The organism is Promicromonospora sp. NPDC060271, from assembly GCF_042726755.1.
In the GTDB taxonomy this organism is placed as follows: Bacteria; Actinomycetota; Actinomycetes; order Actinomycetales; family Cellulomonadaceae; genus Promicromonospora.
Window position 1 is genome coordinate 1 of the sequence record NZ_JBHXBG010000003.1, and the last position, 57,671, is coordinate 57,671.

At 72.5% G+C, this 57,671-nt stretch carries 46 protein-coding genes (1 of these 46 running past the window's edge); 22 read left to right on the forward strand and 24 right to left on the reverse strand.

Annotated elements, in window-relative coordinates; all coding sequences use genetic code 11:
• Window positions 1–47: 47 nt before the first annotated feature.
• From ACFWE2_RS00775 to ACFWE2_RS00795, 5 genes are all read right to left on the reverse strand, one after another.
• A complete protein-coding gene (locus tag ACFWE2_RS00775) occupies window positions 48–1,940 on the reverse strand; it encodes an OmpL47-type beta-barrel domain-containing protein (protein WP_377222291.1) in 1,893 nt (630 codons plus the stop codon).
• Between the two features lie 29 nt (window positions 1,941–1,969).
• Window positions 1,970–5,974 (reverse strand): ThuA domain-containing protein, encoded by a 4,005-nt coding sequence (locus ACFWE2_RS00780; RefSeq protein ID WP_377222292.1) that lies wholly within the window; start codon window positions 5,972–5,974, stop codon window positions 1,970–1,972.
• Between the two features lie 33 nt (window positions 5,975–6,007).
• A complete protein-coding gene (locus ACFWE2_RS00785; protein ID WP_377222293.1) occupies window positions 6,008–7,102 on the reverse strand; it encodes a multicopper oxidase domain-containing protein in 1,095 nt (364 codons plus the stop codon).
• Between the two features lie 382 nt (window positions 7,103–7,484).
• Window positions 7,485–8,102: a hypothetical protein gene (locus ACFWE2_RS00790; RefSeq protein ID WP_377222294.1), complete on the reverse strand. Its 618-nt coding sequence runs from the start codon at window positions 8,100–8,102 to the stop codon at window positions 7,485–7,487.
• Between the two features lie 59 nt (window positions 8,103–8,161).
• On the reverse strand, window positions 8,162–9,103 hold the full coding sequence (locus ACFWE2_RS00795; RefSeq protein ID WP_377222295.1) for an alpha/beta fold hydrolase: 942 nt from the start codon (window positions 9,101–9,103) through the stop codon (window positions 8,162–8,164).
• Between the two features lie 104 nt (window positions 9,104–9,207).
• Here ACFWE2_RS00795 and ACFWE2_RS00800 point away from each other — a divergent pair, with 104 nt between their 5' ends.
• From ACFWE2_RS00800 to ACFWE2_RS00820, 5 genes are all read left to right on the forward strand, one after another.
• A complete protein-coding gene (locus ACFWE2_RS00800) occupies window positions 9,208–9,840 on the forward strand; it encodes a TetR/AcrR family transcriptional regulator (protein WP_377222296.1) in 633 nt (210 codons plus the stop codon).
• A gap of 105 nt (window positions 9,841–9,945) precedes the next feature.
• Window positions 9,946–10,740: an alpha/beta fold hydrolase gene (locus ACFWE2_RS00805; RefSeq protein ID WP_377222297.1), complete on the forward strand. Its 795-nt coding sequence runs from the start codon at window positions 9,946–9,948 to the stop codon at window positions 10,738–10,740.
• A 72-nt stretch (window positions 10,741–10,812) separates the two neighbouring features.
• Entirely contained in the window at window positions 10,813–11,499 is a 687-nt protein-coding gene (locus tag ACFWE2_RS00810) for an NUDIX hydrolase (protein ID WP_377222298.1), read from the forward strand.
• Entirely contained in the window at window positions 11,496–12,245 is a 750-nt protein-coding gene (locus tag ACFWE2_RS00815; RefSeq protein WP_377222299.1) for a nucleotidyltransferase domain-containing protein, read from the forward strand. The genes ACFWE2_RS00810 and ACFWE2_RS00815 overlap by 4 nt, the downstream gene beginning before the upstream one ends.
• Window positions 12,242–13,174: a threonine/serine dehydratase gene (locus ACFWE2_RS00820; RefSeq protein WP_377222300.1), complete on the forward strand. Its 933-nt coding sequence runs from the start codon at window positions 12,242–12,244 to the stop codon at window positions 13,172–13,174. Before ACFWE2_RS00815 ends, ACFWE2_RS00820 begins: the two co-directional genes overlap by 4 nt.
• A gap of 280 nt (window positions 13,175–13,454) precedes the next feature.
• Here the strand turns inward: ACFWE2_RS00820 and ACFWE2_RS00825 are convergent, their stop codons facing one another.
• Entirely contained in the window at window positions 13,455–14,345 is an 891-nt protein-coding gene (locus tag ACFWE2_RS00825; protein ID WP_377222301.1) for an aminoglycoside phosphotransferase family protein, read from the reverse strand.
• A 114-nt stretch (window positions 14,346–14,459) separates the two neighbouring features.
• Here ACFWE2_RS00825 and ACFWE2_RS00830 point away from each other — a divergent pair, with 114 nt between their 5' ends.
• Both ACFWE2_RS00830 and ACFWE2_RS00835 read left to right on the forward strand, forming a co-directional pair.
• Window positions 14,460–14,888, forward strand: coding sequence for a DUF1801 domain-containing protein (locus ACFWE2_RS00830; RefSeq protein ID WP_377222302.1), 429 nt, complete (start codon window positions 14,460–14,462; stop codon window positions 14,886–14,888).
• A gap of 89 nt (window positions 14,889–14,977) precedes the next feature.
• Window positions 14,978–17,038, forward strand: a complete 2,061-nt coding sequence (locus ACFWE2_RS00835) for a HelD family protein (RefSeq protein ID WP_377222303.1) — start codon at window positions 14,978–14,980, stop codon at window positions 17,036–17,038.
• Window positions 17,039–17,051: 13 nt separating this feature from the next.
• On the opposite strand, the gene ACFWE2_RS00840 is transcribed toward ACFWE2_RS00835, so the two are convergent.
• Window positions 17,052–18,503: a GuaB1 family IMP dehydrogenase-related protein gene (locus tag ACFWE2_RS00840; protein WP_377222304.1), complete on the reverse strand. Its 1,452-nt coding sequence runs from the start codon at window positions 18,501–18,503 to the stop codon at window positions 17,052–17,054.
• Window positions 18,504–18,687: 184 nt separating this feature from the next.
• On the opposite strand from ACFWE2_RS00840, the gene dxs reads away from it, so the two are divergent.
• Both dxs and ACFWE2_RS00850 read left to right on the forward strand, forming a co-directional pair.
• On the forward strand, window positions 18,688–20,592 hold the full coding sequence (gene dxs, locus ACFWE2_RS00845) for a 1-deoxy-D-xylulose-5-phosphate synthase (protein ID WP_377222305.1): 1,905 nt from the start codon (window positions 18,688–18,690) through the stop codon (window positions 20,590–20,592).
• Window positions 20,593–20,683: 91 nt separating this feature from the next.
• A complete protein-coding gene (locus tag ACFWE2_RS00850) occupies window positions 20,684–21,781 on the forward strand; it encodes a glutamate--cysteine ligase (RefSeq protein ID WP_377222353.1) in 1,098 nt (365 codons plus the stop codon).
• Between the two features lie 40 nt (window positions 21,782–21,821).
• Here ACFWE2_RS00850 and ACFWE2_RS00855 read toward each other — a convergent pair whose 3' ends face one another.
• A complete protein-coding gene (locus ACFWE2_RS00855; protein ID WP_377222306.1) occupies window positions 21,822–22,211 on the reverse strand; it encodes a helix-turn-helix domain-containing protein in 390 nt (129 codons plus the stop codon).
• Between the two features lie 357 nt (window positions 22,212–22,568).
• On the opposite strand from ACFWE2_RS00855, the gene ACFWE2_RS00860 reads away from it, so the two are divergent.
• Window positions 22,569–23,234 carry a GNAT family N-acetyltransferase gene (locus ACFWE2_RS00860; protein WP_377222307.1) on the forward strand — a complete coding sequence of 222 codons (666 nt, stop codon included), beginning with the start codon at window positions 22,569–22,571 and terminating at the stop codon, window positions 23,232–23,234.
• Window positions 23,235–23,303: 69 nt separating this feature from the next.
• Here the strand turns inward: ACFWE2_RS00860 and ACFWE2_RS00865 are convergent, their stop codons facing one another.
• A complete protein-coding gene (locus ACFWE2_RS00865; protein WP_377222308.1) occupies window positions 23,304–23,960 on the reverse strand; it encodes an MSMEG_1061 family FMN-dependent PPOX-type flavoprotein in 657 nt (218 codons plus the stop codon).
• A 63-nt stretch (window positions 23,961–24,023) separates the two neighbouring features.
• Here ACFWE2_RS00865 and ACFWE2_RS00870 point away from each other — a divergent pair, with 63 nt between their 5' ends.
• The 4 genes from ACFWE2_RS00870 to ACFWE2_RS00885 all read left to right on the forward strand — a co-directional run bounded on the left by ACFWE2_RS00870 (window position 24,024) and on the right by ACFWE2_RS00885 (window position 30,540).
• Window positions 24,024–26,225, forward strand: a complete 2,202-nt coding sequence (locus tag ACFWE2_RS00870) for a DEAD/DEAH box helicase (protein ID WP_377222309.1) — start codon at window positions 24,024–24,026, stop codon at window positions 26,223–26,225.
• Between the two features lie 71 nt (window positions 26,226–26,296).
• Entirely contained in the window at window positions 26,297–28,828 is a 2,532-nt protein-coding gene (locus ACFWE2_RS00875) for a tetratricopeptide repeat protein (RefSeq protein WP_377222354.1), read from the forward strand.
• 98 nt (window positions 28,829–28,926) lie between these two features.
• Window positions 28,927–29,754: a hypothetical protein gene (locus tag ACFWE2_RS00880; protein ID WP_377222310.1), complete on the forward strand. Its 828-nt coding sequence runs from the start codon at window positions 28,927–28,929 to the stop codon at window positions 29,752–29,754.
• Between the two features lie 30 nt (window positions 29,755–29,784).
• On the forward strand, window positions 29,785–30,540 hold the full coding sequence (locus ACFWE2_RS00885; protein WP_377222311.1) for a metallophosphoesterase family protein: 756 nt from the start codon (window positions 29,785–29,787) through the stop codon (window positions 30,538–30,540).
• A 40-nt stretch (window positions 30,541–30,580) separates the two neighbouring features.
• On the opposite strand, the gene ACFWE2_RS00890 is transcribed toward ACFWE2_RS00885, so the two are convergent.
• The gene (locus tag ACFWE2_RS00890; protein ID WP_377222312.1) at window positions 30,581–31,327 is read right to left on the reverse strand and encodes a class I SAM-dependent methyltransferase; all 747 of its coding nucleotides are present in this window, start codon (window positions 31,325–31,327) and stop codon (window positions 30,581–30,583) included.
• A 542-nt stretch (window positions 31,328–31,869) separates the two neighbouring features.
• On the opposite strand from ACFWE2_RS00890, the gene ACFWE2_RS00895 reads away from it, so the two are divergent.
• Window positions 31,870–32,100: an excisionase family DNA-binding protein gene (locus ACFWE2_RS00895; protein ID WP_377222313.1), complete on the forward strand. Its 231-nt coding sequence runs from the start codon at window positions 31,870–31,872 to the stop codon at window positions 32,098–32,100.
• Window positions 32,101–32,284: 184 nt separating this feature from the next.
• On the opposite strand, the gene ACFWE2_RS00900 is transcribed toward ACFWE2_RS00895, so the two are convergent.
• Both ACFWE2_RS00900 and ACFWE2_RS00905 read right to left on the reverse strand, forming a co-directional pair.
• Window positions 32,285–32,917, reverse strand: a complete 633-nt coding sequence (locus ACFWE2_RS00900) for a metallophosphoesterase (RefSeq protein ID WP_377222314.1) — start codon at window positions 32,915–32,917, stop codon at window positions 32,285–32,287.
• 70 nt (window positions 32,918–32,987) lie between these two features.
• Window positions 32,988–34,538: a hypothetical protein gene (locus tag ACFWE2_RS00905; protein ID WP_377222315.1), complete on the reverse strand. Its 1,551-nt coding sequence runs from the start codon at window positions 34,536–34,538 to the stop codon at window positions 32,988–32,990.
• A gap of 114 nt (window positions 34,539–34,652) precedes the next feature.
• Between ACFWE2_RS00905 and ACFWE2_RS00910 the strand changes: the two genes are divergently transcribed.
• On the forward strand, window positions 34,653–36,080 hold the full coding sequence (locus ACFWE2_RS00910; RefSeq protein ID WP_377222316.1) for a PLP-dependent aminotransferase family protein: 1,428 nt from the start codon (window positions 34,653–34,655) through the stop codon (window positions 36,078–36,080).
• Here the strand turns inward: ACFWE2_RS00910 and ACFWE2_RS00915 are convergent.
• The 7 genes from ACFWE2_RS00915 to ACFWE2_RS00945 all read right to left on the reverse strand — a co-directional run bounded on the left by ACFWE2_RS00915 (window position 36,037) and on the right by ACFWE2_RS00945 (window position 45,958).
• On the reverse strand, window positions 36,037–37,323 hold the full coding sequence (locus tag ACFWE2_RS00915; protein WP_377222317.1) for an APC family permease: 1,287 nt from the start codon (window positions 37,321–37,323) through the stop codon (window positions 36,037–36,039). The genes ACFWE2_RS00910 and ACFWE2_RS00915 overlap by 44 nt on opposite strands.
• A 99-nt stretch (window positions 37,324–37,422) precedes the next feature.
• Window positions 37,423–39,189, reverse strand: coding sequence for an NAD-binding protein (locus ACFWE2_RS00920; protein WP_377222318.1), 1,767 nt, complete (start codon window positions 39,187–39,189; stop codon window positions 37,423–37,425).
• 79 nt (window positions 39,190–39,268) lie between these two features.
• The gene (locus tag ACFWE2_RS00925) at window positions 39,269–41,410 is read right to left on the reverse strand and encodes a 3-hydroxyacyl-CoA dehydrogenase NAD-binding domain-containing protein (protein ID WP_377222319.1); all 2,142 of its coding nucleotides are present in this window, start codon (window positions 41,408–41,410) and stop codon (window positions 39,269–39,271) included.
• A 3-nt stretch (window positions 41,411–41,413) separates the two neighbouring features.
• Window positions 41,414–42,664 carry a thiolase family protein gene (locus tag ACFWE2_RS00930; RefSeq protein WP_377222320.1) on the reverse strand — a complete coding sequence of 417 codons (1,251 nt, stop codon included), beginning with the start codon at window positions 42,662–42,664 and terminating at the stop codon, window positions 41,414–41,416.
• A gap of 261 nt (window positions 42,665–42,925) precedes the next feature.
• On the reverse strand, window positions 42,926–43,981 hold the full coding sequence (locus tag ACFWE2_RS00935) for a lipid II:glycine glycyltransferase FemX (protein ID WP_377222321.1): 1,056 nt from the start codon (window positions 43,979–43,981) through the stop codon (window positions 42,926–42,928).
• Window positions 43,982–43,991: 10 nt separating this feature from the next.
• Window positions 43,992–45,281, reverse strand: a complete 1,290-nt coding sequence (locus tag ACFWE2_RS00940; protein ID WP_377222322.1) for an HRDC domain-containing protein — start codon at window positions 45,279–45,281, stop codon at window positions 43,992–43,994.
• Window positions 45,278–45,958, reverse strand: a complete 681-nt coding sequence (locus tag ACFWE2_RS00945) for a DUF3000 domain-containing protein (RefSeq protein WP_377222323.1) — start codon at window positions 45,956–45,958, stop codon at window positions 45,278–45,280. The genes ACFWE2_RS00940 and ACFWE2_RS00945 overlap by 4 nt, the downstream gene beginning before the upstream one ends.
• A gap of 182 nt (window positions 45,959–46,140) precedes the next feature.
• On the opposite strand from ACFWE2_RS00945, the gene gndA reads away from it, so the two are divergent.
• From gndA to zapE, 6 genes are all read left to right on the forward strand, one after another.
• On the forward strand, window positions 46,141–47,577 hold the full coding sequence (gndA, locus tag ACFWE2_RS00950; protein ID WP_377222324.1) for an NADP-dependent phosphogluconate dehydrogenase: 1,437 nt from the start codon (window positions 46,141–46,143) through the stop codon (window positions 47,575–47,577).
• Window positions 47,574–48,875: a carboxylate--amine ligase gene (locus tag ACFWE2_RS00955; RefSeq protein ID WP_377222325.1), complete on the forward strand. Its 1,302-nt coding sequence runs from the start codon at window positions 47,574–47,576 to the stop codon at window positions 48,873–48,875. Before gndA ends, ACFWE2_RS00955 begins: the two co-directional genes overlap by 4 nt.
• A gap of 196 nt (window positions 48,876–49,071) precedes the next feature.
• The gene (locus tag ACFWE2_RS00960) at window positions 49,072–49,527 is read left to right on the forward strand and encodes a DUF805 domain-containing protein (RefSeq protein WP_377222326.1); all 456 of its coding nucleotides are present in this window, start codon (window positions 49,072–49,074) and stop codon (window positions 49,525–49,527) included.
• A gap of 62 nt (window positions 49,528–49,589) precedes the next feature.
• Window positions 49,590–50,012 carry a DUF805 domain-containing protein gene (locus ACFWE2_RS00965; protein ID WP_377222327.1) on the forward strand — a complete coding sequence of 141 codons (423 nt, stop codon included), beginning with the start codon at window positions 49,590–49,592 and terminating at the stop codon, window positions 50,010–50,012.
• A gap of 27 nt (window positions 50,013–50,039) precedes the next feature.
• Window positions 50,040–50,705 carry an NAD-dependent epimerase/dehydratase family protein gene (locus tag ACFWE2_RS00970; RefSeq protein WP_377222328.1) on the forward strand — a complete coding sequence of 222 codons (666 nt, stop codon included), beginning with the start codon at window positions 50,040–50,042 and terminating at the stop codon, window positions 50,703–50,705.
• A gap of 53 nt (window positions 50,706–50,758) precedes the next feature.
• A complete protein-coding gene (gene zapE, locus ACFWE2_RS00975; RefSeq protein ID WP_377222329.1) occupies window positions 50,759–51,805 on the forward strand; it encodes a cell division protein ZapE in 1,047 nt (348 codons plus the stop codon).
• A 7-nt stretch (window positions 51,806–51,812) separates the two neighbouring features.
• Here the strand turns inward: zapE and ACFWE2_RS00980 are convergent, their stop codons facing one another.
• From ACFWE2_RS00980 to glgX, 5 genes are all read right to left on the reverse strand, one after another.
• On the reverse strand, window positions 51,813–52,676 hold the full coding sequence (locus tag ACFWE2_RS00980) for an aspartate/glutamate racemase family protein (protein ID WP_377222330.1): 864 nt from the start codon (window positions 52,674–52,676) through the stop codon (window positions 51,813–51,815).
• On the reverse strand, window positions 52,669–53,931 hold the full coding sequence (locus tag ACFWE2_RS00985) for a carboxylate--amine ligase (RefSeq protein WP_377222331.1): 1,263 nt from the start codon (window positions 53,929–53,931) through the stop codon (window positions 52,669–52,671). Before ACFWE2_RS00985 ends, ACFWE2_RS00980 begins: the two co-directional genes overlap by 8 nt.
• Before the next feature lie 62 nt (window positions 53,932–53,993).
• Complete coding sequence (locus ACFWE2_RS00990; protein WP_377222332.1) at window positions 53,994–54,854, reverse strand: PPK2 family polyphosphate kinase; 861 nt, start codon at window positions 54,852–54,854, stop codon at window positions 53,994–53,996.
• A gap of 58 nt (window positions 54,855–54,912) precedes the next feature.
• Complete coding sequence (locus ACFWE2_RS00995; RefSeq protein WP_377222333.1) at window positions 54,913–56,676, reverse strand: hypothetical protein; 1,764 nt, start codon at window positions 56,674–56,676, stop codon at window positions 54,913–54,915.
• Between the two features lie 70 nt (window positions 56,677–56,746).
• A protein-coding gene (glgX, locus tag ACFWE2_RS01000; protein ID WP_377222334.1) for a glycogen debranching protein GlgX crosses the window boundary here: on the reverse strand, window positions 56,747–57,671 show its 3' portion. Its footprint extends 1,214 nt past the window's final position; 925 of the gene's 2,139 nt are visible here — the last part of the coding sequence; its start codon lies off the right edge, out of view; its stop codon occupies window positions 56,747–56,749.

Consider the following 57,671-nt stretch of genomic DNA (forward strand, 5'->3'; position numbering starts at 1 on the left):
AGCTCGGGCTGCCGACCTCCTGACGTTCTGCCGATCACCCTGTGCGGCTACCGGCCGACGTCGCAGCGCTTGGCCACGTTGATCAGCTTGACGCGCTTCGTCTCGGTGATCACGCCGTCCGCCTTCAGGCGGTCGGCGACCTGGGTCACGTGGCGTACGAACGCCCAGTGGCTCACCCACTGCCCGTCGGCGTCGATGAGGTCCGCGATCGTGCACCCGTTACCGGTGTCGACGTTGGCCACCTTGCTGTCGACGTCCCCCATGATCACCGTGGGGCGCTCGTCGGAGACTGGGCAGGCGTCGATGCCCGCACGGGCGATCTGGAACCTGAGGGTCCCCGTCCGCGTGACGTTCCCCGCGTTGTCGGTCGCCCGGTACCCGAGCTCGTGCGCTCCGCCCTCCGTGACCACGATCGGCCCCGTGTACTCCCGGAAGATGAAGTCGTCGAGCGCGTACTCGATGAACGCGACCCCGGACTCGCCGTCCCGGGCGTTGATGGTCACGGTCGCCGAGCCGATGTAGGCACCTTCGTCGTCCTGCTCCCCGTCGACCTGCGCCGACGCGATGGGGTGCGTCGTGTCCGGCGGGTCCGCGCCGCCGACGACCACCAGGTCGACCTTGCCGGGCTGCGAGACGTTCCCGGCGTTGTCGGTGGCCCGGTAGGACAGCGTGTGCGGGCCGGTGACGTCGACCACCACGGGCGCCGTGTAGGCCTTGTAGCCGGTGCCGTCCAGGTTGTACTCCACGCTCTTGACGCCCGTGCCGGCGTCCTCGGCCAGGAGGCTCACCGTCGCGGAGCCGAGGTAGGCGCCGTCGGCGTCCTGCTCGCCCGTGACCTCCGCGGTGACGGACGGCGGGGTGGTGTCCTCCTGGGAGGGCTCCACGACGGTGAACGTCGCGGAACCGGGTGCGGAGACGTTGCCTGCGTTGTCCGTGGCCCGGTAGGTCACGGTGTGCTCACCGACCGTGTCGACGACGACGGGGTCGGTGTAGGGCGCGTACTCGGCGCCGTCGAGCGCGTACTCGACGCTCGCCACGCCCGAGCCGGCGTCCACCGCCGTGAGGTTCACGGTGGCGGTGCCTTCGTAGGTACCGTCGCCGTTGAGCTCGCCCGTCACCTCGGGGGTGACGGTGGGTGCCGTCGTGTCCTCCCCGTCGGAGGGCACCACCGTCACGTGCAGCATCTCGGGTTCCGAGACGTTGCCGGCGGCGTCCGTCGCGCGGTACTCGAGCATGTACATGCCCGGCTCGTCGAGCACGACCGGCTCGCCGTAGGGCACGTACGCGCCGCCGTCGAGCGAGTACTCGACGGACGCGACGCCGGAGCCGGCGTCCTCGGCCGTGAGGCTCACGGTGGCCGAGCCGATGTAGGCGCCGTCGGCGTCCTGCTGGCCTGCGACGTCGGCGGTCACCACCGGTGCGGTGGTGTCCTCGCCCGGGCCCTCGGTGACCACGAGCTCGCCGACCATCGTGCTGTGCCCCGGGATGGCGCAGAAGTACCGGTACTTGCCCGGGGTGAGGACCACCTCGGCCTCGTAGCGGCCGCCGTTGGCGTCGAACGGGTTGGCCAGGATGTCCAGCGTGACGTCGTGGTTGTACCCGGGGGTGCTCGTGTCGAACGTCAGCGTGTGCGACATGCCGATGTTGTTGCCGGTCGCCGCACTGTTCTCGAAGATCACCGTGGCGGCACCGGCGGTCGCCGTGGCGGGCGCCGAGGCGTACCTCGAGACGCTCGCGTCAGCGGTCCAGGTCAGTACCTGGTCCGCTGCCAGGTCGGTCGCCTCGGCGGCCGCCGGGGTGGCGGACCGCACGGGGGAGATGTCGCCGCGGTACTCCGCGGCGGTGGCCGCCGGGGCCAGCGGCAGCACCACGAGGGCGCTGACCGCGGCCCCGGCGAGGAGCCGGGACAGTCCGTGTGGGAACAGTCTGCGTCGGAACATGAGGACGCCTCTCTCTTCGGCTGGGGCGGTCACAGGTCACGCACCCGGATGTTGCGGAACTCCATGGCGTCGGCGTCGCTGTGGTTCTGCAGGCCGATGAAGCCGCTGAGGAACTGCCGCAGGTCGGTCGGCGGGTCGCCGGCACGCGAGGACTTCTTGCCCGGCGAGTTCTCGAACTCGTTGATGACCACGCCGTTGCGGATGATCGTGTACTGCTGGCCGACCACCTGGATCTCGTACTCGTTCCACTCGCCCTTCGGGGTGGCCCCCGCCTGGGGGAGGCCGTTCGGGTCGAAGTTGTACACCGACCCCGTCTTCTGGGGCTCGCCGGTCGGCCCGTCGTAGAGCTGGATCTCGTGGCCGCAGTAGATGGCCACCCAGGCCTCGGCGTCGGTCAGCTGACCGCACTCGGGACGCTCGTCCCGCGGCACGCGCGGGTCGGGGAACCGGGTGAAGACACCGCTGTTGGCGTAACCGGTGCCTGGCGCGACGTCCTTGAACTCCAGCTTCAGGGAGAAGTCCTCGAGCTCCTCGCCCGGGTGCCAGAGCATGCCGAGCCCGCCCTGCGCCCGGATGGACCCGTCGTCGCGCAGGTCGAAGTTCCCGCCGGGCGCCTGCCGCCAGTCGGCAAGCGTCTCCGCCGTACCGTCGAACAGCCACCGGTACCCGGAGTGGGCGTCCGTCCCGATCTCCGACGCCTTCGCGGCCTGGACCAGCTTCGTCTGCGCGGCCTTCGTGATGACCTTGTCCGCCACGAGCTGGTTGGTCACCGCGGTCACATGGTTCACGAACCGGCCGTTGGTGTCCCAGTCACGCTCGTCGTTGATCAGGTCGTTGATGGTGCAGCCGCCCAGGTCGACGCTCGGGACGCTGGTCTTGGTGTCACCGATCCAGACGTTCTTGCGGTCGTCCGGGATGGTGCACGTCGTCTCGACAGGGACGTCGAGAGTCGTCTTGTCGCCGTCGGCGTAGGTCACCGTGAGCGTCGCGTCGTAGGTGCCGACCCTCTTGTAGGTGTGCCGCGGGTTCGCCTCGGTCGAGGTGCTCCCGTCCCCGAAGTCCCACGCGTAGGAGACGCCGCCCGAGTCGCCGCCCCGGAACGCGACGGTGAGCGGGTCGCTCTGCACGCTGGCGCCGGAGCCGGCCGGTACCGGCGTCGGCGCGCCTCCGTGATAGGTGATCCGGGTCAGCTTCTGCCGGTCGGTCAGCGAGAAGAAGCCGCCGCCGTAGTCGAGCAGGTACAGCGCCCCGTCCGGACCGAACTTGGCGTCCATCCACTGGTCGACGTCGTCGTTGCCGTTGCCGCCCTGGATGATCTGGCGCAGGTCCTCGGCGAACACCGGGGGAGCTGCCTCGTCCACCGTGTCCGGGTTCACCGTGACGGCGATCCGGTTGTTCGAGTTGGACTGGTCACCGATGAACCACTTGTTGTCCCAGTACGCGGGCCAGGCGACACCGCTGGCGGTGTCCACCTCGGACCGGTGGTACGTCGGGCCGTTCATGATGGCCTGACCGCCGCCGCGCAGGTACGGCTGGGTGTAGGTCGCCTCGGCGTCCACGTACGACGGGATGCCGTTCTCGCCCTCGGGGAAGACCGGGCCGCCGCCGCTCGGCGAGTACCAGATCATGTTGTCGCGCACCGGCGGCAGGTCCACCAGGCCCGTGTTGCGCGGCGAGGTGTTCTTCGGGTTGTCGCAGTCGTACCAGCCGGTCAGGACGCTCGCGTCCTCGTTGCTGCGGTCCCGGTAGGGCTGCCCGTTACCCATGCAGTAGGGCCAGCCCTGGTTGCCCGCGGAGGTGATGATCGTGGCCGTCTCGTACTTCGCCGGGCCGAGCTCCGGGTTCGGCAGGCCCGCGTCCGGCCCCACCCACGCCGCCGTCAGCCAGTCGTTCTTCTTGTCGTAGGCCAGGCGCGAGATGTTGCGGACACCCATGACGTAGATCTCCGGGCGCGTCTTGTCGCCCGGGTCGTCCGCCTCGGGGAACAGGTTCCCCTCGGGGATCGTGAACGTGCCGTCCGGCTCCGGGTGGATCCGCAGGATCTTGCCGTTCAGGTCGTTCGTGTTGCCGGCGGTGCGGCGCGCGTCCTGGAACGAGATGCCCGCGTACTCCAGGGTCCAGTTGTTGCCCGAGTAGCCGCTCGAGCCACCCGAGGAGTTGGCGTCGCCGGAACCGATGTACAGGTTGCCGTCGTTGTCGAAGTCCATGCCGCCGCCCGCGTGGCAGCAGCTGTGGATCTGCGTCTCCCACTCCAGCAGGTCCTTGCGCGTGGACTGGTCGATGGTGTTCGCCTCGGCGTCGTACGTGAAGCGCGAGACCGTGCGCAGGCCGACGCGGCGCTCGCGGTCGATCGACTCGTGCGGCATCCAGTAGAGGTAGATCCACTGGTTCTCGGCGAAGTCCGGGTCGAGGGTCAGCCCCAGCAGACCCTCCTCGTTCTTGACCAGCTCGCTGCCGCTGCCGCGATTACCCATGACGTCGAGCGTGGTCAGGAGCTTCGTGGTCCCCGAGTCCGGGTCCCAGCGGTGGACCGTGCCGCAGCCGAGCCCCACCTTCGGGTCGTCCCACGACACCACCGGACCGGACGGGCAGGCGGCCTTGCCGATGTAGAAGACGCCGCCGTCGGGCGCGACCGTGAGCCCGTGCGGCTCGCCGATCTGGTCGAGCTTGCCCGCCGCGTTCTTCACCGTCAGGCGCTTGGCCTCGTAGTTCGCCGCGATGGTCGCCTGGCAGTCGCCGCGCGCCATGCCCGTCGACCACAGCAGGCCGCCCAGCAGGTGGTCACGGAACTCGTCCTCCGCGTACGTCTCGGCGGTGCCGCCCATGCCGGTGTAGAACGACCGGCCGCCGTCGTAGTCACGGCACCACGAGATCGGGTGGAACGGGCCGTTCGCGCTCTCGCCCGGCTCGTAGTCCCACTCCTGCACCTGCGCGATCGTGTGCACCTCGCCGACCGGGTTCGGTGACCAGTTCAGCCAGCGGTCCGAACGGGTCCAGTTCAGGGGCAGCCCGTCGTTGGCGGGGTGCGCCCGGTCGACGACGTTGACCGTCGCCTCCTGCACCGGGACCTCGGGGGCCGGCTCCTCCTCGCCCGTGCCGTCGAAGAGCTGGATCTCGGCGAGCTGGGTCAGGTCGTCACCCGCGTTCGCCGTGATGTCGAGCCGGTAGTGCCGGTAGGCCGTCTCGTTCTCGAACCGGTAGTCCATCGGGGTGAACCGGTCGGGGAACTCCTGGTCCGTCTGCGTGTCCAGGTCGGTCCACGTCTCACCGTCGGCGGAGCCCTGCAGGGTCCAGTTCTTCGGGTCGCGGCCGGCGAAGTCGTTCGCCGACGTCAGCGCGTACCGCGTGGCGACGACGGCCTCCTGCATCTCGAGGTCGATGGTCGCCGTCGGCTCGAAGGCGAGCCACTTGGTGTTCGAGTCGCCGTCGATCAGGTTCGGGGCGTCCTCGTTCGGCGGGTTCTCGGCGCTCGCGGTCACGCTCGCCACGGCCAGCGGGTCCGGCAGGTTGCCGGCCGGCCGGGTGCCGATCAGGCCCGTGAACCACTGCGAGCGGTCCTGCGCGCGTGCGGCGTCGCGGATGCCGAGGAAGCCGCCGCCGTCCCGCACGTAGGCCTTGAGCGCGTCCTCCTGCGCGGTGCTGAGCTCGACGCCCTCGGCGGACAGGAAGACGACGCCGCGGAACGCCGCGAGGTTCTGCGTCGTGAAGGCCCGCGGGTCGCTGGCGGTGCGCACGGTGAACCCGTGCTCGGCGCCCAGCTCCTTGATGGTCCTGGTCGCGGTCGCGACGGGGTCGGCCTGCTTGTCCGGCGCGCCGTGGAACACGAGCACGTTGATGTCCGCCGCGTCCTCTGCGAGCGCCACCGGTGCGGCCGACAGCGGGGCGGCGTCGGCCGTCGTGGTCCGCTGGGCCTGGGCGGGGACCGTCGCCAGCCCCAGGACGAGGGCGGCGCCGGCCGCCGCGGCGAGGGCGCCACGTACCGACCTGCGCGGGGCTGCCGCCCCGAGGATCCTGCGTCTTCCTGTCCGTTCCATCACTGCTCCTTTGCGCGTGATCTCTGCGTGCGGTCAGTGGCCGGAGTGGGCCGTGCCGGTCCCTGCGCCTGGCTGGGTGGTGCTGGTCTCTGTGCTGGACTGGGTGGCGCCGCTGGTCAGGTGGCCGCCGTGCTCGTGGAACCTGTCGATGGCGTCCTGCGCGCCGGGAGGCATGGAGCCGTCCGCGTTGCGGACCAGGAAGACCCCGGCCATGCCGCCGTCCGAGTGGAACTGGACGTGGCAGTGGTACATCCACGCGCCCGCGCCGACCTTCTGGCCGGCCTTGACCTGGAACCCGAACGAGTCGCCCGGATTCAGGTCGCGGGTGTCGATCACCTGGCTGGGGTCGTCGGGCCCGGTCAGGTAGCCGGTCCGGTTGTTCGCCCAGCGGTGGGCGTGCAGGTGGAAGGTGTGTAGCTGGTCGCCGTGCCCGATCGCGACGAACTCGACCGTCTCGCCGAGGTTCGCCTCGAACATCGGGGTGTCGGGGGCCACCTTGTTGTTGATGGTCATGTCGTTGAACACGACCGTGTAGGTGCGGTCGGGCAGGATGTCGCCCCTGCGGCGCACCACGAGCCCGCCGTACAGGCCGGCGCGCAGGCCGGCGGTGCCGTGCTCACCGCCCAGCGCATGGTCGTGGTAGTGCCAGTAGCCGGCGCTGCCGGGCAGCCAGTGGCCGTCGTCGAGCTGGGTCTGCACGTGGCTGCCCCACGTGTACGTGCGGGTCTCGCCGGGCTCGTTGAAGGAGTCGTTGAACGGGCTGCCGTCCGACTCGGTCTTGTAGTCGACGCCGTGCGGGTGGATGGACAGGCGCTTGTCGGTGTTGTTGACCAGCTCGATCTGGAGGGTGTCGCCCTCCCACATCTCGAGCAGGGGGCCGGGGATGGTGGCCTTGCCCGGTGCGAGCCCGTAGCCGTAGAGGCCGCCGGGCAGGGGTTCCGCGTAGACGGTGATGTGCCGGGTGGTGCCCAGCGGACGGACGATCCCGGTGCCCGCCGCGGCGGCGGTGTCCGCGCCGAGCGCCAGCGCCGCGGTCGGCGCCATCAGCCCGGCGAGCGTGCCGGTCAGGATCGAGCGGCGGGACACGGCGCTCTGCGTGGATGGGGTCTCAGCGTTGTTCTCAGGCATGCGTCTCCGTTCGACACCGCCGGGCATGCGGATGCGGGCCCGGCGAGACAGGGATCAGGAGGTATGGGGTTCCTACGCGCGAAGCCGACGGCGGCCTGCCGTGGGTGACAGCGTTGTCATAAAAGGTGGTGTCACGAAGGTGGACCGCATCGTCGTTCCCTCCAAGGACGTTGGCTCGTGACCGTCAGCGGCGACGGACACGCCCTCATGACCCATGCGGTCATCCCGCCGGGCTCCTTGTCGGGAAGGCCCTGGATGGCTCGCATGCGTGTTGTGCACCACAAGGTGGCTTTGCGAACCTATGGCGACTTATGCCGAGTGTCAAGCAAAAGTTGAAGGAACAGCGTCAGACTTCTGTGTGGAGGGCTACGGCGGCGGCCTGCTACGGGGGCGGTAGCAGCACCCACACGGCGGTCACCACCAGCACGGCGCCGGTGAGGAGCCCGGTCAGGGGATGGGCGAGCGCCGCCGTCGAGCGGTGGCCGCGCGGTCTGGTGACGGCGCGCAGCACCCAGCCCAGCGGCCAGGCCGCCAGCGCGGCGAGGATCCCGGCCGCGGCGCCCAGGTAGAGGATGGGCACGTCGAGCGTGTTGGCGACGATCGCCACCTGGATCGCCGTGGACAGTGCGACGACCGTGGGGATCAGGTGGAGCCGCGGCTTTCCCGCGGTGACGCCGGCCTTGTCCGCGTCCTTGGCGGCCGCCACCGCCCGCCGGTACCTGCTCGCGATGAGCCCGGTGCACAGCCGGGTCAGGCCGCCGTGGGCCAGGAGCGCCGCGACGTAGATGGCCACGACCCGTCCGGTCACCACCGTGCCGTCGGGCCAGGAGCGTACGGCGGCGACGACGGCGATCACCACGACGCCGCAGGCGACCACGACACCCGCGACGGGCAGGAGCCGCGTCCAGGGGCCGGAGTGCCGGACGGTCCAGGCGAACCACAGCGCCGCCAGGATGCCCGTGGCTGTCGCCGCGAGGGCGTGGTCGCTCGCGTACTGCATGGTGATCCCCTTCGCGGAACCGGCGCGGACCGGGCCTCAGCGTAGGGTGTTTTCGCAGGTCAGGGAAGTGTTTGTGCATTTGGATGGGGTTGCGCCCCCGAGCGGGCGGTCGCGCGGGACGCCGGGGCCGCCAGGTGGTCGAGGATCCTGGACCGGACCACCGGGTCGCCGAGGATCTTGTTGTGCCCCAGCCCCGTCGTCGTGAACAGCTCGCTCGACGAGGCGTGGGCGTCGTGGAGCCGCTCGGACAGGACGTGGGGATTCATGCGGTCCCCGGCGTCGTGTATCCAGAGCGCGGGGACCGACGCCGGAACGGTGTGCGCCAGCAGGTCGAAGCGTTCGTAGACGTCGGGGTGCCCGGGTAGCCCGTAGCGCTGGACGGCGGTCGCGAAGCGGTCCCGCAGGGCCCAGGGGAGTCCCGAGACCCGGACGAACCAGTCGGTGGCGGAGCGGACCGACGCGAGGGCGGAGATCCCGGTGAACCGCTCGGCCCGGACGCCCTCGTGCAGGGCGATCCCGGCCGCGAGCACGCCGAGGGAGTGCCCGACCACTGCCGCCCAGGGTGCGTCCTCGGCGTCGGACAGCCGGCGGATGATGTCGAGGTCGTCGAGCCCGGTGCGCCCGCGTCCGCCGGAGTCGCCGTGGGCGGGCGCGTCGTACGTGACGACCCGGAGCCCTGCGGCGGTGAGGTCCTCGACGATGCGGCCGAACACCGACGCCCGGGAGCGCCAGCCGTGGACGAGCAGGACGCCGGGCGCGCCCGGTTCGCCCCAGGAGTAGGTGGCGACCTGGGCGGGTCGGCGTGCGCCGCCGCGGAACGTGGGGCGGTGCACGAGCGAGCCGCGGCGTGCGGAGTCGTGGACCGGCCGGTCGGCGAGCCGGACCGGTACCGGCGGGCCTGGTCGCCAGTAGGTGACCGAGCCGAGCGCCAGCGCGAGCGGCGGTGCGGTGCGGCCGAGGGCGCGGAACGTGGCGCGGGTGACGCGCTGGGACTGGGGCACGGACGACCTCCGGGGGTCTGGGTCTGGCTGGCCGGGTTCGGCCGAACAAACTGTACGACCGTTCGCACACTATCCGATGTGCGGACGGTCGTACACTCTCTTTCATGGACCTCTCTACCGACCTGCGCCGTGCCCGGGGCGACCGCACGCGCCGTGCCGTGCTGGACCACGCGGTGCAGGAGGCGTCGGTGCGCGGGCTCGACGCACTGTCCTTCGGCACGCTCGCCACGTCCGCGCCCGTGAACAAGAGCGCCATCGCCGGGCTGTTCGGGTCCAAGGAGAAGCTCCAGCTCGCCGCCGTGGAACGGGCGACCGAGATCTACCGCGACCACGTGGTCGTCCCGGCGCGCTCCGCCCCGCGGGGCCTGCCGCGGCTGTGGGCGCTCGTGCTGGCCTGGACCGAGTACTCACGCACCCGGGTGTTCCGCGGGGGCTGCTTCTTCCGCACGGTCGAGGTGGAGTACGACATGCGCGAGGGTGCCGTGCGGGACGCCGTGGTGGCGGCGCAGCGGTCCTGGGAGTCGTACGTCGGGCACCAGGTGCGCACGGCGGCCGACGCCGGCGAGCTGTCCCCGGGGACCGATCCCGACCAGGTCGAGTTCGAGATCAACGCGCTGCTGAACGCCGCCAACGACCGCTCGCTCCTGTACGGCGACGACGCCGTCTACGGACGGGCCGAAGCGGCGGTCCGGGCGCTCCTCGTCGCGCACGGGGCGGATCCGGCCGTGCTGCGCTGACCTGCCGCGCTGACCTGCCGCGCCGACCTGCCGCGCTGACCTGCCGCTGTCGAGCGATGGCCAAATGTTTCAAGGCCGTATACATGTGCTCGTTACCCTCTGTTCATGGTGATGCGGCACGAGGGTCCTGACGACGCGGCCGTCCCACCTGCGGCCGTCCCGCTCGCGACCACCCGGTGGGGCGCCGGGCCCGGGAGGGCGCTCCTGCTGCACGGCACGGTGTCGGCCGGCGCCACCTGGTGGCAGCTCGCGGAGACCCTCGCGGCGGACGGCTACGAGGTGGTCGCCCCCGACCTGCGGGGCCACGGGACGAGCCCCCGCGCCGACTCGTACCTGCTCGCCGACCACGTCGCCGACGTGCGCGCCCTCGGCGCCGGCTGGGACCTCGTGGTGGGACACGGCCTCGGGGGCCTGCTCGGCGCGCTGGCCGTCGACGCCGACGCCCGCTCCGACCGCAGGTTCACGCGCCGCCTGGTGCTGCTCGACCCGGCGCTCGACATCCCGGACGACCGGTTCGAGACCGGCGCCGCGGCGGAGATCGCCGAGGCCGCCCACCCGCCCTCGCCCCGGGCGGTGCAGGCGGCGCACCCGGCCTGGGACCGGCGCGACGTCACGGCGGTGGCCGACGCCGCGAAGGCCGCCGACGCCACGGCGGTGGCGCGCACCCTGCGGGACAACACGCCGTGGCGGTACACCGGCGTCATCAGCCGCCTCGTGGTCCCAACGCTCGTGCTGAGCGCCGACCCGGCCTACGGCGCCCTGTTCCCGCCGCCCACCGGCGTCGAGCTCATGATCCGCAACCCGAGCGTGCGGGTGCGGATGGTGGTGGGCGCCGGGCACGCGGTGCACCGCGACCGGTCCGCCGCCGTGTCGGCCGCTGTCCGCTCGTTCCTCTGGTGAACGTTCCGTGACCTTCCACCGGGGCGCTCGCTGAGGTACGGGAGCCTCCGGAACCGGAGTTAAGGTCGGGCAGTGAGCTCCTCCGCATCCGCACGCAAGCAGCTCGTCGCGCTCGCCGAACGGGGCTTCGACGGGCCGTGGCGGCACGCGCGCGGTGACTTCACGAGCGACGCCCGCCCCGCCTCGGTCCTCGTGCTCTTCGGCGTCCTGGACGGCCTGGCGGCCGACCGCGGCGACCACGACCTCGCGGTGCCCGCCGACCTCGACGTGCTGCTGCTCGCGCGGGCCGCGACGCTGCGCAGCCACGCCGGCCAGGTCGCCTTCCCGGGCGGACGCGCCGACGACGGGGAGGACGCCGTGGCCGCCGCCCTGCGCGAGGCCGTCGAGGAGACCGGGCTGGACCCGGCAGGCGTCGAGGTGCTCGGCGCGTTCGACGAGCTGCCCATGCCGGTCAGCAACCACGTGGTCACCCCGGTGCTCGGCTGGTGGGCCCGCCCCACGCCCGTCGCCGTCGTCGACGCCGCCGAGTCGGCGCACGTCTTCCGCGCGCCCGTCGCCGACCTGCTGGACCCCGCCAACCGCTTCACCACCGTGCTGCGCCGCGGCAACCAGACCTGGCGCGGCCCGGGCTTCCACGTGCACGACGGCGACCTCACCCACCTCGTGTGGGGGTTCACCGCCGGGATCCTCGACGCCATGTTCGACCAGCTCGGCTGGACCGAGGACTGGGACCGCACCAAGGAGCTCGGGATCTCATGAGGTTCACGACCTACGCCCGCGAGGCCGTGCGTGACGCCCTCGTGGAGACCGCCCGGGCGGACGACGCCGTTGCGGCCGCCGCACTCGTCGGCTCCGGTGCCACGGGGCGCGAGGACGAGTGGTCGGACATCGACCTGGTGCTGCGTATCGCCGCCGACGGCGACCCGGCCGACGTCGCGGCCCGATGGACGGAGACCATGTACGCGGCCCACGGGGCCGTGCACCACCTCGACGTCGTGGCCGACGGCGTGCTCTACCGCGTGTTCCTGCTCGCCGGGTCGCTGCAGGTGGACGTGTCGTTCTGGCCGTACGAGCGGTTCCGGGAGACGGTCAAGGGATTCCGGCTCCTGTTCGGCGAGACCAACCCGCCCGCACACCTGCCGCCGCCCGACCCGGAACGCCTGATCGGCCTGGCGTGGCTGCACGCGCTGCACGCCCGGTCCGCCATCGCCAGGGGCCGCGGCTGGCAGGCGGTGACCATGCTCGACGGCGTCCGCGAACAGCTCGTCTCGCTCGCCTGCCTGCGGCACGGGCTCAGCCCGCACCAGGGCAGGGGCGTCGACGGGCTGCCCGCCGCCGAGCTGGACGTGCTCGCCGGTGTCCGAGCGGCCACGACCGCGACGGACGAGCTGCGCACGACCCACGACGCGGCGGTCCGCACGATCCACGCCGAGGCGGCGCGGCACGACCCCGCACTGGCCGACCGGCTGGCCGGAGCGTTCGAGGACCTGGGGAGCACCAGATGACCGACGTGACCCGCGACGCCATCCGCGCCGCAGAGGCCCTGATCCGCCCGCACGTACGGCACACGCCCGTGCTGGACGTCGACCTGGCGGACTTCGGCCGCCCCGCGCACCCCGTCTCGCTCAAGCTCGAGTGCCTGCAGCACTCCGGCTCGTTCAAGGCACGCGGCGCGTTCACCAGCCTGCTCACCCGCGAGGTGCCCGACGCCGGCGTGGTCGCCGCGTCGGGCGGCAACCACGGTGCGGCGGTCGCCTACGCGGCCGCCCGGCTCGGCATCCCCGCCACGATCTTCGTGCCGAGCGTGACCTCGCCGGCCAAGGCCGACCGCATCCGTGGCTACGGCGCGAAGCTCGTCGTGGGCGGCGACCGGTACGCCGACGCGCTCGCCGCGAGCGAGGAGTTCGTCGCTGGTACCGGCGCCATGACGGTGCACGCCTACGACCAGCCAGAGACGCTGATCGGACAAGGCACGCTCGGGCTGGAGATCACCGAGGACCTGCCCGACGTCGACACGCTGCTCGTCGCGGTGGGCGGCGGCGGGCTCATCGGCGGCATCTCCGCCTGGTTCCGCGGCGACGTGAAGGTCGTCGCGGTCGAGCCCGAGGGCTCGCCGACGCTGCACCGCGCACTCGCCGCCGGCGAGCCGGTCGACGCACCCACCGAGGGCATCGCCGCCGACTCGCTCGCACCCAGGCAGGTGGGCCGCCTCATGTTCCCGCTGGCCCAGCAGTTCGTCGCCGAGTCGGTGCTGGTCACCGACGACGCCATCACTTCAGCACAGGCAGCGCTGTGGGACACGGCCCGCGTCGTGGCCGAGCCGGGCGGCGCGACGGCGCTCGCCGCCGTGCTGTCCGGGAGCTACGTGCCGGGGCCGGGGGAGCGGGTAGCGGTGCTGGTGTGCGGGGCCAACACGACGGCCGTGCGGTTCTGACCCGCGGCCGCTCGGGCGGGTGCCGGGGACGCCGGCTCGCGGCCGAGCGGCCGAGCCGCAGGTTGCAGGTGTCGCGGTCTCGCCGAACCGCAAGTTCGTCCTTGTTCCCTCGCCGCTCCGTTCGCCGAACCGCAAGTTCGTCACCGTTCCGTTCGCCGAACCGCAACGACACGCCGGTACAGATCGACCTTTCGGCGTGTCGTTGCGGTTCGGCGCCTCGATGGCCGATCAGTTTGCGGTTCGGCGGCGTAAGCAGGGGCAGGGAGCGGGGTGGGAAGGGTCAGCCGAAGAGCTGCTCGATCGCGTGCTCCCCGACGCCGACCATGATCGGGTGCGTGTCCGGGTAGGAGAAGCAGATGGTCGTGTACAGCAGCGCCCAGCCCTGCGCGCGGCGCCACATCCCGGCGTCCCAGCCGCGGCCGTCCCGCGCCTGGGCGTCCACGACGCGGCGGAATCGGTCCCGGCCCTCGGCGTCGAAGGTGAGCCACATCGCGCCGAGGTCCGACGCCGGGTCGCCACTGGTCACGTCCCCGAAGTCGATCACGGCGGAGAGGCGGTCGCCGTCGGCCACCAGGTTGGCCGGGTGCGGGTCGCCGTGCAGCCACACCGGGACGCCGTCGTAGCCGGGGGCGTCCGCGGCGTCCGCCCACAGGTCGTTGGCCCGGTCCTGGAACCGCTCGGGGAGCAGCGTGACGCGGTCCTCGAAGGTCGCCGTCCGCTCGGCGACGGGGATCCCGCGGAACCTGTTCCCCGGCGCGTCCTCGGGCGCCGGCCGGTGCAGCGCGACGAACACGCGCGCCAGGTGCTCGGCCCACGGTGTGCGTTCCGCCGCCGGGACGATGGCCGCCGGGACGCCGTCGGCCCACCGCACTATGCCCCAGGGCCACGGGTAGCCGAGCACCGCGCTGGGCGCGCCGGTGCGGACCGGGACCGGGACCTGCACGGGCAGCCGCGGGGCGAGCAGCGGGAGCACCTGGTGCTCGTTGCGCATGAGCTGCGCCCCGAGCTCGCGCCGGGGCAGGCGCAGCGCGAGGTCGTCACCCAGGCGGACCACCACGTTGTCCCAGCCGTTCGCCACCAGCTCCAGCCGCAGGTCGGCGAGGTCCGGGTGCTGCTCCTGAAGGAGCGCGTGGGCGAGGTCGACGGTGACGTCCAGGTCGGCGGCGACCACGGCGGCCTCCTTGCTCAGGTTGTACGTGGGACCGCTCAGGCTACCCGGGCGGCAGACCCGCCGACTTCGGTCCCTTGCACCAGGTCGACCGGGCCGCGTGCCCATACTGGGACCATGGCGACCACCTGGACCGACGAAGACCCCGCCGCCTACGTCGACGCCGTGACGCCGGCCGTCCGGCGGCGCGACGCGCTGACCCTGCGGGACCTCATGGAGCGCGTCACGGGTGCGCCGCCACGTATGTTCGGCACCTCGATCGTCGGGTTCGGCGAGTACCGGTACGAGTACGCCAGCGGCCGCTCGGGGCACGCGCCCGCCGCGGGGTTCGCGCCCCGCAAGGCGGCCACGACGGTCTACCTGGCGGACGGCGTCGGCGCCCACGAGGAGCTGCTGGCCGGGCTCGGCCCGCACACGACCGGCGTCGGCTGCCTCTACCTGAAGGACCTCGAGCAGGTCGATCTCGCGGTGCTCGAGGAGATCGTGCGGCGTTCCTGGACGACCGTCACCGACGGGACGTTCGGGCAACGAGCAGCGCGGTCCTGACCTGCGCGGCACGCCCGAGCGCGGTGCGACCCTGGGAACGTTCCGCGAAGGGTCCGCGTTGACCCCCAGGCCAACGAGAAGGAGACCCGGTGCAGCAACGCCAGATCGAGCAGTCCGAGCAGTCCGCCGAGCAGGATCACGTCGACGCCATGTACGCGAGGCTGGACGGTGAGGTGGCCCGCGTCAGCGCGGACCTCGACGACGCGGTACGCGCGTCGTCGACGGACCCGGAGGAGGCGTTCACCCGCGAGGTGCGTGTTCGGATGCTGGGCCGCCGGGCGCGCACGCTGGGAGCCGCCGAGCACCACCTCTGCTTCGGCCGGATCGACCACGCCGACGGCCGTACCCTGCACATCGGGCGCACCGGCCTGAGCGACGGCGACGACCAGCTCCTCGTCGACTGGCGCGCCGACGCCGCCCGCCCGTTCTACGCCGCCACCGCCGCGCACACCATGGGGCTGCACCGGCGCAGGCACCTGCGCCTGGAGGGCCGCAAGGTCACCCGGGTGAGCGACGAGCTGCTGGACGGCGCGGAGCCCGGCCCCGAGGACCTCGTCGGGGACGGGCCGCTGCTCGAGGCCATCGGCGCCCGGCGCACCGGCCGGATGCGCGACGTCGTCTCAACGCTGCAGGCCGAGCAGGACGCGATCATCCGGTCGGCGCACCGCGGCGTCACCGTCGTGGAGGGCGGTCCGGGCACGGGCAAGACGGTGGTCGCCCTGCACCGCGCCGCCTACGTCCTCGCCGGTTTCGAGGAGGCGCGGGCCGACGGCGTGCTCGTGCTCGGCCCGAACGCACGCTTCCTCGACTACATCGCCGAGGTGCTGCCGTCGCTCGGGGAGAACGACGTGGCGATGAGCACCGCCGACCGCCTCGTCGCCGACGCCCTCGGCCTCGACGTCGAGTCGGCCCCGGCGGTGGGCCACGAGCTGCGCCGTGCCGCGGGCGACGTGCGGCTGGCCGACGAGCTGGCCGAGACGGTCCGCGGCTACCAGGCCCCCTCGGGCACGCTGACCGTGCTGGTCGACGGCGACGCGATCACCATGGACGCGCGCGCCCTGGCCGAGGCACGGGCGACAGCCGGCGGCGCGGGCCTGCCGCACAACCAGGCCCGGGCGCTGTTCAAGGACCTCGTCGTGGACTTCGTGTCGGACGAGGTGCAGGCGAACGCCCGGATCATGCTCGCCAAGCTGGACGAGGACATCGAGGTGCTCACGGGCGGCGTGAACGTCGACAAGGCGGCGGCGAAGGATCTCGAGCGGCTCGGGTTCGGCCCGGACGAGGGCGGCGCCTTCGGGCACGCCGCCGCGGTGGCCGAGCTCGACCCCGGCGCCCTGCGGGCCGAGCTCGCCGACGACCTCGCGCTCGAGCGGGCGGTCGAGGCCGCCTGGCCGCGGCTCGAGGCGGCGGACGTCGTCCTCGACGTGCTCGACCAGCGCCCGGAGCTCACGGTCGACGGCGCCCCCGAGGGCACCTGGACCGCGGCCCACCTTCCGCTGCTGGACGAGGCGGAGCACCTGCTCAACGGCCCGCCCGCCCGCACGTACGGGCACGTGGTGGTGGACGAGGCGCAGGAGCTGACGCCCATGCAGTGGCGTTCGGTGCTGCGCCGCTGCCCCGGCCGGTCCATGACCGTGGTCGGCGACCTCGCCCAGGCCGGTCCGGCCACGGGCGCGACGTCGTGGGCCGACGCGCTGGGCAGCGACCTGGCCAGGCGGGCCGACGTGCGCACCCTGACCGTCTGCTACCGCACCACCGCCGAGGTCCTGTCCGCGGCGGCGCCGCTGCTCGCGCGGATCGCCCCGCACCAGACGCCCGCCGTGGCGGTGCGGAACGGTGACGAGCCGCGCCGGGTGACGGCGGAGGGCGACCTCGTGTCCGCCGTCGCGGCGGAGGCGCGAGCCGAGGTGGAGGCCGACGCGGAGGCGCTCGTCGCCGTCGTCGCGGCGGACGAGGCGGTCGCCGGGGTGGCGACGGCGCTGGACGGCACGGGGGTCCGGGTGGTGCCCGTCTCCCAGGTGCGCGGTCTCGAGTTCGACACGGTGGTCGTGGCCGACCCGGAGGGCATCCGGCACGCCCGCCCGGGCGGCGACCGCGACCTCTACGTCGCGCTCACGCGCCCCACCCGCCGCCTCGTGATCGTGGAATAGCCCCGCAAGGGGCTCACCAGCTCGTCGGGACCGGAAGGCCCTCCTGGTAGCCGGCAGCCGACTGGATGCCCACCACCGCGCGCTCGGAGAACTCGGCGAGCGAGCGCGCGCCCGCGTACGTGCACGAGGACCGCAGGCCGGACGTGATCTCGTCCAGCAGGTCCTCGACGCCCGGCCGGGCCGGGTCGAGGTACATCTTGCCGGTCGAGATGCCCTCCTCGTAGAGCGCCTTGCGGGCGCGCGCGAACGCGGTCCCCGCACCGGAGTTGCGGGCCGCGACCGCGCGCGCCGAGGCCATGCCGAAGGAGTCCTTGTAGAGCCGGCCGGCACCGTCGGACTTCAGGTCGCCGGGCGACTCGTACGTACCGGCGAACCAGGAGCCCACCATCACCTGCGACGCGCCCGCGGCCAGCGCCAGGGCGACGTCGCGGGGGTGGCGGACGCCGCCGTCGGCCCAGACGTGCTTGCCGAGCTCGCGTGCCGCGGCCGCGCACTCCAGCACCGCGGAGAACTGCGGGCGCCCGACGCCGGTCTGCATGCGCGTGGTGCACATCGCGCCCGGGCCCACACCGACCTTCAGGATGTCGGCGCCCGCCGCCACCAGGTCACGCACGCCCTCGGCGGTGACGACGTTGCCCGCCACGACCGGCACCCTCGGGTCGACGGACCGGACCGCCTCCAGGGCGGCGAGCATCTTGGTCTGGTGGCCGTGCGCCGTGTCGACGACCAGCACGTCGACGCCCGCCGCGAGCAGGTCCTTGGCCTTCGCGGCGACGTCGCCGTTGATGCCGACGGCGGCCCCGATCCGCAGGGCGCCGGACGCGTCGAGGGCCGGGGCGTAGATGGACGAGCGCAGCGCGCCCTTGCGGGTCAGGATGCCCGCGAGGCGCCCGTCGCGCACCACCGGCGCCAGGTCGAGGCGTGCGGCGTGCAGCACGTCGAACGCGGCCTCCAGCCCGCCCGGGGTGTCCAGGAGGGCGGCGTCCAGCAGGCTGGGCTCGGCGGACATGACCTCCGAGACCCGGGTGAACCGGTCGACGTCGGTGCAGTCCGACTCGGTCACGACGCCGACGGGCCGGTCGTCCTCGACGACGACGGCCGCGCCGTGCGAACGCTTGCCGAGCAGGTTCAGCACGCTGTGCACCGTGTCGTGCGGGGCGACGACCACCGGCGTCTCGATGACGGGGTCCTTGGCCTTCACATCGGCGACCACGCTCGCCACGATGTCGGCGGGGACGTCCTGCGGGATGATCGCGATCCCGCCGCGCCGGGCGACGGTCTCCGCCATGCGGCGGCCCGCCACCGCGGTCATGTTCGCGACGACGACGGGGATCGTGGTCCCGGTGCCGTCGTCGGACGCCAGGTCGACGTCGAACCGTGACGTGACGTCCGAGCGGGACGGGACGAGGAAGACGTCACCGTACGTGAGGTCGGTGGCAGGGCGCTGCTCGGGGAGGAATCGCACGTTCACCAACAGTAAGGTCTTCCGCCCGCCGTGCCTATGAGTCCGGCCACATCGTTGTGGAGGTATCGGAGACAGGCAGGAGACAGGCGTGGTAGGCAGCGGTCCCGTGGCACAGTGGAGTGGTCGGAGACCCTTAGAGTGGGGCCCCGATTCCCCTGCTGAGGGGCACGACGAAAGGACCAGCATGGGTCTGCTGCGCGACATACGTTCGCCCGAGGACGTCCGGGCGATGACGCCCGGCCAGATGCCGGAGCTCGCGGAGGAGATCCGTCGGTTCCTCGTCGAGAGCGTCTCGCGGACGGGCGGCCACCTCGGCCCGAACCTCGGCGTCGTCGAGCTGACCATCGCCATGCACCGGGTCTTCGACTCGCCGCGTGACGCCATCGTGTTCGACACCGGCCACCAGGCCTACGTGCACAAGCTGCTGACGGGCCGCCAGGACTTCTCGGAGCTGCGCAAGCGCGGCGGCATGTCGGGTTACCCGAGCCGCGCCGAGTCGCCCCACGACATCGTCGAGAACTCCCACGCCTCCACCGCCCTGTCCTGGGCGGACGGCATCGCCAAGGCCAATCAGGTACGTGGCAACGACGACCACGTCGTGGCCGTCATCGGCGACGGCGCCCTGACGGGCGGCATGGCCTGGGAGGCGCTGAACAACATCGCCGAGAGCCGGGACCGCAGGCTCGTGATCGTCGTCAACGACAACGGCCGGTCCTACTCGCCGACCATCGGCGGGCTCGCGAACCACCTCGACACGCTCCGCACCTCCGGCGGCTACGAGGCCGTCCTGAGCTGGGGCACCCGGGCGCTGCACCGCTCCGGCGCGCCTGGACGCTTCGCCTGGCGCTGGCTGCACGGCCTGAAGAAGGGCCTCAAGGACGTCGTCGCGCCGCAGGGCCTGTTCGAGGACCTCGGCATCAAGTACATCGGCCCCGTCGACGGCCACGACACCGAGGCCCTCGAGCGCGCGCTCGGCCGCGCCAAGGCGTACGGCCGCCCCGTGATCGTGCACGCCATCACCGAGAAGGGCCGCGGGTACAAGCCCGCGGAGGAGGACATCGCCGACCGGTTCCACGCCGTCGGCGTCATCCACCCCGAGACCGGGCTGCCCGTCGCGGCCAGCCGGTTCGGCTGGACCAAGATCTTCGCCGACGAGATCGTGAAGATCGGCCGCCGCCGGCCCGACGTCGTCGCCATCACCGCGGCCATGCTGCACCCCGTCGGGCTCGCGCCGTTCCAGGAGCAGTTCCCGGAGCGCACGTTCGACGTCGGCATCGCCGAGCAGCACGCGGTCACCTCGGCCGCCGGGATGGCGTTCGCCGGGCTGCACCCCGTCGTCGCCGTGTACGCGACGTTCCTGAACCGGGCGTTCGACCAGGTGCTCATGGACGTCGCCCTGCACAAGGCGGGCGTCACCTTCGTCCTGGACCGCGCTGGCATCACCGGAGACGACGGCGCCAGCCACAACGGCATGTGGGACATGGCGATGCTGCGCATCGTGCCCGGCCTGCGGCTCGCCGCGCCCCGCGACGAGACGACGCTCCGTGAGGCGCTGCGCGCCGCCGTCGACGTCGACGACGCGCCCACCGTGGTCCGGTACCCCAAGGGCGCGGTCGGCGACGACATCCCGGCCGTCGAGGAGCTCGACGGCGTGGACGTCGTGGGGCGGTTCTCCCCGGTGGGCGGGGGCTCGACGGGCCCGGCGGGCAAGGAGGCCCGGCGGGTGCTCGTGGTCGGTGTCGGCTCGATGGCGGGCTGCGCCATGGACACCGGCGAGGCGCTCGCGGCGCACGGCCTCGCGGTCACTGTCGCGTCCCCGACGTGGGTGCTGCCCGTCCCGGAGAACCTGGTCAAGCTGTGCGGCGAGCACGACCTCGTGGTCACGCTCGAGGACGGCGTCGTCGACGGCGGCGTCGGCGACATGCTCGCGCAGCGCGCGGGCGAGCAGGGCATCGGGACACCGCAGGTGCACGTGGGCCTGCCGGTGGCGTTCCTCGACCACGCGAGCCGTGACCACATCGTCAGGGCACAGCGCATGACCGCGGCCGACGCCACGCGCGACGCGCTCGCGGCGCTCGCGCTGGTGTGAGGGGCGAGCTGCGCGGGGTACGTGTGAGACTTCCCTGGTGAACGGCACATCCTCGGTGAACGGCACGTCCTCGGTGAAGGGCACATCCTCGGTGGACGGCGGAAGAACAGTGACCAGGCGGACCGTCGGCGTCGAAGAGGAGCTGATGCTCGTCGGGCACGACGGGGCTCCGATCGCGCGGGCGCAGGACGTGCTCGGCAGCGCGGAGCCGGCCGACGGGCCGCTCGAGCACGAGTTCATGGAAGAGCAGATCGAGACGGCCACGCCGCCGCGCACGACGCTGGAGGACATCGCCGCCGCGATCCGGGAGGGCCGGGCCGGCGCCCAGACGGCTGCCGAGCGCCACGACGCACGTATCGCGGCGCTCGGCACCTCGCCGCTCGCGTTCGCAGGCACGACGGTCGGCAAGCTCCGGTACCTGACGGCGCGCGCCGCGTTCGGGCTGACCGCCCGGGAGCAGCTCACGAGCGGCTGCCACGTGCACGTCGGGGTGGCCAGCGATGTCGAGGGCGTCGCGGTGCTCGACCGCATCGGGCCCTGGCTGGCCCCGCTGCTGGCGCTGTCCGCCAACTCGCCGTACTGGATGGGTGACGACTCCGGGTACGCGAGCTTCCGTTCGCAGGTCTGGTCCCGCTGGCCCACGGCCGGCCCGACGCGGGTGTTCGGCACGCCGGAGGCGTACCACTCGGCCGTGGAGGGCCTGGTCGCGACGGGCACGATCCTGGACCAGGGAATGGTGTACTTCGACGCCCGGCTGTCGGCGCGCTACCCGACCGTGGAGATCCGGGTGGCGGACGTGTGCCTGTCAGCGGACACGGCGACGCTGCTGGCGGCGCTGGCCCGCGGGCTCGTCGAGACGGCGGCACGTGCGGCGGACTCGCCCCCGCCCGACGTCCCGGTCGAGATCCTGCGGACCGCGCTCTGGCGGGCGGGGCGGTCGGGCCTGTCCGGCGACCTCGTGGATCCCCGGACCTGGCGGCCGGCCCCCGCGCACGACGTCGTCGGCGCGCTGGTGGACCACGTCCGCGACGCGCTGGCGGACATGGGCGACCTCGACACCGTGACCGAGCTGCTCGGCGCCCTCTGGTCCGGCGGAGATGGCGCGTCGCGCCAGCGGGCCTGGGCCGCGCAGGCCGACGGCGACCTCGGCGTGGTCGCCCGCCGCGCCGCGGACGCGACGCTGGAATGACGGGGCCCGGCCCGGTGGTCGAGCCTGTCGAGGCCCGTGCTCACCAGTAGTTCCCGGCCACGTCCCGCACCGGCTTGCGCGGCTCGTTGACCAGGACGGCGACGTCGCAGCCGAAGAGCTGGGCGATCACGCCGACCTGGTCAAGGGTCCAGGCAGTCCTGCCGCGGAACCGGTCGGAGACCGCAGCGCGGGACAGCCCGACCTCGGCGGCGATCTGCATCTGGCTGAGGCCACGCCGGGCTGCCTCGAACCGGATCGCCGCCGCGCACACGAGGGCCAGCCCGTCGTGGTACAGGTTCGGGGCGGGCCGCGGCCGGACCGCGGGAGCGCCCTCGTCGTTCGCGGGAGCGACCTCGTCGTCGATGTCCGGGTCGAGGGTGCCGTCGAAGAGCGGGTGCTTCTCCAGCGGGTCGTAGTTGGTGCGTGCCATGGGACCAGCCTGCCGCCTGCGCGGGCCTGACGCCGGGGGCCGTCCACAGGGCTGGAGGTGAGGCGCCCTCGCTCGTCGCCGGGCAGTCGCCGGGCAACGTACACCCCTGTGGCAGGTGCCGGGCACGCTGAACTGTGTTCACCTCGGCCACGGAAAGTTCGGCGCTGCCGAATAGTTCAGCTGCGGCGAACTTGGCGGGGCTGAGCCGAACAGAATTCAGCGGACCTGGCACCCACCCCAGAGGTGTACCTTGCCTCTCGGCTCGGCTCGGCTCGGCTCGGCTACGTCCCGCCCAGCCAGGCGCGCCTGGACGAAATCAGGTTGCTCCTCTCGGAGAGAGCCTGGAACCGTCTGCGCATGGACCTCGCCAGCGCCTTCCCGCCCTTCGGCCTCCGCGTCACCTGCGCCGACGTCGAGCTGCGCCTGCCCGACGACGGCGAGCTGTTCCGCCTGGCCGAGGTTGCGGTGGCCGGTGTCCACCTGCCCGAGCGGAGCCCGTTCGTCTTTCCGTGGAACGTCGGCGAGCCGGACGAGGTGCGCCGGAATCTCCTGCAGTACCACTGGTCGTCGCGCGGCAGGCTCTCGCCGGACGCCTGGGCGCTGGAGCTCGCGGTGTTCCGCGACGGCGAGCCGATCGGTGTCCAGAGCGTGAACGCCACGGACTTCGGCGTGACCCGGTCCGCCGGGACCGGCTCGTGGCTCGGCCTCGTGCACCACGGCCAGGGCCTCGGCAAGCGGATGCGGCTGATGGTGCTGCACCTGCTGTTCCACGGGTTCGACGCCGTCGAGGCGCGGACCGAGGCCTTCGACGACAACCTGGAGTCCAACGGGGTGACCCGGTCGCTCGGCTACGCGCCGAACGGCGTGGGCGTTGTGGACAGGAAGGGCGAGGCCGTCACGGAGAACCGCTACCGGATGACCCGCGAGATGTGGGACGCGCGCCCGGACGTGCACCGGCCGGACGTGACGCTGGAGGGCGTCGCGCCGGTGCGGGCGATGCTGAAGCTGGACCCGGAGCAGTAGCCCGTCGGCCGCGACCCGCCCGTTGGCCGCGACTCGCTCGTTGGCCGCAACTCCCTCGTGAGCCGTGGCTCAGCCGTAGATCGTCTCCGTGTACTGAGGGCCGTAGTGGGCCTCGACCTCGGCGAGGGTCTGCTCCGGACGCTCCAGGGTGTGCGCGATGACGGCGCGGCGGGGCACCGTCTCCAGGTCCCAGGCTTCGGGGTCCCATGTCCTGGAGCGCAGGAACGCCTTGGAGCAGTGGTGGAAGACCTCGTCGATGTCGACCTCGAGCGCGAGCACCGGGAGGTTGCGGCGCACCTGGAGACCTGCGAGGTACGGCGCGTCGCGCACGATGCGGGCCGAGCCGTTGATCCGTAGCGTGTCGCCCCGGCCCGGGATCACGAAGATGAGGCCGACGTGCGGGTTGGCCAGCACGTTGAGGAACCCGTCGGTGCGCCGGTTGCCCGGACGCTCCGGGATGGCGATCGTGCGCTCGTCCAGGATGCGCACCAGCGACCCCGCCGGGTCGCCCTTGGGGGAGACGTCGAGGTTGCCGTCGGCGTCCGACGTCGCGACCAGGCACAGGGGCGAGGCCTCCAGCCACTGCCGGTCCAGGTCGTGCAGGGAGCCGCGCACCTTGCCGGCGGCGGGGCCGAGGGGCGGCGGGATGATCTCGCGGAGCTCCTCGACGGTGGTGACGGTGGTCCCACCGAACCTGCTGGTGGGGCTGCTCGGCTCGTTGGTCATGCCCCCAAGATAGACCCGGAGCAAAACGGGCATGTCAGACCATCCGGGTACGCTCGCAGCGCCATGACCGAGCAGACGACCCTTCCCAGCCCACCAGCGGCCCCGGCCGGACCGCCCCGATCGTGGAAGACGCGAGCGGCCCGCCGCATCGTGGAGCAGGCGCACGGCCTGCTCGACGACGCCCGGCTGCTCACCACCGCCGACGTCGGCCTGCGCGAGCGCGTCCGCGACGCCTACACGGCGACCCGTGAAATACGCGTCCACGCCGTGCTGCGCACGGTCGGTGTCACGGCCCTGGAGGACCGGCGCAAGAAGCTCCGGGTCGCGGTCCTGGAGAAGGCCGGCTTCACGCACGTCACCCAGGTGCTCGTCGCGGGGACCGACCGGCTCGTCGAGGCGGGCATCGGCGTCGGAACCGCGAAGCTCGCCACAGCTGCTGCGCGAGAGCTGGCCTCCGATGTCGACGCCGACCTGCGGTTCCGCATCGACGTCGACCCCGACGACCCGTACGCGACGGTCCTCGTCCAGACCCTGTACGCGTTCGGGCTGGCGACCGACGCCCGCCACCGGCACCTGGACGAGGCGCGCCGCGTGGCCGCCGTCGTGCCGGGACAGCTCGAGCCGGCGGGACTCGCGACGAGCCTCTGGCGGCGCCTCGTGGCGTCCGCCGACCGCAAGGCCGCGGCCTTCGCGGCCGTCTCCACGCTCGCGGACCAGGTGGCGCTCGCGCGACTGACGGACGACGCGCGGGCGGTGCGCGCCGCCGTCGGGCAGCCGCCGGACGGGACGGAGGTGTGGGCGGACTTCGAGGCCTGGTCGGCCGAGTACTACGGGCTGCTGTCGCAGGTCGTGGACCTCGGGGACGACCACGAGGCGGCCGAGGGCGGCCTGCCCGCCGACGTCGTGCGACGGGTCGAGGCGCAACCGCTGGACCGCACGCTGCTGCGTGCCAACCTGCGTGGCTACCAGCAGTTCGGCGCCAAGTACGCGCTGGTGCAGCGCCGCACGATCCTCGGTGACGAGATGGGCCTCGGCAAGACCATGCAGTCGATCGCCGTGGCCGCGCACCTCGTGGCCACCGGCGGTACGCACGTGCTGGTGGTCTGCCCGGCGAGCGTCGTCACCAACTGGAAGCGCGAGGTGGAGCAGCACTCCGACCTGACGGCGGTGGTGATGCACGGCAACGACCGGGAGCGGACCGCCGCCGGCTGGTTGGAGCGCGGCGGCGTCGGGATCACGACGTTCGAGGTGCTCGGCAGGCTCGACCTCCCGTACGACCTGCGGCCTGCGCTCCTGGTCGTCGACGAGGCGCACTACGTGAAGAACCCGGAGACCATCCGCGGCCGCGAGGTGCGGCGCTGGGCCGACCGCTCCGACCGCGTGCTGTTCCTGTCCGGCACCCCGATGGAGAACAAGGTCGCCGAGTTCAAGAACATGGTCGGCTACCTGCAGCCCGAGGTCGCTGGACAGCTCGACCCCAACGCCGACCTGTCCGGCGCCAGGGCCTTCCGCCGCATCGTCGCGCCCGCCTACCTGCGCCGCAACCAGGAGGACGTGCTCACCGAGCTGCCCGAGATGGTCCAGGTCGAGGAGTGGGAACAGTTCGGCCCGGTCGACGGCGCCGCCTACCGCGACGCCGTGCTCGCCGGCAGCTTCATGGCGATGCGGCGGGCCGCGTTCGCGGTGTCCGACGCCGACGAGTCCGCGAAGCTCGTCCGCCTGCGCGAGCTCGTCACCGAGGCGGTCGACGGCGGCCGCCGGGTCATCGTCTTCTCCTACTTCCTGTCGGTCCTGGAACAGGTCATGGACCTGCTCGGCGACCTGGCCGTCGGGCCGCTGACCGGATCGGTGCCCGTCCCGGACCGGCAGGCCATGGTGGACGCGCTCTCCGCACCCGGCGGACCGTCGGTGCTGGTCAGCCAGATCACCGCCGGGGGAGTAGGGCTGAACGTACAGGCGGCGAGCGTGGTCATCTTCTGCGAGCCGCAGGTCAAGCCGACGATCGAGGCGCAGGCCGTCGCCCGCGCCCACCGGATGGGCCAGACCCGCACCGTGCAGGTCCACCGGCTCCTGGTCGAGCAGTCCGTCGACCAGCGGATGATGGAGATCCTCGGTTCCAAGTCCGCGCTGTTCGAGGAGTTCGCCCGCCAGTCCGAGATCACCGACGCCTCGCCGTCGGCGGTGGACGTCGCGGCGCCGTCCGAGGCCTCGCTGTCGCGGACCATCCTGGCCGAGGAGCAGGAGCGCCTGAGCCGCACACCATGAGCGGGCCTCAGCCACCCGTCTTGGTGTGATATCCCGTCCGAACGGGATTGGGGTTCACTGACGTCGTGTCCATGCTGACGTCACCACCAGACGCGACGGTCACGTCCTTCCTGTCGCCCGGAAGGCTGCTCGCGCCGGCCCGGCGCACGGTGCCGTTCGTGGGGCGGACCGCCGAGCTCGCGGCCCTCCTCGACTGGTGCACGGGCCCGGAAGAGACAGCGGTCCAGCTCGTCACCGGCCCGCGCGGCGTCGGAAAGACCCGCCTCGCCCGCGAGGCGGCACACCGGATGGCGCACGCCGGCTGGACCTGCCTCGACGTGCCGGACGGCGCCGAACCCGCTGCCCTGCCCGCCGTCCCCGACGGCGCCCCCGCGCTCCTGGTGCTCGACGACGCCGAGACGCGCGGGCCGGCGCTCGCGGAGCTTCTGCGCACGGCCGCGGGGGGCCGCAACGGCGCGCTGCGGATCCTGCTGGTCGCGCGTGGCGTCGGCCCGTGGTTCAACCGGCTGGCCGCGACGGGCCTGGCGGTCCGGGCGCTGCTCGAGCCGGCACGCGCCGGTGACGACCTGGACGCCCGCGTGCTCCCCGGGCAGGTGGACGCCCGGCTCGTCACGGCGTTCGTCGAGCCGTACGCGCGGGCCCTCGGGGTCCCAGTGCCCCGGGTGGCCGTCGGGTCGGTGCCCGGTGGTGCCCGCATGCTCGACCTGCACGCGGCCGCGCTCTGCGCCGTCATGCGGACGCAGGTGCGCGGGTCACGGGGCGCGCTCCCGGTCGACGTGTCCGACGCCCTCGACGAGCTGCTCGAGCACGAGCGCTGGACCTGGTTCCGCTCGGCCGAGGACGCGGGCCTGCTGGGCGAGGCAGGGTTCCTGCCCGAGGCCATCGACTCCCTCGTCGCCGCGGCGACGCTCACGGGCGTGCGCACCGCTGACGCCGCGGAGAACCTCGTGCGGCGCGTGGCGGACGTCGTGCCGGGGGTGCGGCCGGGCGCGGAGGCCGAGATCGCGCGGTGGCTCGTGCGGCTGGACCCGCAGCGGGCGCTGCCCCGCCGGCTGGTCGACCCGCACCTGCTGGCCGAGCTCACCGACACGCCGGGGCTGCTCGGGGCGTGCCTGACGGGAGCGGCGGCGCCGTCGGTCAGGCGGGCCGTCCTGCGCGCCGCCGACCTGGCCGTGGAGCGGCTCGACAGGCGGTCCGCGGGCCTGAGCGACGCGCTCGACCAGCTCGGGGCGACCGTCGCCGCGCTGCCGGAGGACGGTCACCTGCTGCGCACCGTCTCCGGAGTGCTCCCGCACCCGTCGCTCGCGCTGGGCGAGCTGCGTGCCGAGCTCACGCTGCGTACGCTCGCCGCCACCCCCGACGGCGACCGGGCGCGCCGCGCCGAGGCCCTGCGGGACGTCGGGGTGGCGCTCGGCGAGGTGGGCCGGTCCGCCGACGCCGAGCGGTACGAGCGGCAGGCCGTCGCCCTGTTCCGTGGCCTCGTGGAGCAGGACCCGCACCGGTTCCGGCCGCGCCTGGCCGCCGTGCTCGCGAACCTCGGCGCGACCCTGTCCGACCAGGGGCGGCCGCAGGACGCGCTGCGGTGCGAGGAGGAGGCGGTCGGCCTGCTCCGGCACGTCGACGCCGACCACCCCGGCGTGGTCACGCTCGACCTGACGACGGCGGTGTCCAACCTCGCCGTCACGTTGGCGGAGCTGGGGCAGCCCCTGTCCGCGCTCGCGCCGAGCCGCGAGGCGGTGCAGCTCTGGCGCGGGCTCGCCGGCCGCAACCCCGACCGGTTCACGCGCGCGCTGGCCCTGTCCCTGATGAACGTGGCCCGTCGGCTGCTGGAGCTCGACAGGGGTGCGGAGGCGCTGCCGGCCGCCGAGGAGTCCCTGGAGATCCGCCGGCGCCTCGCCCACGCCGATCCCGACGAGCACCTGTCGGGCCTCGGCGACTCGCTCGAGGTCATGGGCAGCGTGCTCATGAACCAGGGCCGGGGCGTGGAGTCGCTGCGGTACCTCGAGGAGGCGGTGGCGATCCGGCGCCGGACCGCCGAGGAGAACCCGGGACGCTACCTCGCGGATCTCGCGCACTCGCTCCGGGCGCTGGGCACGCAGCTGTCGGGCCTCGGCAGGCGGGCCGAGGGCCTTGAGCTGCAGCAGGAGGCGGTAGGGGTGCAGCGGCGGCTCGCGGCCGACAACCCCGGCCGGTACGTGCCGGAGCTCGCGGAGGCGCTGTCCGCCCTCGGCGTCACCTACTCGAGGCTGGACCGTCCGCAGGACGCGCTCAACGCGGAGCGCGAGGCGACAAGGACGTGGCGTGTGCTGGTCGGCACCGACCCGCACCGCTACCGTCCCAGGCTGGCGCGGTCGCTGACCAACCTGAGCTCGATCTTCGCCGTCCTCAAGCTTGGTGACGAGGCGCTGGCACCCGCGAGCGAGGCGGTGGCGCTCCTGCGGGACCTCGTCGCGGAGAACACGCCGAGGTACCGGCCGAGCCTCGCGGCGGCGCTGCGCGTGCTGGCGCTCGCGCTGCACGACCAGGAGCGGTTCGCCGAGGCGCGGGAGGCCCGGAGCGAGGCCGAGGAGCTGGGCGAGTCGCTGCCGATCGGGGACATGTAGTTATATGTCCGAATTTGGCTAGACTTTGCTAAAATCTTGCCCAGTGCCGGCGCCGTGCGGGGCCGGGAGGTGCGCGGCGACGCCTGGGGTTGGTCGGCATGCAGCGTTGGGCACGAGGCGGACGTGGTGCCCGCCCCGACAACCACGCCACGAGGGAGAACGAGCGCTGGTCGCGGGGTGGTCTCGTCGTGGTGGCCCTCGGCGTCGCCTCGAACCTGGTGCTGACCTTCGTGCCGGACGTCGTACCCGAACGGGCCGCGCAGGTCGTCGTCTACTGCATGACGGCGGTCGTGATCGTCGTCGCACCGCTGTGGATCTACCGTGAGCTGATCGAGTCGTCGCGGCGTCTGCAGGAGGAGCGACACCGGATGCGTGGCATCGAAGCGGTAGGTGGCGACCACAGCCGGGAGGCGGACGTCCTGGCGATGTGGGGTTCCGCCACAAAGCGGGTGGTGTGCTTCGGTGTCGGGCTGACCGGGGTCACGGCGGACCTGGACCAGATCATGGAAGCGGTAGCGCGTGGTGTGCGGGTCGATTTCGTCATGGTGGACCCGCAGTGGTTGCGCGCGCAGCGCCGGCTACGTGAGCTGATGAACGAGTTCTACGACGAGTACGCGTTCGTCGCACGTGTGGAGCGGGCGCACGCGACCCTCCTGTCGCTGGTCGACCGGAGCGAGGGCGACGGGTCGGCGGGAACGGTGCACGTGCACACCTACCGCGCCTGGGTCCAGCACAGCGCCACGATCGTCGACCCCTGGTCCGATCAGCCGAGGGGCTACATGGAGTTCCACGTCTTCCGCCGGCGGCCTGCTTGGATCCGGCTCGTCGCGTCGGGGTTCAACGGTTCTGGGGGCAACCAGCCCTATGTCTCCCACGTCCTGCGCGAGATGGACCGGCTGCTCGGATATCAGCTCGAGACCGCCTGAGATCACCGGATCTGTGGCACCATCCGACGTGTGCCCCTGGAGAAGATCGCCCTGATCAGTGACGTCCACGGCAACCTCACCGCACTGGAGGCAGTGCTCGCCGACGTCGAGTCCCGCGGGATCGAGCGGATCATCAACCTCGGTGACGTCGTCGGCAAGGGCCCGCGTGGCCGTGAGGTCGTGGACCGCTGCGAGAAGGCATGCGAGGTCACCGTCCGGGGCAACTGGGACGACTTCCTGCCGGTGTGGGACGACGACTCGCAACCGGAGATGGTCTGGTGGCGCGACGAGCTGCGCCAGGACCAGCGCGACTGGCTGAGGGCACTGCCGCTGAGCCACGACCTGCTGGTCAGCGGGCGGCACATCAGGCTGTTCCACGCGTCGGCGACCAGCCCGCACGTGCGCGTGCGTGCCAAGCACACGGCGGAGGAGTTCGCGGGGATGTTCGCCAACACGGCGATGACCGGGGACGGCCCGGCGCCGTCCATGGTCGGTTACGGCGACATCCACGGCGCCTTCGTCGAGGTGGAGCGAGGGCGCACCCTGTTCAATGTCGGGAGCGTCGGCAACCCGCTGGACGAGCCGGTTCCGAGCTACGCGATCCTGGAGGGGGTCGTCGACGAGCCGAACCAGGCGCCGTTCGGGCTACAGCTCGTCCGGGTGCCGTACGACATCGAGGCCGAGATCGCCGCCGCCGCACGCCTCGGCATGCCGGCCCTCGCGCCGTACGCTTCCGAGCTCCGCACTGCCGTCTACCGGGGAAGCCGGGCGCAGCCCCGGTCGTGACGTCGGTCGGCCGTGTCACGCGTCCGCTGCGTCCCGTCGCTCAGAAGGGGCGCGTCACCACGATGTCCGACCACTGCTTCTGCGATCGTGCCGGGTCGAGCGACGTATGCTCGGCCATCGTGAATGTCGGGCCGAACCGGCTCGCGGCGACCCGCTCGACCAGGTTCCTGAACGTCTCCCTGGTGTAGTTGTTCCGCCAGCGCACCTGGCTCAGGGGCTGACCAGGTCCGGGGCCCGGATCGTCGTCGTCGTGCTTGGACCGCAGCGCCTGGGAGTGGAGCGGCTCGACGGTGGTCGAGATGATCGCCGCGCCGCCGGGTGCCACGTGCGACAGCAGCGCGTCGGTGATGTCCCGGTCGAGCGGGGCAGGGAAGAGATGGACGAAGGCGGTCGCCAGCACCAGGTCGAACAGGCGCTCGTGCTCCTCGACGGGGACCCAGGTGCAGAAGTCCTGGCGGACGAACCTGGGCCTGTTGGTGAGCCCGCTGTTCCTGGCGGCGGCGCGGGCGGCACTGATCATCAGCGGGCTGGAGTCGATGCCCGTGACCGAGTAACCCTGGTTGGCGAGGTAGAGAGAGTTGGTCCCGACGGCGCACCCGACGTCGACGGCGCGTGCGCCGGGCGCGAAGCCGAGCGCGGAGATGATCGGCTTGAGCCACTGGTCGTTGCCTGCGTACCGCTCCTCGGCGCGCTCCTGGTAGTGGGAGACGCTGATCTCGTAGACCACCTCGTTCTTCGCCGAGACGTGGGCCTCGTGCGTGGTGAGCACAATCGGTTCGGCGGGCACAGGGGCTCCTGGACGTTCGTCGCAAAAATGGGCACGCGCATGACGGATGGCGCCGACAATTCAGAGGCGTCCGGGAATCGCCATCTGGATCGGGCACGATCCGTTCCGAGGGGGGATGGTGGGATCCTGCCACGTCAGGTCCGAGAATTGCTAGCCCGGAGGCGCGACCTTATTGGTGCGATCTCTCGGATCTCGGCAGATCCCAGTATTTGCAACGTCCAGCGCCTGTTGACGGCCACAAAGTGACCACAGAATTTTCATCGGACGGGCCGGTATGAGCGCCTTCTAACCCTGGTTAGCCGGCGGGTGAAAATCTGTTACCCGCGACGATTGTGAATCTGTCGCGACCCGCTTTGCCGCCAGCGCTGGAATGGCGCGGATCTGATCGCTGGAAAATGTAGATTGCCGGATTTGTCCAAACCATTGTGTGGTGCTGGTTTCCCTCTGCGCGAGACCGTACGGAGAAAAGAATCATTGCCGGATTTCGCAACTCGCACCGATTCGACTGGACTCCGGCCACCTGGGCGCGCAAGACTAGCGATGTGAACGAGATCACATTGGAAGCAGAAGTCAACCGACCGCACCAGGATCTGACGACGCTCGAGGCCGCGCGTCTGCTGGGAGTGTCGAAGCTGCACGTCATCGACCTTCTCGAGGCAGGTGAGATCAACTACCACATGGTCGGCAGCGACCTGATGTTCAACGCAGCGGAGATTGCGTCCTACAAGTCGGACCGCGAGCACCGCGACTCGGAGTCCCTCGTATCCGCATGACCCCCGCGCGGCGGTCGGCGCCCTGGCGCTTCCGCTGACGCAGCGCGTGCGTCCCGCACACCGGCGACGCCGCGCACCCCGACGCCTGAGCGCACGTTCCTCACCTTCAGAACGTGCGCTCTTGTCGTGCTGGCTCTCGTCGTTCCGGCTCGGGTCGTACCGAGCCCGGTGTGACGCCCAGGCGTCACACCCAGCTCAGCGGCTCCAGGTCGTCCGAGCCCTCGGCCAGCAGGCCGGCGACGGTCTCGGCGGACACCGGACGCCCGCCCCACGCGTCGACGCCGACGTTGATCTGCCTGCCGCGCCGGCGCCAGGTGCCGTGCACGTGGCCGTGCACCACCCAGGCGCCGTGGTCCACCGGCCGGTACTCGACGAACCGGTCCTCGCCGTGCGAGTCGCCCTCGTACGGGAAGTGCGACAGCACGACGTCGTGCCCGCCCACGACGACCAGCTCGGGCCGGTCGTGGATCTCGGCGAAGCCCGCGTCCAGGTACCGCTGCCTCTCCTTGGCCCGACGCCGTTCGCGTGCCTCCGGGTCGCCCTTGCGCAGGGCGCGGTCACCCTCCCAGCAGCGGTCGTGGTTCCCGGGCACCAGGAGCTTGCGCCCCGCCAGCCGGCCGATGTGGGCGAGCGACTCGTCGAGCGCACCGAGGGCGACGTCGCCGAGCACCCACACGGTGTCGTCGTCGGTGACCGTTTCGTTCCAGAGCTGGACGAGCCGGGAGTTCATCGCGCCGACGCCGGGAAACGGGCGGTCGCAGAACCGGATGATGTTCAGGTGTCCGAAGTGCTGGTCGGACGTGAAGTACGTGGTCATGTCGGAACGTATTCAACAGCCTCCCGTGCCGCCGAGGAAGGGAATTCGGCGGCACGGGGCTTTCTCCTGCTCAGCGTTTGCTGCTCCACGTGCAGAACCCGCCGTCGACGGTGAAGCTCTCCCTGCCGAGGTTCCCGTCCTCCCAGTCGTAGATGACGCCGTCGTGCCGAGTGGCCGTGATGTAGTCGCCCGCCGGGATGGTCACGGTCTCGCTCGGGACCGTGAGCGAGTAGCCGACGCACTCCGGCCGGTCGCCCTTCGCGTAGTACGTGCAGTCGTCGCACGCGTCGAGGGTGATGACGCCGGTGGCCGGCCCGGTGTAGACCATCTCGACCTTGTTCGGGCTGTAGTTGTGGACCGTCAGGGTGACGGTTCCCTCGGGCTCCTTGAGCGGCGGCAGCTTCACACCCGCCTTCGGGTCCCGCAGCGCGATGCCCGTGGCGATCTGGAGACGTCCGGCGTACCCCGCCTCCTTCGCCCTGGGATACGCGTCGAGGACGGCGTCCAGGTTGGCTTGCGCGTCGAGGAGGTCCTCGGCCTTGAACTGTCGCACCGCGCACTTGAGCAGCCCGGCCGGCACCTCGGCCCTGGCCTTGTCGGCAAGCTCGCTGATCTTGCCGGAGTCGAAGCCGGCCAGGAAGCTCGTCGAGTCCGTCACCGTGGCGGTCCCGGTGCAGCCCTTCTTGCTCGCCAGCCGCTCGATCAGGCCGTCTCGCCACGCGGCCAGGTCGTCGGGCAGGGCCGCTGCCGGATCGCTGGACGCATGGTCGGTCATCAGCTCGGCCAGCGGCCGCTCCGCGGCGGAGAGCTCACCTTCCTCGACGAACTCCATGCCGCAGTCGTGCAGCGCGCCGGACAGCTCACCCTGTGCGACCGCCCGGAGCGGGCCGGGCGTGTCCGGCAGGGCGAAGTGCCGCACCGCGGTGAGCGCGTTGCACTCCCGCTCGCCCTTCGCCTGCGCGTACAGGTCGTCGATCAGCCCGGGGACCCGATCGGCGGCCCGCGTGCCCGGGTGTTCCTCTGCCGTCTCCACGTACGTCGTGTACGCGGCGTCGTAGGTCTTCCGGAACGCGCCGAAGGCCGTGCCCGCGGAGTCCAGGCTCTCCTCCGCCTGGGCCAGGTCGTACGCGAGGTGCTGCTCCAGCACCTCGTGCTGCGTCACCACGTACGCGGTGCCGAGGAGGGGCACGACCGCGAGCGTCGCCCACGCGATACGGCCGGCAGCACGGGGCGTCCAGACGGTGCGCCGCGGCGTCTCGCGGCGCGCCCGGCGCCGGGCGAGGAGTGCGGCGTCCAGCGCGAACAGGCCGAGCGCGCCGAGGTAGCCGAGGGCCCACCATACGGCGATCGGCTCGCGTCCGATCGGCAGCGCGACCCAGGCCAGGCCTCCGGTCGCGGCCAGCGCCACGACCAGGCGGAGCCATGCGCGCAGGTGCAGGTAGCCGAGACCGAGCCCGCTCAGGTTGAGCAGGGCGGCGGTCAGGGGACGGGCCGACGGGCGAGGGGCGCCGTCGGCGTCCTGGGGTGTCGCGGGCGGCTCCGGAGCCTCGCCCGTGGCGTCGGTGGGCGCTGCGGCAGGCTCCTCGGGGAGGATCGCCGTCGGCGCGGGTTCAGTGCTCATGAGCCGCGATGCTAGGTGCCTCGTCTGTCCCGAATTGGCGAAAAGGGGCGGTGGGGCCGGGTGAACTGCCCCGACGAGTCCGAACCGTGATGATCGGCGGTCAGGTCCGCTGCGATGGGCGATGATCGGCGGGTGGACCTCGCCGTCGATCTGAGCCAGCGCACCGGTCGCACCGATGCGATCTACCGGGCGCTGCACGCGGCGCTGACCACCGGCCGGATTCCCGCGGAGCAGCGGCTGCCCTCGACCCGCGACCTGGCCAGGGACCTCGGCGTCTCGCGCGCGAGCGTCGCGGAGGCCTACGAGCGGCTCGTGGCGGAGGGGTTCCTGGAGACGCGGCCTGGGTCGGGCACGTTCGCGACCGCCGCGGCGGGCGACAACCCACGTGCGCGGCACCGCGCGGCAGGTGCCCTGCGCCCCCGGGCGGGCTGGCGCTGGGCCCCGCACGCCACGAGCGGCTCCGCTGCGGTCCCCGCGCACGACTTCCGGGTCGGCATCCCCGACGCGAGCCTCTTCCCGTTCGACACCTGGCGTCGCCTCCTCGCGGCCGAGTCACGGTCCGGTGGACCGGTCGCGGGCGCCTACTCCGCCCCGGCCGGCCTGCCCCGGTTCCGGGAGGCGGTCGCCCGGTACGTGGCCGGCTCGCGGGGAGTCCACGCGGAGCCCGACGACATCATCGCGACGACCGGCGCCCAGCAGGCCCTCGACCTCGTGGCGCGCGTGCTGCTCGAACCGGGGGACGTCGTCGCCATGGAGGACCCCGGCTACCCCGAGGCGCGTGAGCTCTTCGCGCTGCACGGCGCCCGGGTGGTGCCGGTGCCGGTCGACCCCGAGGGGCTGGTCGTCGACGACATCCCGCCGCAGGCCCGCCTGGTCTACACCACCCCCTCGCACCAGTTCCCCCTCGGGATGCCGCTGTCGCTGGCCCGGCGGCGGGCCCTGCTGGCGCACGCGGCGCGCCACGGGACGGCAGTGATCGAGGACGACTACGACAGCGAGTTCCGCCGCGCCCGCCGTCCGCTGGAGTCGTTGCAGGCCCTCGACCGCGACGGGCGCGTCGTCTACGTCGGCACCTTCTCGAAGTCGCTGCTGCCGGGCCTGCGCGTCGGCTACCTGGTGGCGCCGCCGTCGCTGCGGGATGCGCTGCTCGCGGCCCGGCAGCTCACCGACGGCCACGGCGCCGTGCACGTGCAGGCGGCGCTCGCGCGCTTCATCGACGACGGGCTGCTCGCCCGGCACGTCCGGAAGGCCTCCGCGCGCTACACCGAGCGGCACGAGATCCTGCTGGACGCGCTGGCGGGCCTGCCCGTCGAGCCGGTGCCGTCGGCGGCGGGCCTGCACGTCGCCGCCCACCTGTCCGCCGACGCTCCGCTGGGCTCCCAGGAGCTCGTGGCCCGTGCCCGACGCCGGTCGGTCGCCCTGGACTCCCTCGCCGCCTACGCGGTCGGTCCCCACCGCGACGGGGTGGTGCTCGGGATCGGCGGCGCGGTCACGGGCACTATCCGGCCAGGTATTCGGGTTCTGGAGCAGCTGCTGGCGTGACGGCCGCCGCGGCGCGCGCCCGCCGCCGGCGCCACGTCGCCCAGGCCAGCCCACCCAGTGCGGCGAGCACCGGGCCGGTCATGTGCGGTCCCGTCATCACGAGGAGCCCGAGTGCGGCCACCAGCGACACCGCCGCGCACCACCAGGCCGCTCCTCGGCGCGGCAGGAGCCGCAGCGCCGCGGCGGTGCCCACGACGTAGAGCAGGGAGAACGTGGCGGTCGCCATGAGGAGGATCGCGTCCGTGGACTGCTGCAGGACGGCGAGCAGCGCCGTCGTGCCGAGGGCGACCGCCGTGATGAGCGCGAGGGAGCGGCGGGGCGTGCGGCCCGGCGCGGACGCGAGCCATGCGGGCAGCGCGCCGTCGCGGGCCAGCGCCGCGCCCATCCGGCTGCCGCCGGCGAAGTAGACGTTGATGGCCCCGACGGTCAGCAGCACGGCCAGCACGGTGGTGACGGGCCGGGCGCCCTCGCCGAACCCGAGCACCAGGAGGTCCGAGAGCGGTGCGGGACCGGGGGTCGGCCCGAGCACCGCCACGGTCGCGAACGCGACACCCAGGTACAGCACCGCCACCGCCGCCACCGCGATGGCGGTGGCCCGCGGGATGTCCCTGGCCGGGTTGCGGTACTCGGCGGACAACGAGCCGAGGATCTCCCAGCCCGCGAACGCCCAGACCAGCAGGGCCGCGGCGGAGCCGACGGCGCCCCAGCCGTGCGGTGCGAACGGCGTGAGGTGCGCGAGCTGTGCGTGCGGCAGGGCGACGACCACCGCGACGGCCAGCAGGAGCGCGACAGCCCCCGCGATGACGAGCTGCGCCGTGCCGGACACCCGCAGGTCGAACCAGTTCATCACCGCGCACACCGCGATGATGGCCACCGTCGTGACCAGCGCGGTCCCCGTGCCGCCGCCGGTGGCGTCGGCGACATAGGCGCCAGCGAAGCCCGCCGCGGCGGGCGCGCCGACGGGGATCGTCGCGTAGAACGCCCAGCCGACCATGGTGGACGCCCGCTCGCCGAACGCGAGGCGGGCATAGGTGGCCACGCCGCCGCCGTCGGGGTGGCGCGCGCCGAGCGCGGCGAAGGTCGTGGCGAGCGGGATGGACAGGAGCACGAGGGCCGCCCACGCGACCAGGGAAGCCGGGCCGGCCACGCCCGCGGCCAGGGCGGGCAGGGAGATGACGCCGGTGCCGAGCATCGCGCCGAGGGTGAGTGCGGCGCCCTGGGGGACGCTGAGTCCGTTCTGCATGGCCCGAGGCTATGCGCCAGGTGGACCGGCGAGCGGGCCGGTTCTCGACCGATCATTCAGGCCAGTCGCGGCTGTGGCGTTCGGCTCACGCTGCGCGGCTCACGCCGTGCGCACCGGGAGCTGCGGTGCGGTCGCCAGGTCGCGCAGGCGACGCAGGCCCGCGGTGGTCGCGATGACGACCAGGGTGTCGTCGGCGTGCAGGTACCACCCCTCCGACGGCTCGATCATGCGGCCGCCACCCCCGCTGGCCTGCTGCTTCGTGCGGATCGCGAGCAGGCGGCTCCGTACGACGCCCTCGGCGTCCTCCTCCTCGCCGTCGAGATCGACGTCGTCGGGATGCATGCGCGCGAGCCGGCTGCCCTCCATGATCACGATCTCGGCGAGCACCAGCACACGGTCGCGGTACGGGATGGTCGCCTTGACCTCCTGGCCGATCATCGACGCGGCGAACCATGGCGCGGCGAGGAACGAGGAGCTGAGACCCACGGAGTCGGGGATCTCGCGGCGGATGCGCCGCGACAGGTCCTTGTCGTACACGCGCAGGACGGTGCGCAGCGGCGGCGCGTCCTCCGGCCGAGGGATGGAGCGTGCGGCGAAGCCGATGCCGATCGTCGTCGCGCCGCCGCTCGTGACCACCACTATCGCCTGGGCGGTGTCGACGTAGGCGGCCCGCAGGGTCGCCGCCCTGCGGGCGTCGCCGATCACCACGGGGACGTCCCTTGCGCGTGCCACCGCGATACCGCGCGCCGACTCGTCGATGTCGACGGCGACCACCGGCACGCCACGGCGGTCCAGGGACCTGACGATGCGCGTGCCGAGGTCACCGAGCCCGACGACGACCACGTGCTCCGACATCGCGTGCAGCGGGGAACCGGCGTCGAGCAGGCGCTGCGTGCGCACGACGCCGTCGACCACCACACCGGTGACCCAGGGGATGACGGCGACGCTCACGATCGTCAGGACCACCTGGGTGGCCTTGACGACCGGGTTGGCGTCGTGGTCGGGGTCACTGCCCGCCAGGGCGGGCAGCACCGCCTCGTACAGCGCGCCGAAGAAGGACGAGCCGGTCGCGAGCTGCATGGTCATCGCACCCAGGAGCACGACGACGAGGAGCACCCCCGCGGCGAGGAGCAGGTTCCAGCCCGACGTGATCGCCAGGGTGCGCAGGTACTCGCCGACCCGGCGCCGCCGGTGCGGGTCCACCTCGTCCTCGTCCGGTTCGAGGTCGGCCTTCAGCTCGGGCAGGACGTCGTGCTCGGCGGCGTCCGCCAGCAGCACCTTGGGGGTGAGCCCGGCCAGCTCCTCGTCGTTCGGGAGCGCCGTGACGGTGCCGTCCTCGTCGGTCGCGAACAGGACCATGCGGGTGGGCAGGGACGTCTCCTCGTCCGTCACGGCGACGAGCCGGCGGTGCTGCACCGGGAGGCGGACGAGGCGGCGCAGCGCCGCGGCGACGATCTCGGGCGCAGCGAACGCGGACGCCGAGAGCACCGTGCAGCGGTCGCGCTGCAGGTGCCGCCCGAGCGACTCGTCGAAGATCCGGACCACCACGTGCAGCGCGGGCCAGGCCTCGCGGAGCAGGAGGGCGCACGCGACGTTGCCGCCGTCGTCCTGGTCCACGAGCGCGGCGGCGCTCGCGCGGTCGGCCCCGGCCGCCGTCAGGACCTTCTCGTCGACGCGGTCGGCCTCCACGAGGACCACCTTGTCGAGGGACGCCATCTCCTGGGCGTACCGGGTCGTACGGTCCGGCAGGATCACCGACACCGTGCCCCTGTAACGCGTGCTGAGCGCCCTGGTCAGGCGAAACGCGAGCGGACCGTCGCCGACCACCACGTAGTGCGCGTGCGTTCCCGGTCCGACGTCTGTCATGGTCGCAGAGCGTAGCGGGGCCCTCCGACAACGACGCACGAAAGTGTGCGCCGTCGGCGGAGGGCCCGGGATGCCGTTCTTAGGCGGGGACGTTCGCCACGCCGTCGGGCAGGAACCGCTTGCCCAGGACCTTCTCGCTGTAGCCGGTGCGGTCCAGGTACGGCGTGATGCCGCCCGTGTGGAAGCCCCAGCCGGCGCCGAGGATCATCGCGAGGTCGATCTGCTGCGGGCCCGGCACCACGCCCTCGTCCAGCATCAGGCCGATCTCGGTGGTCAGCGCCGTCAGCACCTGGTCGAGCACGCCGTCGGCGTCGAGCACGCTCTGGCCGTGCCGGCCGGGCTCGCCCGGCGTCAGCGCCTCGCCGAAGTACTCCTGGATGGCCGGGTTGACCGGCTTGGGCAGGCCCTTGGGGCCGTCCAGCACCACCCGCGTACCGTCCTCGACGATCTTGGCCAGGCCCTGCGAGGCGGGGATCCGGTCGCCGAGGTTCTCCCGCAGCGACGTGAGCACGTGCTGCGCGACGGCGGGGCCGACCAGGTCGGTCAGCTCGAACGTCGGCATCGGGAACCCGAGGGGGGCGAGCGCGCGGTCCGCGAGCTCGACGGGGGTTCCGCCCTCGATCGCGTCCACGACCTGGCCCATCACGAGCAGCAGGAGGCGGTTGACGATGAAGCCCGGACGGTCGGCCGACATGATCGCCGTCTTGCGGAGCTTCTTGGTGATGGCGAACGCCGTGGCCAGGGCCTCGTCGGACGTCCTGTCGGCGTTGATCACCTCGACCAGCGGCATCTGGGCCACCGGGTTGAAGAAGTGGATGCCGACCACGCGCTCGGGGTGGCGCAGGTCCGCAGCCATCTCGGTGACGGACAGCGCGGAGGTGTTGGTCGCCAGCACCGTCTCGGGGGAGATGATGCCCTCCAGCTCGGCGAACACCTTCTTCTTGAGGCCCATCACCTCGGTGACGGCCTCGATCACGAAGTCGCACGAGGCGAACTCGCCGATGTCGGTCGTGCCGGACACCGAGGCGACGATGCGCTGCGCGGCGTCGGGGGACAGGCGCCCGCGGCCGGCGAGCTTCTCCGCCGTCTCGCGGACGAAGGACAGACCCTTGTCCACCCGCTCCTGGTCCAGGTCGCGCATGACCACCGGAACGCCGAGGCGCTGGGCGAAGAGGAACGCCATCTGGGCGGCCATCAGACCGGCACCGACGACGCCGACCTTGGTCACCGGCCGGGCCAGCTTGGGGTCAGGGGCGCCCTGGGGCTTCTTGCCGCCGCCCACGAGGTTGAACGCGTAGATGCTGGCGCGCATCTCGTCCGACATGATCAGGTCGGCCAGCGCCTGGTCCTCTGCCGCGAACGCGTCGGCCTTGGTGGCGTTCCGCGCTCCGGCGATCAGCTCCAGCGCACGGTGCGGCGCGGGACGCGAGGTGCCGACGACGGCGTCGAGCTGGGCCTTGGCGGTCGCTACGACGACGTCCCACACGGGCTGCGGGTCGAGCTCGCGGCGGGGCACCTCGATCTCACCGGTGACGACCTTGGCGGCCCAGATGATGGACTGCTCCAGGAAGTCGGCCGCCTCGAAGAGCGCGTCGACCAGGCCGATCTCGAGCGCCTCGGCCGGCTTGTACGGCTTGTTCGCCGCCGGCCGCGTGAGGATGACCTCGACGGCCTTCTCGACGCCGACCAGGCGGGGTACGAGGTAGGCGCCGCCCCAGCCGGGCACCAGGCCGATACCGGTCTCGGGCAGGCCGAGCGCGGCCGCGTCGGAGGCCACCGTGCGGTAGTCGCAGTTCAGCGCGACCTCGAGGCCGCCACCCAGGGCGAGGCCGTTGACGAACGCGAAGGTCGGCACGCCGGTGGCCTCGCGCAGGTCGCCGAGGATCGTGTACGCGGCGTGGCCCATGCGGCCCAGCTCGAGGGCCTCGTCGTGGCCGTTCAGGGTGGTGACACCCTTGAGGTCGGCGCCGGCGGCGAGGAAGTACGGCTTGCCGGTCACGCCGACGGCCGCGATCTCGCCGGCCTCGGCGCGGCCGCGGACGACCTCGAGGGCCGCCTTCAGCTCGGCCATGCCGCCAGGCCCGAGCGTGTTCGGCTTGGTGTGGTCCAGGCCGTTGTCGAGCGTGACCAGCGCGAGGACGCCGGCGCCGCCGGGCAGGGTCACGTCGCGGACGAGCGAGTGGGTGACGCGCTCGGTGGGAGCGGTGGGGGTCTCGGGCACTGGTCAGTTCTCCTCGTCCGTGTGGCCGGAGTAGTCGGCGTGGTGGGGGTTCTCCCAGATGACGCTGCCGCCCTGGCCGAGACCCACGCACATGGCGGTGAGGCCGTACCGGACCTCGGGGTGCTGCTCGAACTGGCGGGCGAGCTGCGTCATCAGGCGGACGCCGGAGCTGGCCAGGGGGTGGCCCATGGCCAGCGCGCCGCCGTACTGGTTGACGCGGGGGTCGTCGTCGGCGATGCCGTAGTGGTCCAGGAAGGAGAGCACCTGTACCGCGAACGCCTCGTTGAGCTCGAACAGGCCGATGTCGTCGATGGTCAGGCCTGCGGCCTTGAGCGCCTTGTCCGTCGACGGCACCGGACCGTAGCCCATGATCTCCGGCGGCACGCCGGCGTAGCCGTACGACACCAGGCGCATCTTCGCGGGCAGGCCCAGCTCGGCGGCGGCGTCGCCCGAGGCGAGGATGGCGGCGGTGGCGCCGTCGGTCAGCGGGGACGACGTCGCCGGGGTGACCCGGCCGCCGGGGCGGAACGGCGTCTTGAGGCCCTGGATGGACTCGAAGGTGGTCTCCGGGCGCGGCAGCTCGTCGGTGGTGGCCAGGCCCCAGCCCAGCTCGGCCGACCGGATCGCCACGGGCACCAGGTCCGGGTCGATGTTCCCGTTGGCCAGGGCCTTGGCGTACTTGGCCTGCGACTCGACGGCGAACCGGTCGGCGCGCTCCTTGGTGAGCTGCGGGAACTTGTCGTGCAGGTTCTCGGCCGTGACGCCCATGTTGAGCGACTGCGGGTCCACGAGCTTCTCGGCCACGAACCGGGGGTTGACGTCGGCGTCGAAGCCCATCGGGTGGCGGCCCATGTGCTCGACGCCGCCCGCGATGACGACGTCGGCGGCGCCCATGGCGATGCCCGCCGCCGTGGTGGTGGCGGCCGTCATGGCGCCGGCGCACATGCGGTCGATGGCGTAGCCCGGCACGGACTGGGGGAGACCGGCGAGCATGCCGACGGTGCGGCCGAGCGTGAGCCCCTGGTCGCCCTGCTGCGTGGTGGCGGCGATTGCGACCTCGTCGATGCGCTCCGGGGGGAGCTCAGGGTGGCGTCGCAGCAGCTCGCGCACGACCTTCACGATCAGGTCGTCTGCACGCGTCTGCGCGTACATGCCGTCGGGCTTGGCCTTGCCGAAGGGTGTGCGGGCGCCGTCGACGAAGACGACGTCGCGTACGCCGCGGCGGGCACGCGGTGTTTCCGGGGCTGCGGTCATCAGCAGAACTCCTGGGGGTTTTCGGGACGGCGACGTCCGGTGAGCGACGCCGCTGGATCGAGATACACGCTACCGCGAGTACCGGTAAAAAGCACGCACGAAGTGAGACCCGGTTCGGCGAGAAGTGAAACCGAGTCTCGCGGCTGATGTGGGGGCGCGCGAAAGCCCACGCGGACCGAGCGATTGTGCCCGCAACCACCGGTGGCGGCGGGCACAATCACTCGGTCCGCGCGGGCACGGCTCCCGAGCGGCCGGGCGGGGTCAGCCGTTGCCGCGGAGCTTGCGGACGACCTTCTTCGCCGTCGGCAGGGCGCTGTTCCAGGTGGTGTACCAGCGCGAGAACGCGACGTCGATCGAGCCGACCAGCTCGTCGGTGTGCTTGGCGAAGCTCTTCTTGAAGTCGCTGATGCCGTCGTTGAGCAGACCGTTCATGTCGTACCGCACGAGGCCCTGCTCGCGGGCGATCTCGATGGTGCGCCAGTAGGTCGGCGCGGTGGCCGTGGCCTTGCGGCCGGCGTCGGTGCCGCCGCCGTACAGCAGGAACGAGGTGCTCGCGGAATTGACGCACCACGCGAAGCACGCAGGCACGTCGTCCACGTAGGTGGCCACCAGCACCGACTTGTCGCCGAGCGACCGGTTGATGTCGAGGTAGTACTCGTCGGAGTGGATCGCGAAGCCCGCACGCTCTGCGGTCTCCTTGTAGACGTCGAGCACGCGCAGCACCTCCGCGTCCTCCGTCACCCGGCGGATGTCGAGGCCCAGGCGGGCGCCCTTGCGGATCTCGTACCGCGTGGACTTGCGCATGTCGCCGAGCAGCTCGTCGGCAGGCCGGGTGAGGTCGAGGATCAGCGTGCTCGGGATCAGGATGTGGTTCGACGCCTGCCGCCGTCCCGCCAGGTCGAGCTGCGTACCCGCCGGCCAGTCCGGCTCGATGGTGATGCCGACGCCGCCCACGTTCTCGCGCGCCCACTGGACCACCGTGTTGGTCACGGCGTTGCGGGTCGCGGTGTCGCCGACACCGAAGACCGCCTGCGCCGTCTCGCCGTCGTGGTGCGCGACGACCGGCCCGCGCGGCACGTACGACAGGGCCTTGAACTGGGCGGGCAGCGGCCGCACGAGCAGCTGTGCCAGGCCGACCGTCGTACCGTCCTCGGTCACCCGGAGCCGGTGCGCGCGCCAGTTTCCGGCCGCCTTCACCTCACCCCATCCCCAGAGCTGGAGCGGATGTCCGCCCAGCGCCAGCACCTCCCGGTCCCAGGTCGAAGGGTCGGTGACGAGGTCGACGGCGAGCGTGATGGGCTCCGACAGGGCTGGCATGGGGACGACTCTACTGGGGTGGAGGTGACGCTTTCACACCCGGTTCGCGTGCCGCTTCGGCGAACACCCGCTCCAGGGCGCCAGCCAGCAGCCGGAGCTGCCACTCGCGCGCCCCTCGGCCGCGCAGGAACTCGGCGATGCCCGCGGCGGAGGCGGGGACCGGTGGCGTCCAGCACAGGCGACGCAGCGCGTCGGGCTGCAGCAGGTTCTCGACCGGGACGTTCAGGTCCTCGGACAACGACGTCACGAGCTCGCGCGCCGCCGTGAGGCGGCGGGCAGCGGTGGTGTCCCGGTCACCCCAGGTGCGCGGCGGCGGCGGGCCGTCGGAACGCGGCCCACGGACCGAGGGCAGCTGCGCGTCGGGCAGGGCGCGCGCCTCGTCGATCGCCTTCTGCCAGTACGCGGCCCGGCGCTTGGTGCCCTTGCCCGCGAACTCTGGCAGCGCCACGAGCTGGCCGGCCGTCTTCGGCATGGCCTTCGCCGCCGCGACGATCGCGCGGTCGGGCAGGACCCGGCCCGGCGAGATGTCGCGCGCCTGGGCGCTCGCGTCCCGCGCGAGCCACATCGCCCGGACGGCGGCGACCTGGCGCGGGTTGCGCAGCACGTGCATGCCGGAGGTGCGGCGCCACGGATCGATCCGCGGCGGTGGTGGGGGAGCCGTGCGCACGGCCTCGAACTCCTGTGCCGCCCACTCGGTCTTGCCCGCGGCCTCCAGCCGTTCGGCCAGCCGGTCGCGCAGCTCGACGAGCACCTCGACGTCGAGCGCGGCGTACCGCAGCCAGTCCTCCGGCAGGGGGCGCGTGGACCAGTCGACCGCCGAGTGCTCCTTGGCCAGCCCGAGGCCAAGCACCTCCGCGACGACGGCGGCGAGCCCCACGCGCTCCATACCGAGCAGGCGCGCGGCGAGCTCGGTGTCGAAGACCCGCGCGGGGCGCAGCCCGTGCTCGGCGAGCCCCGGCAGGTCCTGGGACGCGGCGTGCAGGACGAACTCGGCGTCGCCGACGGCCTCGCCGAGCGGCGAGAGGTCAGGGACGCCGACCGGGTCGATCAGCGCGGTGCCCGCGCCCTCCCGCCGTACCTGGACGAGGTAGGTGGCCTGGCCGTACCGGTACCCGGAGGCGCGCTCTGCGTCGGCAGCTACCGGCCCGGAGCCCGCGGCGAACGCCTCGACGACCCGTGCGAAAGCGCCCTGCGTCGCCACCACCTCCGGCAGCCCGTCGGCGGGCTCGGTCAGGGGTGTCACAGGTGCCGGCACGGGCGTCGATGTCTCCGCAGGGAGTCCTCGCTCCGTGGTGGTCATGGACCTACCGTATGGCGTTGCTTCGATCGGTCGGTAAAACGCCTGGTGAGCGTCGCGACACCCTCGGGGACCGGAGGCACCCCCGCTGCCATGGTGAGCAGCGTCGCCCACGCGCTCAGATGGGTACCGAGCCGGGTGTCGAGCGGGGTCCACGACGCACGGATCTCGAGGTCCACCGCGTCGGGGGCGTCCTCCAGCGCGCCGTAGCTCTGCGAGAGCACGCGGGTGACCGTGCCGCCCTCCGCCACCGTGTCCGTGCCGCGGACGAGCCCCGCGGACTCGAGGGACTCGCCCACCCAGGACCAGGCGACGTCGGCGAGCATGGGGTCCGCGGCCATCTCGTGCTCGAGCGTGGCCCGGACCAGGGTCACCACCCGGAAGGTGCCGTGCCAGGCCTCCTGGCCCGCTGGGTCGTGCAGCACGACGAAGCGGCCGGTGGCCAGCGGTTCCTCCGAGTGGTCATGCGGGAGGTCATGGTCGTCCGTGCGGTTCCCGCCGGCCGGGCCCGGCGGGGCGCCGGGGAGCACGTCGCCCGAGAGCGCGACGCTGAACGGGGCCACCCGGCGCGGGGCCGGGATCTCCGTGAGGCGTACCTCTGAGTGCAAGGCCTGACGCCGCAGGTCGGCGAGAGCCGCTGCGAAGTCGACGGGGACGCCGGGGGGCGGGCCGCTGGTCACCACTTCACGGTACGTCCGTACCGCATTCTCCACGCGGAGGCGCGCGGCGGTCGCCGGAACGTGGTGTGCCCGCCCGGCGGACGGCGCGGCGCTACCGGCACCCCTGACCACTAGGCTGGACGCGGGTCACGGCACGCCTCGCGCGCCTGCCGGCCCGTACCCACGTCTTAAGGAGCACGAACGTGTCAGGCACAGCACAGATCGGCGTCACCGGGCTGGCGGTGATGGGTCGCAACCTCGCGCGGAACTTCGCACGTCACGGCTACACGGTTGCGGTCCACAACCGCTCGTACGCCAAGACCGAGTCCCTGGTGGCGGAGCACGGTGACGACGGCACCTTCGTCCCGTCCGAGTCGATGGCCGACTTCGTCGCCTCGCTCGAGCGGCCGCGCAAGGTGGTCATCATGGTCAAGGCGGGCGGTCCGACGGACGCCGTCATCGACGAGCTGATCCCCCTCCTGGAAGAGGGCGACATCGTGGTCGACGCCGGCAACGCGCACTTCCCGGACACGATCCGGCGCGAGGCGGCCCTCAAGGAGCACGGCCTGCACTTCGTGGGTACCGGTGTGTCCGGCGGCGAGGAGGGCGCGCTGAACGGCCCGTCCATCATGCCGGGCGGCACGCCCGAGTCGTACGCGTCGCTCGGCCCCATCCTCGAGGACATCTCCGCCAAGGTGGACGGCGTCCCCTGCTGCACCTACGTGGGTTCCGACGGCGCGGGCCACTTCGTCAAGATGGTGCACAACGGCATCGAGTACGCCGACATGCAGCTCATCGCCGAGGCGTACGACCTGCTGCGCCAGGGGCTGGGTGCCTCGGCCGCGGAGATCGGCGAGATCTTCGCGCAGTGGAACACGGGCGACCTGGAGTCGTTCCTCATCGAGATCACCGCCGACGTGCTGCAGCACGTGGACGCCGAGACCGGCAAGGCGTTCGTCGACATCGTCCTCGACCAGGCCGAGCAGAAGGGCACCGGCCGCTGGACCGTGCAGAACGGCCTCGACCTCGGCGTGCCCATCACGGGTATCGCGGAGGCGACGTTCGCGCGCGCCCTGTCCGGCTCGGTGCCGCAGCGTGCCGCCGGCCGCGCGGCCCTGCCCGCGCACGCGGCCGAGTGGGAGGTCAAGGACCGCGACGCGTTCATCGAGGACGTCCGCCAGGCCCTGTACGCCTCGAAGGTCGTCGCCTACTCGCAGGGCTTCGACCAGATCGCGGCGGCCGCCGCCGAGTTCGGCTGGGACATCGACCGGGGCGCCATGGCCAGGATCTGGCGCGGCGGCTGCATCATCCGCGCCCGGTTCCTGAACCGCATCACCGAGGCCTACGAGCGCGAGGCGGACCTGCCGCTGCTGCTCGCCGACCCGTACTTCACCGACGCCGTCGCGAGCGGTCTGCCCGCCTGGCGCCGCGTGGTGGCCGGTGCGGCGCAGAACGGCGTGCCGACGCCCGCCTTCTCCTCCTCGCTCGCGTACTACGACGGCGTCCGTGCCGAGCGGCTGCCCGCCGCCCTCGTGCAGGCGCAGCGCGACTTCTTCGGCGCGCACACCTACAAGCGCGTCGATCGCGAGGGCACGTTCCACACCGAGTGGTCCGGCGACCGCACGGAGGCCGAGGCGTGAGCGGTCTCCCCGAGGACAAGGGGCTCGTAGGCGGCGGGGAGGTTCCCGTACCGGACCTGATGGTGGTGGGGATCGGCGGCGACGTCGGCATGTACGCCCTCGCGCGCGCGTTCCACGAGCAGTACGGCACCCGCTCCGTGGTGCTGTCTAAGGTCGCCACCCGCGCCATGCAGGACTCGGCGATCGTCGACAACGTGGTGGTGCCGCACATCGACGACGTCGACGTGCTCCTGGCGACCCTCGAGGGCCTGGCGCAGCAGCACCGGGACAAGGTGCTGGTCCTGCTGACCAACGCGGACTGGCACGTGCGCACGCTCATCGTGCACCGGGAGCGCCTGGAGGCCGCCGGCTACGTGCTGGCGTACCCGTCGCTGCCGGTCCTCGAGCAGGTGAGCAGCAAGGAGGGCTTCGCGCAGGTCTGCGACCAGCTCGGCATCCCGACGCCGCGCACGGTCGCGGTCGACGTCGCCAAGCTCGTCGCCGACGGCGGGCGGGAGGCCGTGGCCGCCCTCGAGGTGGACCTGCAGTACCCGGTGGTGGGCAAGCCGTCCAACAGCGCCGAGTGGTACTACGTGGACTTCCCCGGCAAGGCGAAGATCCACCACATCGACTCCCGCGCGGAGCTCGACGTGATCCTGGGGCACCTCGCCGACGCGAACTTCCCCGGGACGTTCCTGGTGCAGGAGTTCATCCCCGGCGACGAGACGCAGATGCGGTCCCTGACCGCGTACCGCGACACGTCGGGCGCCGTGACGCTCCTGGCGACCGGACGGGTGCTCCTGGAGGAGCACACGCCCGGCACGCTGGGTATCCCGGCCGCCATCCTGGTGGAGGCGTACGACGACGCGATGGACGCGGCCACCCGGTTCCTCGACGCGACGAACTACGTGGGGTTCGCGAACTTCGACTACAAGCTGGACCCGCGCACGGGGCAGCACGTGTACTTCGAGGTGAACCCCCGCATCGGGCGGAACAACTACTACGTCACCGCGGGCGGGGCCAACGTGGCCCGCGTGCTCGTGGAGGACTGGGTGCTGCACCGGCCGATCCGCCCTGTGCGGGCCGTGCGCGAGGTGCTGTACACGGTGGTGCCGTTCGGCCTGCTGTCCCGGTACGTGCTCGACCCGGAGCTCAAGGCCCGGATCAAGGCGCTCAAGGCCGGCGGTGACGTGATCAACCCCCTGAAGTACGACCGTGACTCGGGCCTCAAGCGCCGGCTCATCGTCGAGGCGATCACGCAGAACTACCGCCGCAAGTACGCGCAGTACTACCCGGAGCCGACGGCGACGGGGTACTGAGCCCTCTCGGCACCCGCTCGACGTGCCAGAAGCCCAGGTCGCTCCGGTGACCTGGGCTTCTGGCCTGTGGGGCGCTCTCACGCATGGGCACTTCTGCCCGAAGTTAAGCCTTGCGCGTCCTGTCACTGATCGGGACACTATGTGCGCACTTGCTGGATATTTCCGGCATAAACCGTGAGAGAAAGGTTCCACCCCGATGTCGTTCATCGAGTCGATCAAGACCGTGCTGTCCAAGTACGCAGTCTTCAACGGACGCGCGCGGCGCTCCGAGTACTGGTGGTACACCCTGGCCGTGGCGATCCTCTCCACGATCCTCTATGTGATCTTCATCGTGCCGGGCCTCAGCGAGTACTCGGCCGCCACCATGGAGGCCGCCATGAGCGGCAGCACCGTCGTCCCGGCGATGCCCGGCTCCCTGACGGCCGGCTACGCCGTGCTCTCCCTCGTCAACCTCGCGCTGCTGCTGCCGAGCCTCGGCGTCACCGTCCGGCGTCTGCACGACACGGACCGCTCCGGTTTCTGGATCTTCCTCGGCCTGGTCCCGATCGTCGGCGGGATCATCCTGATCGTGTGGGAGGCGACCGCGGGTACCCCGGGTCCGAACCAGTACGGCCCCGACCCCAAGGCCGTCGGCCAGGCCTCCGCCGTCTGACGCTCCCCGCCCTGCCCGTCCAGGCGGGCCGATCCACCACGAACCGGGAAGACACACAGCACATGTCCCTGATCGACTCCGTCCGGACCTGCCTGCGCAAGTACGGCGCCTTCACCGGCCGTGCCCGAGCCTCCGAGTACTGGCTCTTCTACCTCGCGCTGGCGATCGTGAACGCTGTCATCTTCGTCGCGCTCCTGCTCCCCGCGCTGATCACCATGGACCCGGTGACGCAGGAGCCGGGCGTGCTCGGGTCGATCGGCTCGACCCTCCTTGCGGTCGTCCTGCTCGGGACGTTCGTGCCGCTGCTCGCGGCAGGCGTCCGGCGCCTGCACGACACCGGGAAGTCCGGGTGGTTCTACCTGCTGTGCCTGGTCCCGTTCGTCGGGGGCATCGCCGTCATCGTGCTGCTCGCCCTTCCGGGTGAGCCAGGCCCCAACCGTTTCGGTGCGGACCCGAGGTCCGTGCCGCAGCCGGCCGCGGCCTGACACCGCCTCCTGATCTAACCTGTGCTGATGAACAGTCCACGCCCCGTCCTCGTCGTCGGGGCGAGCGGATTCGTCGGCAGCCGGGTCGCACGCGGCCTGGCTGCCGACGGCCGTGCGGTGCTCGCCGTCGCGCGCCACGCGCTGCCCGAGCGGGTTACCGTCCAGCCCAGCGTGATCCCCGTCCTCGGCGCGGACCCGGCCGCCCAGGCGGACGCCGTCCGCGAGGCCTGCGCCCGGGCCGGTGTCTCGCTGCCCGGCGCGGTGATCGCGTCGATCGGCGGCTGGCAGAAGGGGCCGGACCTCCTCGACCTCGACCCGGCCGAGTGGTCCGCCACGCTGGCGTCCCACCTCACCGCGCACCTCGACGCCGCACGCGCGCTCGCGCCGCTGCTCGGACCGGGCGACCCGTACGTGGTGCTCAACGGCGCGGCCTCCCGCGAGGCGATGGCCGGGTCCGGCGCCGTCAGCGTCACCGGGGCCGGTCTGGCGATGCTGGTCCAGGTGCTGCGCCTGGAGGCGCGGCGGGCCGGCGGTTCCCCGCCCGTCCGCTTCCACGAGCTCGTCATCGACCACGCCGTCGCGGGCGACGACCGCAACGAGGACCCGGCCCAGACGAGGGCACCCGCCCAGGTGGTGCAGGCCCTCGGCGAGCTGCTGGACGACCCCGGCGCACCCGCCGTCCGGCACGTGTGACGTTGCTCTCGCGGCACGCCTCACGTGCCGCCCCGCCGGTAATCTCTTGCTCCGTGACAACCACCGCCACCGTCAACAGCCAGACCGCGACGACCGCCCTGTGCGCCGTCCGACCGCAGGTTCCTGTCGACCGGCTCGTCACAGATCTCGTGCCGCCGCGGCACTTCGCGAACGCCCGCTTCTCCACCTACCGCGCCAACCCGGCGCACCCCAGCCAGGGTCGCGCGCTCGCCCGCCTTACGGAGATCGCCGCGGAGATCACCGCCCCCCGGCGCGGCCTGTTCGCCCGCCGCAAGGCCGCGCCGGCGGTCTACCTCGACGGCGGCTTCGGCGTCGGCAAGACCCACCTGCTCACGTCGCTCGCGCACGCCGTCGGCGAGGCGCTCGGAGCGGGCGCCGCCGCCTACGGCACCTTCGTCGAGTACACCAACCTCGTCGGGGCGCTCGGGTTCCTCCCCACCGTCGAGGCGCTGGCGACCAAGAAGCTGGTCTGCATCGACGAGTTCGAGCTCGACGACGCCGGCGACACCACCATCATGTCCCGTCTCATGCGGGAGCTCGCGGACCGGGGCGTCGCACTCGCCGCGACGTCGAACACGCTGCCCGACGCGCTCGGCGAGGGGCGCTTCGCCGCCCAGGACTTCCAGCGCGAGATCAAGGCCCTGTCCGACCGCTTCGAGACCCTGCGGGTCGACGGCCCGGACTACCGCCACCGCGAGGTCGTCACCGACTCCGAGCCGCTGACCGAAGCGGAGGTCGTCGCAGCGGCGGACCGGCCGGGCGGCACGCTCGACGCGTTCGACGACCTGCTGGCGCACCTCGCGACCGTGCACCCCAGCCGGTACGGCGCGCTGCTCGACGGCGTCTCCGTCGTCGCGCTGACCGGTGTGCACCCCGTGACGGCGCAGGAGGTGGCGCTGCGCCTCGTGGTGCTCGTGGACCGTCTCTACGACCGGGACGTGCCGGTGCTGCTCGGCGGGTCGGCGGACACCCGCGGCCTGTTCACCGAGGAGATGCTCGCCGGCGGGTACCGCAAGAAGTACTACCGGGCGCTGTCCCGCCTGGGCGCGCTGGCCGAGGAGGGCCGCAAGCTCCTCTGACGCCTCCCTATCTTTTGGAGCGGGGCTCGTCCGAGTGGGGCTCGTCCGCCCGCAGCCGGCGGCCCGCGCGCAGCACCGTCGCCCGGGCCAGCTCGTCGAGGGAGTCCACGAGCACGACGCCGGGCAGGAGGTGCGCGGGGGTCGCCTCGGTCGCCACCGAAAGCTCGGTGCACCCCAGCACCAGCGCGGTGGCCCCGCGGCGGCGCAGGTCGGCGATGACGCCGCCCAGTGCCCTCAGGTCACCGCCGCGGCCCGCCTTCACGCCGTCGTAGACCAGGGACGTCACGGCCGCCTGGCCCGCGACGTCGGGCACCAGGGTCTTGATGCCGCGCGCGCCGAAGGCGTCGGCGTAGACGCCCGACGCGATGGTCCCCTCCGTCGCGAGGAGGCCGACGGCCTCGGGTCGCGGCCCGCTGAGCCGGCCGGCCCAGGTGTCGTGCGCGAGCACCGCTGACACCGTCACGTCCACCGCTGACAGCAGCGGGACCGGCGTCACCGCTGCGATCGCGCCGGCGAACGCGTGCGCCGTGTTGCACGGCAGCACGAGGAAGCCTGCCCCAGCCGCGGCGAGCCGCCGTGCGTCGGCGGCGAGCACCGGTCCTGGATCGTCGGTCGAGCGGCCCAGCACGAACTCCGTGCGGTCCGGGACGGTGGCGTGCTGCAGGACCATCATGTCGACGTGGTCCTGGTCGCGGGCGGCGTCGGTCAGCCGGACCACGCGCTCCATGAACAGGACCGTCGCGAGCGGCCCGACCCCGCCCAGCACGCCGACGAAGCCGGGGAACCTGCCGTCCCGCCCAGCTCCGGTGCCTGCGCCCGTGTCCGTGTCCGTGTCCAGGCGCCCGGCGCCCGGCGCGCCGACGTCAGGCAACGTCCTGCTCCGCCGACGGGAAGGTGTTCCCGGACCCGCGCCGCGCGGACGCCCCGCCCGGCTCCTGCAGCGGGTGGTGCTGCGCGAACTTGCGGACCTGGTTCAGCTCGGCGAGGCGTACCCAGGCGTCGCGGCGCGGCGACAGGTCCCGCCGGTACTTGAGCGGGTGCACCACGCGGGCACCCCGCGCGGCGGCGCGCAGCGCGGCGTCCCGCACGTACCTGTCCAGGAGGAAGCCCGGGACTATCCGGTACAGCACCTCGTGCGGCTCCGGGACGTCCGGCCACTGTCCGCCGAGGTGGTCCGCGACCCAGTAGGCGGCAGGGTTCAGGCCGCTCGCCGTCAGGTAGTGGTTGGACCGACCGGTGCGCGGGTTCAGCTCCAGGAAGTGCCCGACGCCGGTACGCGGGTCCACCTTCACGTCGAAGTTCGCGAACCCGGTCCAGCCCAGGTGCGCCACGAGCCGACGGGCGTCCGCCTCGATCTGGGGGAGCCTCCCGGTGAGGATCGCGGCGGGGTTCCCGAGCGTCCCCGGGGTGTGCTCCTCGAGCAGCACGTGACCACCCCAGGCCATCCTTACCGTGCCCGCACGATCGGAGTAGGTGGTCATGATCCGCATCTGCGAGTCGTCGCCGGGCAGGTACTCCTGGACGATCATCGGCCGCCGGTAGCCGGCGTCCCCCGCCGCCCGCAGCAGTGCGGCCAGCTCGGCGCGGTCCCGCACCAGGTGCACCTTCGCCTTGCCGGGGAACGACACGTGGTGCCACGCGGCGTTGTCGCCGGGCTTGGCGATCACCGGGAAGCGCAGGTCGAGGTCGCCGACCGGCTCCCCGCCGGTCCGCACCTCCGTGCGCGGGTGCGGGATCCCGAGCTCGTGGCAGAGCTCGGAGAACCGCTGCTTGTCCATCACGTGGTCGAGCAGCCCGACCGACGGGTAGGGGACCAGCGCCACGTCCTCCAGCCGTGCGCGGTGCTGCGCGAGGGCCCGCACGTACCAGTCCACGCAGGTGAGCGCGATGACCGGCCCCTCGACCGTCGCGGCGACCCGGCGGATCAGCTCGACCATGACGGCGGGGTCGTCGAGGCGCGGTTCGACGACGTTGTCGATGATGCCGGAGTGCGCGACGTTGGGGGTCGGGCGGATGGACGCCACCGTCGATGTGACGCCGTAGCGCTCGTGAAAGGCACGGGCGAGGCTGTAGGCACCGGCGTCGCCACCGAGGATGACAGGGTGTATCGCTGCGTGGTTCCTCATACCGCGTAAGACGGGCGGCGCCCGGGGAAGGTTGTTGTCCGGAGCGGGTGAAGAACCGCAGGTCAGCTCGCCGCGAGTCGGGCTTTCTCGGCCTCGACGTCGAAGTCGGCCGGCGGCCAGCCCAGGTCCAGCGACCGCAGGGCGCCTGTCAGCAGCTCGGTGACCGCGAGGCGTGCGTACCACTTCCGGTCCGCCGGCACGACGTACCAGGGCGCCACCTCGGTGGAGGTCCGGTCCAGCATCTCCTGGTACGCCGCGAGGTACTCCGGGAGCTTGGTCCGGACGTCGATGTCCCCGGGGTTGTACTTCCAGTGCTTGTCGGGCCGTTCGAGCCGCTCGGCCAGGCGCTCCTTCTGCTCGTCCGCCGACACCATGAGGGCCACCTTCACGATCAGGGTGCCCGACGCCGCCACCTCCGCCTCGAACTCGTTCAGCTCGTCGAAGTGCTTGCGCCAGGTCTCCGGCGGTTCGAGGCCGTTGACCCGCACCACCAGCACCTGCTCGTGGTGCGACCGGTCGAACACCCCGAGATAGCCGGGCCGGGGGAGCGCGTTGCGGACCCGCCAGAGGTAGTCGTGCCGCTGCTCCTCCTCGGTCGGGACGCCGAACCCCTTGTGCTGCACGCCCTGCGGGTCCACCATGCCGACGACGTGGCGCACGATCCCGCCCTTGCCCGCGGTGTCGAGGCCCTGCAGGACGAGCAGCACCGACCGGTCGCCGCCGGTGCGGCCGTGCGCGAAGAGGCGTTCCTGGAGCTCCGCGAGCTCCGGCCCGCGCGCGGCCATCAGCTCCTCGCCGTCCGCCTTCTTGCCGGACCAGCCGGGCGTGGCGGACTGGTCCAGTGCGGTCAGGTCGGTCCCGCGCACCCAGCGCAGGGCGTCGTCCGCCGGGGCCGTCCACAGCTTCTCGGGCTTCTTCGCCATCGGGGTGCCTCCTTCGCCGGGCCGGCAGACGCCGGTGCCAGGAACCTAGGCTCGCAGGTCAGCTCTCCGCACGCAGCACGGCGGTCATCCGGGGCGGCACCGTGAGGGTGTCGCCGACCAGACGCGTCGCACCCGGCTCCCAGGCCGCCGCGAGCTTGAACGCCCCGGGCAGGGGCGCCTTGCCGGCACCCTCGGCGGGCCGCAGCAGGCTCCCGAGGCGCAGCGCGGCGAGGCCGTGGCCGGTGTTGAGCACGAACGCGAGGCTGCCCCGCAGCACCGCGATGACCGACCGGTCCGCGGTGGAGCGGATCTCCAGCGGCAGGTCCAGCTCCTCGCTGATGGCGTGCCGGATGGCGATCAGGTCGCGCGCCCAGCGCACCAGGCGCCGCTCGTTCTCGTTGCGGGGGACCACGGGGGCGTGCACGGTGTCGAGCACCAGCGGGTTGCCGGCGAGGATCACGGTGGCGAGCACGCTGGAGCGGATGTCGACGTCGTCCACCCCGAGGAGCGCCGTCGCCGGGCTCTCCTCGCCCGCCCACGGGACCGTGAGCTGCGCCGCGGGGAGCCGGGTGATGTCCTCGACCACGCTCGCGCCGGCCCGGACCCGGGTGCGGCGCCCGCTCTGGCTGTTCTGGCGGCTGGCGCGGCGCACCGACGGGTGCACCAGGTCGGCGAGCATCTGCAGCGCCTGGATGTCCTCGGTCTTGCCCGGCCCGGACAGGATGCGCAGCAGGATGCTGGTCAGCCGGTCGCTCCGGCCGGGACCGTCCACGAGCAGGCTGAAGCGCCGGTCGAGCTGTTCGCCCATCCCCACGACGTAGTCCGCGAGCTCCCCGAGGAACGGCGTGGGGGAGCGGTCGACGAGGGCGTCGACGTCGAGCACCAGGCCGTCCACGTGGTACTCGCGCAGCCAGTGCCGCGCGTCGTCGACGAGGAAGTCGCGCGGCCCGCGGCTGCCGCTGCCGTCGAGGTTGATGCGGTCGCCCACGAAGTCGGTGCGGACCGTCGGCGCTGACGGGACCTTGCCCGCCCGGGTGCCGATGCTCGGCACCTGTCCCGTCCGGAGCTGGATGGGGCCGGTCCGCGGCCGGTCCAGGGGCACCTGGCCGGTCCGGGGGCGCATCGCCTGCAGGGCGTGCTCGCCGGCGTCGCCGACGTCGGAGCGCGGCGGCCGCGGCCGGCCGCCCCCGCTCAGGTACGGGCCGTAGGCCTCCAGCCCGAGCTCCTCCGCGACCGCCCAGCGGTAGGGGATGTCGAGCACGACGGCGAGGCCGACGGCGTGCGCCGCGTCGATGAAACGCTGCAGCGCACGCGGGCCGCCGTACGGCTCGTGCACCGAGTACAGGCGCACGCCGCGCGTCGGCCCGACGGCGGGGTCGAACGCGGCGACCGGCGCGAGCTCGACGCCGTGCGCCCCGAGCTCGGCGATCGTCGGCAGCAGCGCCGCGGCGGCGTCGAGCGTGCCCTCCGGGGTGAACGTCTCGACGTCCACGTGCATCAGGACGCTCGTGGAGAGGTCTGGCGGCGACCACGAGCCGTCGGTCCACTCGAACGCCGGGTCGAAGACCCTGGTGGGCCCGTGGATGCCCTGCGGCAACCACACGCTGCGCGGGTCGGGCAGCAGCGGGCCGCCGTCGACCGAGTAGCCGTAGTCGGTGCCGTGCCCGAGCACGCCGTCGGCGCCCCAGTACCCGGGCTCGCCGGCGCCGACGAGGCGCAGCGGCATGTGCTCCGGCTCGTCCTGCGGGTCGTAGGGCACGAGCACCTCGATGACACGCGCACGCGGGGCCCACACCACCGGCCTCGGCCCGGGAACGGGCATGTCAGGCCCTGGTCGGGGCGGTGGTGTGGTTCCCCCGGTTCCACTCCTCGGTCCGGTCACGGCCGACAGCCTAGCCCGGTGTTCCGCTCGGGCGGGTCAGCACCACGACGCTGCGTCCCGTCACGGTGAGCTCGGCACCGGCGTCCAGCACCGTTCCGGGCTCCGCACTGTCGTCGGTGTCCAGCACCACGGTCCACGTCTTTCCGTACCTGGCGGGCGGCAGGGTGAACGCCAGGTCCTCGGAATGGGCGTTGAGCAGCAGCAGGAACGAGTCGTCGACCACCCGCTCGCCGCGCCCGCCGGTCTCGGTGATCGCGTCGCCGTTGAGGAACACCGCGACGGTCCTGGCGTACGACTGGTTCCAGTCCGTGTCGTCCATGCGCGCGCTCGTGAGGTCGAGCCACTCGATGTCGCCGAGCGCCTCGGTCCCGATCCCGTCGAAGAACCGGCGGCGGTGCAGGATCGGGTGGTCGCGGCGCAGCCGCACCGCCTTCCTGGCGAACTCCAGCAGCGCCGCGCTCTCGTCGTCGAGTCCTTCGGGGCCGCCCCAGTCCATCCAGGTGAGCTCGTTGTCCTGGCAGTAGGCGTTGTTGTTGCCCCGCTGGGTGCGCCCGATCTCGTCGCCGTGCGCGATCATCGGCACGCCCTGGCTCAGCATCAGCGTGACCAGGAGGTTGCGGCGCTGCCGGGCGCGCAGCGCCTTGATCTCCGGGTCGTCGGTGGGCCCCTCGACGCCGCAGTTCCAGGACCGGTTGTGGTTCTCGCCGTCCTGGTTGTCCTCGCGGTTGTCCTCGTTGTGCTTCTCGTTGTACGACGTGAGGTCGGCGAGCGTGAAGCCGTCGTGCGCCGTGACGAAGTTGATGGACGCGCTGGGCATGCGGCCGCTGTGCTCGTACAGGTCGCTCGAGCCGGTCAGGCGGGAGGCGAACTCCGGCAGCGTCGACGGCTCGCCGCGCCAGAAGTCGCGCACGGTGTCGCGGTAGCGGCCGTTCCAC

Coding starts and splice junctions, on each gene's coding strand:
- ACFWE2_RS00775 (WP_377222291.1), bottom strand. CDS start 1,940: ATGTTCCGACGCAGACTGTTCCCACACGGACTGTCCCGGCTCCTCGCC.
- ACFWE2_RS00780 (WP_377222292.1), bottom strand. CDS start 5,974: ATGGAACGGACAGGAAGACGCAGGATCCTCGGGGCGGCAGCCCCGCGC.
- ACFWE2_RS00785 (WP_377222293.1), bottom strand. CDS start 7,102: ATGCCTGAGAACAACGCTGAGACCCCATCCACGCAGAGCGCCGTGTCC.
- ACFWE2_RS00790 (WP_377222294.1), bottom strand. CDS start 8,102: ATGCAGTACGCGAGCGACCACGCCCTCGCGGCGACAGCCACGGGCATC.
- ACFWE2_RS00800 (WP_377222296.1), top strand. CDS start 9,208: ATGGACCTCTCTACCGACCTGCGCCGTGCCCGGGGCGACCGCACGCGC.
- ACFWE2_RS00805 (WP_377222297.1), top strand. CDS start 9,946: ATGGTGATGCGGCACGAGGGTCCTGACGACGCGGCCGTCCCACCTGCG.
- ACFWE2_RS00815 (WP_377222299.1), top strand. CDS start 11,496: ATGAGGTTCACGACCTACGCCCGCGAGGCCGTGCGTGACGCCCTCGTG.
- ACFWE2_RS00820 (WP_377222300.1), top strand. CDS start 12,242: ATGACCGACGTGACCCGCGACGCCATCCGCGCCGCAGAGGCCCTGATC.
- ACFWE2_RS00830 (WP_377222302.1), top strand. CDS start 14,460: ATGGCGACCACCTGGACCGACGAAGACCCCGCCGCCTACGTCGACGCC.
- dxs (WP_377222305.1), top strand. CDS start 18,688: ATGGGTCTGCTGCGCGACATACGTTCGCCCGAGGACGTCCGGGCGATG.
- ACFWE2_RS00855 (WP_377222306.1), bottom strand. CDS start 22,211: ATGGCACGCACCAACTACGACCCGCTGGAGAAGCACCCGCTCTTCGAC.
- ACFWE2_RS00860 (WP_377222307.1), top strand. CDS start 22,569: ATGGACCTCGCCAGCGCCTTCCCGCCCTTCGGCCTCCGCGTCACCTGC.
- ACFWE2_RS00865 (WP_377222308.1), bottom strand. CDS start 23,960: ATGACCAACGAGCCGAGCAGCCCCACCAGCAGGTTCGGTGGGACCACC.
- ACFWE2_RS00870 (WP_377222309.1), top strand. CDS start 24,024: ATGACCGAGCAGACGACCCTTCCCAGCCCACCAGCGGCCCCGGCCGGA.
- ACFWE2_RS00875 (WP_377222354.1), top strand. CDS start 26,297: ATGCTGACGTCACCACCAGACGCGACGGTCACGTCCTTCCTGTCGCCC.
- ACFWE2_RS00880 (WP_377222310.1), top strand. CDS start 28,927: ATGCAGCGTTGGGCACGAGGCGGACGTGGTGCCCGCCCCGACAACCAC.
- ACFWE2_RS00900 (WP_377222314.1), bottom strand. CDS start 32,917: ATGACCACGTACTTCACGTCCGACCAGCACTTCGGACACCTGAACATC.
- ACFWE2_RS00905 (WP_377222315.1), bottom strand. CDS start 34,538: ATGAGCACTGAACCCGCGCCGACGGCGATCCTCCCCGAGGAGCCTGCC.
- ACFWE2_RS00910 (WP_377222316.1), top strand. CDS start 34,653: ATGGGCGATGATCGGCGGGTGGACCTCGCCGTCGATCTGAGCCAGCGC.
- ACFWE2_RS00915 (WP_377222317.1), bottom strand. CDS start 37,323: ATGCAGAACGGACTCAGCGTCCCCCAGGGCGCCGCACTCACCCTCGGC.
- ACFWE2_RS00920 (WP_377222318.1), bottom strand. CDS start 39,189: ATGACAGACGTCGGACCGGGAACGCACGCGCACTACGTGGTGGTCGGC.
- ACFWE2_RS00930 (WP_377222320.1), bottom strand. CDS start 42,664: ATGACCGCAGCCCCGGAAACACCGCGTGCCCGCCGCGGCGTACGCGAC.
- ACFWE2_RS00935 (WP_377222321.1), bottom strand. CDS start 43,981: ATGCCAGCCCTGTCGGAGCCCATCACGCTCGCCGTCGACCTCGTCACC.
- ACFWE2_RS00940 (WP_377222322.1), bottom strand. CDS start 45,281: ATGACCACCACGGAGCGAGGACTCCCTGCGGAGACATCGACGCCCGTG.
- ACFWE2_RS00960 (WP_377222326.1), top strand. CDS start 49,072: ATGTCGTTCATCGAGTCGATCAAGACCGTGCTGTCCAAGTACGCAGTC.
- ACFWE2_RS00965 (WP_377222327.1), top strand. CDS start 49,590: ATGTCCCTGATCGACTCCGTCCGGACCTGCCTGCGCAAGTACGGCGCC.
- ACFWE2_RS00970 (WP_377222328.1), top strand. CDS start 50,040: ATGAACAGTCCACGCCCCGTCCTCGTCGTCGGGGCGAGCGGATTCGTC.
- ACFWE2_RS00985 (WP_377222331.1), bottom strand. CDS start 53,931: ATGAGGAACCACGCAGCGATACACCCTGTCATCCTCGGTGGCGACGCC.
- ACFWE2_RS00990 (WP_377222332.1), bottom strand. CDS start 54,854: ATGGCGAAGAAGCCCGAGAAGCTGTGGACGGCCCCGGCGGACGACGCC.
- ACFWE2_RS00995 (WP_377222333.1), bottom strand. CDS start 56,676: ATGCCCGTTCCCGGGCCGAGGCCGGTGGTGTGGGCCCCGCGTGCGCGT.